At 67.6% G+C, this 57,671-nt stretch carries 47 protein-coding genes (1 of these 47 running past the window's edge); 39 read left to right on the forward strand and 8 right to left on the reverse strand.

Annotated features, from left to right (window positions below; translation table 11 throughout):
• Window positions 1-292: 292 nt before the first annotated feature.
• Together ABSH63_RS01880 and ABSH63_RS01885 are read right to left on the reverse strand one after the other, a co-directional pair.
• Complete coding sequence (locus ABSH63_RS01880) at window positions 293-577, reverse strand: hypothetical protein (RefSeq protein WP_352886915.1); 285 nt, start codon at window positions 575-577, stop codon at window positions 293-295.
• 73 nt (window positions 578-650) lie between these two features.
• Window positions 651-851 (reverse strand): hypothetical protein, encoded by a 201-nt coding sequence (locus ABSH63_RS01885; protein ID WP_352886917.1) that lies wholly within the window; start codon window positions 849-851, stop codon window positions 651-653.
• A 267-nt stretch (window positions 852-1,118) separates the two neighbouring features.
• Here ABSH63_RS01885 and ABSH63_RS01890 point away from each other — a divergent pair, with 267 nt between their 5' ends.
• Window positions 1,119-1,385, forward strand: coding sequence for a ComEA family DNA-binding protein (locus ABSH63_RS01890; RefSeq protein ID WP_352886918.1), 267 nt, complete (start codon window positions 1,119-1,121; stop codon window positions 1,383-1,385).
• A 95-nt stretch (window positions 1,386-1,480) separates the two neighbouring features.
• Here ABSH63_RS01890 and ABSH63_RS01895 read toward each other — a convergent pair whose 3' ends face one another.
• Entirely contained in the window at window positions 1,481-2,698 is a 1,218-nt protein-coding gene (locus tag ABSH63_RS01895) for an ATP-binding protein (protein WP_352886920.1), read from the reverse strand.
• 191 nt (window positions 2,699-2,889) lie between these two features.
• Between ABSH63_RS01895 and ABSH63_RS01900 the strand changes: the two genes are divergently transcribed.
• The 13 genes from ABSH63_RS01900 to ABSH63_RS01960 all read left to right on the forward strand — a co-directional run bounded on the left by ABSH63_RS01900 (window position 2,890) and on the right by ABSH63_RS01960 (window position 16,230).
• Complete coding sequence (locus ABSH63_RS01900) at window positions 2,890-3,156, forward strand: ComEA family DNA-binding protein (RefSeq protein ID WP_352886922.1); 267 nt, start codon at window positions 2,890-2,892, stop codon at window positions 3,154-3,156.
• A 204-nt stretch (window positions 3,157-3,360) separates the two neighbouring features.
• Window positions 3,361-4,152 (forward strand): DUF3450 domain-containing protein, encoded by a 792-nt coding sequence (locus ABSH63_RS01905; protein ID WP_352886923.1) that lies wholly within the window; start codon window positions 3,361-3,363, stop codon window positions 4,150-4,152.
• 1 nt (window position 4,153) lies between these two features.
• Complete coding sequence (locus ABSH63_RS01910; RefSeq protein ID WP_352886924.1) at window positions 4,154-5,530, forward strand: MotA/TolQ/ExbB proton channel family protein; 1,377 nt, start codon at window positions 4,154-4,156, stop codon at window positions 5,528-5,530.
• Window positions 5,514-6,038 carry a MotA/TolQ/ExbB proton channel family protein gene (locus ABSH63_RS01915; protein WP_352886925.1) on the forward strand — a complete coding sequence of 175 codons (525 nt, stop codon included), beginning with the start codon at window positions 5,514-5,516 and terminating at the stop codon, window positions 6,036-6,038. Before ABSH63_RS01910 ends, ABSH63_RS01915 begins: the two co-directional genes overlap by 17 nt.
• A gap of 10 nt (window positions 6,039-6,048) precedes the next feature.
• Window positions 6,049-6,459, forward strand: coding sequence for an ExbD/TolR family protein (locus ABSH63_RS01920; protein ID WP_352886927.1), 411 nt, complete (start codon window positions 6,049-6,051; stop codon window positions 6,457-6,459).
• Window positions 6,459-7,082, forward strand: coding sequence for an energy transducer TonB (locus ABSH63_RS01925; RefSeq protein WP_352886928.1), 624 nt, complete (start codon window positions 6,459-6,461; stop codon window positions 7,080-7,082). Before ABSH63_RS01920 ends, ABSH63_RS01925 begins: the two co-directional genes overlap by 1 nt.
• A 2-nt stretch (window positions 7,083-7,084) precedes the next feature.
• Complete coding sequence (locus tag ABSH63_RS01930) at window positions 7,085-8,410, forward strand: tetratricopeptide repeat protein (RefSeq protein ID WP_352886930.1); 1,326 nt, start codon at window positions 7,085-7,087, stop codon at window positions 8,408-8,410.
• 13 nt (window positions 8,411-8,423) lie between these two features.
• On the forward strand, window positions 8,424-9,320 hold the full coding sequence (locus ABSH63_RS01935; RefSeq protein ID WP_352886931.1) for an EamA family transporter: 897 nt from the start codon (window positions 8,424-8,426) through the stop codon (window positions 9,318-9,320).
• Window positions 9,321-9,330: 10 nt separating this feature from the next.
• A complete protein-coding gene (locus ABSH63_RS01940) occupies window positions 9,331-10,920 on the forward strand; it encodes a peptide ABC transporter substrate-binding protein (protein ID WP_352886932.1) in 1,590 nt (529 codons plus the stop codon).
• Window positions 10,917-11,840 (forward strand): ABC transporter permease subunit, encoded by a 924-nt coding sequence (locus tag ABSH63_RS01945; RefSeq protein WP_352886933.1) that lies wholly within the window; start codon window positions 10,917-10,919, stop codon window positions 11,838-11,840. The genes ABSH63_RS01940 and ABSH63_RS01945 overlap by 4 nt, the downstream gene beginning before the upstream one ends.
• A complete protein-coding gene (locus tag ABSH63_RS01950) occupies window positions 11,837-12,664 on the forward strand; it encodes an ABC transporter permease (RefSeq protein ID WP_352886934.1) in 828 nt (275 codons plus the stop codon). The genes ABSH63_RS01945 and ABSH63_RS01950 overlap by 4 nt, the downstream gene beginning before the upstream one ends.
• On the forward strand, window positions 12,661-13,446 hold the full coding sequence (locus ABSH63_RS01955; RefSeq protein WP_352886936.1) for an ABC transporter ATP-binding protein: 786 nt from the start codon (window positions 12,661-12,663) through the stop codon (window positions 13,444-13,446). Before ABSH63_RS01950 ends, ABSH63_RS01955 begins: the two co-directional genes overlap by 4 nt.
• 141 nt (window positions 13,447-13,587) lie before the next feature.
• Window positions 13,588-16,230, forward strand: coding sequence for a DUF1302 domain-containing protein (locus tag ABSH63_RS01960; RefSeq protein ID WP_352886937.1), 2,643 nt, complete (start codon window positions 13,588-13,590; stop codon window positions 16,228-16,230).
• Window positions 16,231-16,279: 49 nt separating this feature from the next.
• Here ABSH63_RS01960 and uvrA read toward each other — a convergent pair whose 3' ends face one another.
• The gene (gene uvrA, locus ABSH63_RS01965; RefSeq protein WP_352886938.1) at window positions 16,280-19,102 is read right to left on the reverse strand and encodes an excinuclease ABC subunit UvrA; all 2,823 of its coding nucleotides are present in this window, start codon (window positions 19,100-19,102) and stop codon (window positions 16,280-16,282) included.
• A 131-nt stretch (window positions 19,103-19,233) separates the two neighbouring features.
• On the opposite strand from uvrA, the gene ABSH63_RS01970 reads away from it, so the two are divergent.
• From ABSH63_RS01970 to ABSH63_RS02020, 11 genes are all read left to right on the forward strand, one after another.
• Complete coding sequence (locus ABSH63_RS01970) at window positions 19,234-20,430, forward strand: MFS transporter (protein ID WP_352886939.1); 1,197 nt, start codon at window positions 19,234-19,236, stop codon at window positions 20,428-20,430.
• A 19-nt stretch (window positions 20,431-20,449) separates the two neighbouring features.
• Window positions 20,450-20,920, forward strand: a complete 471-nt coding sequence (ssb, locus tag ABSH63_RS01975) for a single-stranded DNA-binding protein (RefSeq protein ID WP_352886941.1) — start codon at window positions 20,450-20,452, stop codon at window positions 20,918-20,920.
• Window positions 20,921-21,026: 106 nt separating this feature from the next.
• Window positions 21,027-23,447, forward strand: coding sequence for a cyclic nucleotide-binding domain-containing protein (locus ABSH63_RS01980; RefSeq protein WP_352886942.1), 2,421 nt, complete (start codon window positions 21,027-21,029; stop codon window positions 23,445-23,447).
• Between the two features lie 162 nt (window positions 23,448-23,609).
• On the forward strand, window positions 23,610-24,620 hold the full coding sequence (locus ABSH63_RS01985; protein WP_352886944.1) for a hypothetical protein: 1,011 nt from the start codon (window positions 23,610-23,612) through the stop codon (window positions 24,618-24,620).
• A gap of 6 nt (window positions 24,621-24,626) precedes the next feature.
• Window positions 24,627-26,258 (forward strand): cytochrome c3 family protein, encoded by a 1,632-nt coding sequence (locus tag ABSH63_RS01990; protein ID WP_352886945.1) that lies wholly within the window; start codon window positions 24,627-24,629, stop codon window positions 26,256-26,258.
• A complete protein-coding gene (locus tag ABSH63_RS01995) occupies window positions 26,230-28,254 on the forward strand; it encodes a GlcG/HbpS family heme-binding protein (protein WP_352886947.1) in 2,025 nt (674 codons plus the stop codon). The genes ABSH63_RS01990 and ABSH63_RS01995 overlap by 29 nt, the downstream gene beginning before the upstream one ends.
• Window positions 28,244-30,256, forward strand: coding sequence for a hypothetical protein (locus tag ABSH63_RS02000; protein WP_352886949.1), 2,013 nt, complete (start codon window positions 28,244-28,246; stop codon window positions 30,254-30,256). Before ABSH63_RS01995 ends, ABSH63_RS02000 begins: the two co-directional genes overlap by 11 nt.
• Before the next feature lies 1 nt (window position 30,257).
• The gene (locus ABSH63_RS02005) at window positions 30,258-33,974 is read left to right on the forward strand and encodes a hypothetical protein (protein WP_352886951.1); all 3,717 of its coding nucleotides are present in this window, start codon (window positions 30,258-30,260) and stop codon (window positions 33,972-33,974) included.
• 182 nt (window positions 33,975-34,156) lie between these two features.
• Window positions 34,157-35,281 (forward strand): hypothetical protein, encoded by a 1,125-nt coding sequence (locus ABSH63_RS02010; RefSeq protein WP_352886952.1) that lies wholly within the window; start codon window positions 34,157-34,159, stop codon window positions 35,279-35,281.
• Between the two features lie 171 nt (window positions 35,282-35,452).
• Window positions 35,453-36,190: a hypothetical protein gene (locus ABSH63_RS02015; RefSeq protein WP_352886954.1), complete on the forward strand. Its 738-nt coding sequence runs from the start codon at window positions 35,453-35,455 to the stop codon at window positions 36,188-36,190.
• A 57-nt stretch (window positions 36,191-36,247) separates the two neighbouring features.
• Window positions 36,248-37,135 carry an adenylate/guanylate cyclase domain-containing protein gene (locus ABSH63_RS02020; protein ID WP_352886956.1) on the forward strand — a complete coding sequence of 296 codons (888 nt, stop codon included), beginning with the start codon at window positions 36,248-36,250 and terminating at the stop codon, window positions 37,133-37,135.
• Between the two features lie 11 nt (window positions 37,136-37,146).
• Here the strand turns inward: ABSH63_RS02020 and ABSH63_RS02025 are convergent, their stop codons facing one another.
• The 3 genes from ABSH63_RS02025 to ABSH63_RS02035 are packed head-to-tail and all read right to left on the reverse strand — an operon-like array spanning window position 37,147 to window position 41,221.
• Complete coding sequence (locus ABSH63_RS02025) at window positions 37,147-39,114, reverse strand: serine/threonine-protein kinase (protein ID WP_352886959.1); 1,968 nt, start codon at window positions 39,112-39,114, stop codon at window positions 37,147-37,149.
• Window positions 39,115-39,120: 6 nt separating this feature from the next.
• The gene (locus tag ABSH63_RS02030) at window positions 39,121-39,861 is read right to left on the reverse strand and encodes a PP2C family protein-serine/threonine phosphatase (protein WP_352886962.1); all 741 of its coding nucleotides are present in this window, start codon (window positions 39,859-39,861) and stop codon (window positions 39,121-39,123) included.
• Between the two features lie 10 nt (window positions 39,862-39,871).
• A complete protein-coding gene (locus tag ABSH63_RS02035; protein ID WP_352886964.1) occupies window positions 39,872-41,221 on the reverse strand; it encodes a multiheme c-type cytochrome in 1,350 nt (449 codons plus the stop codon).
• Between the two features lie 552 nt (window positions 41,222-41,773).
• Here ABSH63_RS02035 and ABSH63_RS02040 point away from each other — a divergent pair.
• From ABSH63_RS02040 to ABSH63_RS02065, 6 genes are all read left to right on the forward strand, one after another.
• The gene (locus ABSH63_RS02040; RefSeq protein WP_352886966.1) at window positions 41,774-42,208 is read left to right on the forward strand and encodes a low molecular weight protein-tyrosine-phosphatase; all 435 of its coding nucleotides are present in this window, start codon (window positions 41,774-41,776) and stop codon (window positions 42,206-42,208) included.
• Between the two features lie 68 nt (window positions 42,209-42,276).
• Window positions 42,277-43,632, forward strand: coding sequence for a tRNA (N6-isopentenyl adenosine(37)-C2)-methylthiotransferase MiaB (miaB, locus tag ABSH63_RS02045; RefSeq protein WP_352886968.1), 1,356 nt, complete (start codon window positions 42,277-42,279; stop codon window positions 43,630-43,632).
• A complete protein-coding gene (locus ABSH63_RS02050) occupies window positions 43,629-44,645 on the forward strand; it encodes a PhoH family protein (RefSeq protein ID WP_352886970.1) in 1,017 nt (338 codons plus the stop codon). The genes miaB and ABSH63_RS02050 overlap by 4 nt, the downstream gene beginning before the upstream one ends.
• Window positions 44,642-45,085, forward strand: a complete 444-nt coding sequence (ybeY, locus tag ABSH63_RS02055; RefSeq protein WP_352886971.1) for an rRNA maturation RNase YbeY — start codon at window positions 44,642-44,644, stop codon at window positions 45,083-45,085. The genes ABSH63_RS02050 and ybeY overlap by 4 nt, the downstream gene beginning before the upstream one ends.
• The gene (locus tag ABSH63_RS02060; RefSeq protein WP_352886973.1) at window positions 45,082-45,948 is read left to right on the forward strand and encodes a CorC family transporter; all 867 of its coding nucleotides are present in this window, start codon (window positions 45,082-45,084) and stop codon (window positions 45,946-45,948) included. Before ybeY ends, ABSH63_RS02060 begins: the two co-directional genes overlap by 4 nt.
• Window positions 45,948-47,150, forward strand: a complete 1,203-nt coding sequence (locus tag ABSH63_RS02065) for a lipoprotein N-acyltransferase Lnb domain-containing protein (RefSeq protein WP_352886975.1) — start codon at window positions 45,948-45,950, stop codon at window positions 47,148-47,150. Before ABSH63_RS02060 ends, ABSH63_RS02065 begins: the two co-directional genes overlap by 1 nt.
• Window positions 47,151-47,215: 65 nt before the next feature.
• Here the strand turns inward: ABSH63_RS02065 and ABSH63_RS02070 are convergent, their stop codons facing one another.
• Entirely contained in the window at window positions 47,216-47,968 is a 753-nt protein-coding gene (locus ABSH63_RS02070; protein WP_352886977.1) for a class II aldolase/adducin family protein, read from the reverse strand.
• Between the two features lie 68 nt (window positions 47,969-48,036).
• Between ABSH63_RS02070 and ABSH63_RS02075 the strand changes: the two genes are divergently transcribed.
• The 8 genes from ABSH63_RS02075 to ABSH63_RS02110 form a co-directional block, all read left to right on the forward strand.
• Entirely contained in the window at window positions 48,037-48,651 is a 615-nt protein-coding gene (locus ABSH63_RS02075; RefSeq protein WP_352886980.1) for a Maf family protein, read from the forward strand.
• Window positions 48,648-50,105 carry a ribonuclease G gene (gene rng, locus ABSH63_RS02080; protein WP_352886983.1) on the forward strand — a complete coding sequence of 486 codons (1,458 nt, stop codon included), beginning with the start codon at window positions 48,648-48,650 and terminating at the stop codon, window positions 50,103-50,105. Before ABSH63_RS02075 ends, rng begins: the two co-directional genes overlap by 4 nt.
• Before the next feature lie 94 nt (window positions 50,106-50,199).
• The gene (locus tag ABSH63_RS02085; protein ID WP_352886986.1) at window positions 50,200-54,006 is read left to right on the forward strand and encodes a YhdP family protein; all 3,807 of its coding nucleotides are present in this window, start codon (window positions 50,200-50,202) and stop codon (window positions 54,004-54,006) included.
• 4 nt (window positions 54,007-54,010) lie between these two features.
• Window positions 54,011-54,835 (forward strand): carbon-nitrogen hydrolase family protein, encoded by an 825-nt coding sequence (locus tag ABSH63_RS02090; protein WP_352886988.1) that lies wholly within the window; start codon window positions 54,011-54,013, stop codon window positions 54,833-54,835.
• Window positions 54,836-54,850: 15 nt separating this feature from the next.
• On the forward strand, window positions 54,851-56,293 hold the full coding sequence (tldD, locus tag ABSH63_RS02095; protein ID WP_352886991.1) for a metalloprotease TldD: 1,443 nt from the start codon (window positions 54,851-54,853) through the stop codon (window positions 56,291-56,293).
• Window positions 56,294-56,324: 31 nt separating this feature from the next.
• Window positions 56,325-56,894, forward strand: coding sequence for a 16S rRNA (guanine(966)-N(2))-methyltransferase RsmD (gene rsmD / locus ABSH63_RS02100; RefSeq protein WP_352886993.1), 570 nt, complete (start codon window positions 56,325-56,327; stop codon window positions 56,892-56,894).
• A 58-nt stretch (window positions 56,895-56,952) separates the two neighbouring features.
• Window positions 56,953-57,435 carry a pantetheine-phosphate adenylyltransferase gene (coaD, locus tag ABSH63_RS02105; RefSeq protein ID WP_352886995.1) on the forward strand — a complete coding sequence of 161 codons (483 nt, stop codon included), beginning with the start codon at window positions 56,953-56,955 and terminating at the stop codon, window positions 57,433-57,435.
• A gap of 13 nt (window positions 57,436-57,448) precedes the next feature.
• Window positions 57,449-57,671: the 5' portion of a YfhL family 4Fe-4S dicluster ferredoxin gene (locus ABSH63_RS02110; RefSeq protein ID WP_352886997.1), read on the forward strand. The gene runs 59 nt beyond the window's last position; the window shows 223 of its 282 coding nt (coding positions 1-223); the start codon lies at window positions 57,449-57,451; its stop codon lies off the right edge, out of view.

Below are 57,671 nucleotides of genomic sequence, written 5' to 3' on the forward strand. Positions count from 1 at the left end.
GCTCCAGAGAAACGTAGCTGAACATCGCACCCTGCTGGATTTCTATTCCCCGCATCCCAGACCCCTGTTTGGAATGTCGCGCGTATAGACCGCAGAATTCATGCCGAGTTTTTCAGCAAGCTGCTAGGCTTGACGCTGTCGACTCACCGTGAAGATTGCGCGGGGTGGACGGGATTCGCAGTCCCAGGAGATTGAAGGGAAGGCGGAAGATCAAACTCGCTACAGCGTTGTTCCTGGGGTGCCTGCCGATGGTGGCGTTGACGGAGCCGATCCCGTTCGAGTGCTTTGCACGTCAGCCCGAGTTCGGTGAGGAGGTGGCCGCAGCGCCGAGCGTGCGCTCGCCGTCGATGGACTGCTGGATGCGTTCGAGCCCCGTGGTGACGTGCTCAATGTTGATGCGGACGTCGCGGTTCTCGGCGGTCATTGGTACACTCCGGATATGGCCAAAAAGCGTCCATCCTTCATGCTGCGCCTGGCCAAAGGCATCGGCGCGCTGTACCCACGCGCGGTCATTCGAGCGGTGCCGGTCGGCAAGCCGGTCCATCCCGCATTGATTGCCATTGAGCGTCTGCAGCACCGCGCCCAGAGCGCAAACCTAGCCCGCGCGCGGTTGCAGGACTGGCTCGCGCAGAGCAAGCGTCGAGAAGCCATCAGGAATTCCCCCGCAGGCGACCACGACGGTCGCGATACGCCGCGTCGAACGACACCTGCAGCGCGTCCCCACCCGCTTTGAGCAGCTCGGGCAGGAGCTGGGCCAGCCAACGTTTGCCGAAGGTGTAGAAGCGCATCCCGGTCAACTTGCCGCGCGCCGCGCTGGTGCGCTTGCGGATGGCATCGCCGCTCGCGAGCACGCCCAGCGCTTGTCTGCATGACGACGACCACGAGATCCCGCAAGAGTCACTCGGTGCTCTCAGCCTGATCGAATACGGTCTCCACACCTGCTGGAAACCTCCAACAATCCGTGGCGCTGAAACGGGGAGGCAACATGGGCCATGCGCCAATCATCCGATCGGCGGATCCGGCATTAGCCATCTGGCTAATGTTCGGCGCGAAGCTCGCTCGCTAGATTTCCTCCACCGCCGATGTGGCGGGAGATCAGGCAAGTGGAGGGAACGAAGATGACGTCACTGCTGAAGATGGGTGCCGCCGTCGGCCTGCTGCTTTCTGCAGCCGCAGCCTATGCGGGGCCGGTGAACATCAACACGGCTGACGAGAAGGCGCTGGCCAAGGAGCTCACGGGTGTCGGACCGGCCAAGGCGGCCGCGATCGTCGCCGACCGCGAGGCGAACGGCGCGTTCGAAAAGCCCGAGGACATCATGCGTGTGGATGGCATCGGCGAGGCGATCTACCGGCAGAACAAGGACAACATCAAGGTCAACGACTGACGATTCCCTAAGGGAGGGGCGACCTCACGGCGGGCTGCGGCCCGCCTTTTTCTTGTAGCGCTCAGCGCGCCGGCGCCCCGGAATACTCGCTCGAATCAGAGTACCCGCCACCACGGCGCAGCGAGAACGTCCGGCGCCAGCCAATCAATGGTGTTGCCGGTGTGCAGCAGCAGTCCAGCGCGTGCCTTGTTGCCGTACTCCGCACGGAAAGTGCGCAGATTCGTCGTGTCGCCAAGCCTCGGCCTGGTCGTCGCCTTGACCTCGATCGGCAGCAACTGGCCGTTGGCCTCGATCACAAAGTCGACTTCCTCGCCGATCGTCGTTCGCCAGTAGCCCAGCTCGACGTGTTCGATGCGTGCATCGCGCCACGCCAGCAGATCATTCAGGACGAGATTTTCAAGATGTGCGCCGTCGGGTTTGGTGGCGCCTGCCAGGTGCAGGGCGATGCCGGTGTCGCCCCAGTACAGCTTGGGTGATTTGATCAACCGCTTGGTGCGATTGACGGCGTACGCAGGCAGGCGAACCAGCAGATAGGAGGTTTCGAGCAGGTTGAGCCAGCGGTGTACGGTCGGCTGTGGCAGGGCGACATCGCGTCCCAGCTCGGTTTGGTTCACGACCTGGCCGATTCGCAGGCAGGCTGCGCGCATCAGGCGGCGAAAGTCGGGCAGTGCGCTGATGGCGGCGAGATCCTGCAGATCGCGTTCAAGATATGTGCGGACGTAGCCATCGAACCAGATGCGGCGTTCGCTGTTGTCCCTGATCGATAAGGCGGGGGTGGGGAAGCCGCCGCGTAGCGCCAGCTCATGCCAGTTCTCGGGCTCGTCTTTGGCATCGGCCAGCAGTTCGAGCCAACGGTCATCGGTGTTCGCGAGCAAGTCGTCCCAGCGTCCGCACTGCCCCATGCCGCGTTGCTCGCGCCGCGTCATCGGCCACAGCGTCAGATAACTCGCACGGCCCGCGAGCGACTCCGAAACTTGCCTCATCAGCAGGAGGTTGGCCGATCCGGTCAGCAGGAAGCGGCCGGGCCTGCGGTCCTGGTCGACCGCGTGCTTGACCGCGCGCAGCAATCCAGGCTCGCGCTGGACTTCGTCAAGCGTGATCGGACCGGGGCCGCCCAGCAGCGTTCCCGGTTCCCGGCGGGCCGCATCGAGCACGTCGAGGTCGTCGAGCGTGTGGTATCGGCGCCTGCCGGAAACCAAGCGTTCCACCAGCGTGCTCTTACCGGTTTGGCGCGCGCCGGTCACGACCACAGCGGGCATGACCCGGAGCCGTTGCGCCAGTGCGGCGCCGACCAGGCGGGGGAGTGCTTCCATGCCGTGCATGATATTCATTCATTAAACGAATTGCCAGATAGGGGTGCTTCTGTCGAGCTGTGCCGTCCGTCAATTCGCCGATCGGCGGATCCGGCATTAGCCATCCGGCTAATGTTCGGCGCGAAGCTCCCTGGCTAGATTTCCTCCACCGCCGATGTGGCGGGAGATCAGGCAAGTGGAGGGAACGGAAGATGACATCACTGCTGAAAATGGGTGCCGCCGTCGGCCTGCTGCTTTCTGCAGCCGCAGCCTATGCGGGGCCGGTGAACATCAACACGGCTGACGAGAAGGCGCTGGCCAAGGAGCTCACGGGTGTCGGACCGGCCAAGGCGGCCGCGATCGTCGCCGACCGCGAGGCGAACGGCGCGTTCGAAAAGCCCGAGGACATCATGCGTGTGGATGGCATCGGCGAGGCGATCTACCAGCAGAACAAGGACAACATCAAGGTCAACGACTGACGATTCCCTAAGGGAGGGACGACCTTACGGCGGGCTGCGGCCCGCCTCTTTTTTCTGGGGTGGGGGGAAACCCCGTTTCTACGGGGCTAAACGATGGTGCTACCATCCGCGCCTTGACGGTGCAAGGGCGCGATCACTGCCCTGCCACACCGCGCGTCGGTTTCGTTCAACAACCCTCAGTTCAATTCCCGAGGAACTTCACGCATGTCCGAGAGCCCCAATCGAGCGGTGGCGCGAGCAGTGATGCTCACGCGCAGCGGCTGGGCCGTTGCGGGTTTTGCGCTCTCGTCTTTGGCGATGGCGCAGTCCACGGCGCCGGTGACGCGCTCGGTCAACGAGCAGGTCGCCGCCGAGCAGGCCGCGCAGCAGACGCAAAGCCGCGTCGAGCAGCTCGACGACGAGACGCGTCGCGCCGTTGCCGAATACCGCGCGGTGATCCAGGAGACCGCGAGCCTGAAGCGCTACAACGAGCAACTGCAGGCGACCATCGGCTCGCAGCTCGAAGAAATGGAGACGATGCAGCGGCAGCTCGGCGAAATCGAGACGACGGCGCGCGAGATCGTGCCGCTGCTGCAGAAGATGCTGGCCACGCTCGAGGAGTTCGTGAAGCTGGATCTGCCGTTCCTGCCGGATGAGCGCGCGGACCGCATCGCCGGGCTCAAGGACATGATGGCGCGCGCAGACGTTTCGATCGCCGAGAAGTTCCGCCGCATCGTCGAGGCCTACCAGGTCGAGATGGAGTACGGGCGCACGCTAGAGGCCTACCAGGGCAAGATCGGCGAGCGTACCGTGGAGTTCTTGCGCGCCGGTCGTGTGTCGCTGATGTACCAGACGCTCGATGGTTCCGAAACCGGTTACTGGGATGCGGATGCCAAGCAGTGGGTCGCCGACAACGGCTATGCGGATGCGGTCACCGCGGGACTGAAGATCGCGAAAAAGCAGGCGGCGCCGAATCTGCTGTCGGTGCCCGTGCCCGCGCCGAAGGAGGCCAAGTAACATGTCGCGCACTCCCATGTTCGCCCGCCTGACCCGCCCTGCGGCGGTGCTGTTGCTCGCGGCACTGCCGGGCCTTGCCCAGGCACAGGCCACGACGCTCGATCAGTTGCTCGAACAGACGCGTACCACGCGTGCCCGAGAGGCGCAGCAGAATCAGGCGCGCATCAACGCGTTCCAAGCGGAGCGCAACCGCCGCGCGGCGATGCTCAGTGAGGCGCAGGCCGAGCTATCACGCGAAAACGCGCGGGCCAACGCGCTGTCGGCGCAGTTCGACGCCAACGAGAAGAAGCTCACCGAGCTACAGGCGGCGCTCGATGCCAAGCTCGGCAATCTCGGCGAGATGTTCGGTGTCGTGCGCCAGGTCGCGGGTGATTTTGCGTCGGTGGCCTACAACTCGATGATCTCGGCACAGTATCCGGATCGCGAGGCCTTTGCGCGCAAGCTCTCGGAGTCCAAATCGCTGGCCTCGATCGAGGACCTGGAGCGGCTGTGGTTCGAGATGCAGCGCGAGATGACCGAGAGCGGCCGCGTGGCCAAGTTCACGACCAAGGTCATCGACGTCGAGGGTCAGGAGCGGGACACGCCGGTGGTGCGTCTCGGCGGCTTCACGGCGTCGAGCGAGGATGGCTTTTTGACCTACTTGCCGGGTGAACGTGAGTTCGCCGTGCTGAGCCGTCAGCCGGCGTCGCGCTTCGTCAAGCCCAACGTCGATCTGCTCGACGAGACCAGCGGTTATCACCGTGCGACGCTGGATCCGACCCGCGGCACGTTGCTGGCGGTGCTGGTGCAGACGCCCAAGCTCGGCGAGCAGATCAAGTTCGGCGGCCTGGTCGGCTATCTGATCCTCGCCATCGGTGCGATCGGTCTGATCATGGCGGCGGTGCGCTTCGCTGCACTGTCGGCGATCGCCGCCAAGGTGAACGCTCAGCGCAAGGACACCGCCAACGCCAACGAGAACAACCCACTGGGCCGCGTGCTCGCGGTCTACTACAAGGATCCGAACGTCGATCTGGAAACCCTGCAGTTGCGGCTCGACGAGGCCGTGCTCAAGGAGATCCCGGCGCTGGAGACCTGGCTGCCGGCCATCAAGATGATTGCCGCGGTCGGCCCGCTGATGGGCCTGCTCGGTACCGTCACCGGCATGATCCTGACCTTCCAGCAGATCACCCTGTTCGGCACCGGCGATCCGAAGATCATGGCCGACGGCATCTCGCAGGCGCTGGTGACCACGGTCATGGGCTTGGTGGTCGCGATCCCGATGGTGTTGATCCACGCCTATCTCGCCGGCCGCAGCAAGAACATCGTGCAGATCCTCGACGAGGAGGCGGCGGGCCTGATCGCGGAGCACGCCGAGAAGCAGCATGGTCGGGCCGCTTGACCTGTTCGCGGATGTCCGTGATCTGCTCGAACTGGGCGGGCCGGTGGTCCGCATCCTGCTCGGCGCCGCGTTCCTGCTGTGGGTGCTGATCATCGAGCGCTGGTTGTACTGCACGCGCGAGCTGCCGCGCATGATCGACCGCATCCAGGCGCAATGGGATGCGCGCACCGACCATTCGTCGTGGTACGCGCGCCAGGTCAAGCGCAAGCTCGTGTCCGAGGCCACGCGCCAGATCCGCGGTCACTTGGGCTTGATCAAGGCGCTGGTCGCGCTGGCGTCGCTGCTCGGCCTGCTCGGTACCGTGACCGGCATGATCCAGGTGTTCGACGTCATGGCCACGCTCGGCACCGGCAATGCGCGCGCCATGGCTTCCGGCGTCTCGGCGGCGACGATCCCGACGATGGCGGGCATGGTCGTGTCGATTTCCGGTCTTTATCCGATCCTGTGGCTTGAGAAGAAGCTGGCGACCGAAACCAGCAAGCTCAACGACCACATGATCACGCATTGAGATTGATCTCATGGCACGCAGAAACCGAGGTGGAGACGACGACGCCCAGATCGACTTGACGCCGATGCTGGACATGTCGTTCATCCTGCTGATCTTCTTCATCGTGACGACCTCTTTCGTCAAGGAAGCCGGCATCGACGTCAGCCGTCCGAGCGCGGCCACCGCCGAGCGTAAGGAGCGCGGCAACATCCTGATCGCGATCCGCGCGAACGGTGAGATCTGGATCGACAAGCGCGTGGTCGACAAGCGCGCCGTGCGCGCCACCGTCGAGCGCCTGCACGCGGAAAACCCGGAAGGCTCGGTCGTGATCATCGCCGACAAGAGTTCGGAGACCGGCACGCTGGTGGAGGTCATGGACCAGGTGCGCCTGGCCGGCGTGTTCAATGTCTCGATCGCGGCCGATCAGAGCGGAGGCGGCTAGTGGCGCGTAGTGCGCTGGCGGTGGTCATCGCGGCCGTGATCGCGTTCGGCCTGTTCTGGGTCATGCACCTGCTGATCATGGGGCGCGACGTCGGGCCGAAAAAAGACTCCACTTCGGCGGTGATCGACTTCGTGCGACTCAAGCGCGACACGCAGCTCGAAACGCGCACGCGCAGCAAGCCGGAGAAGCCGCCGCCGCCGAAGAAGCCGCCGCCGCCTCAGCTCAACGTGCAGGCGCAGGCCAAGCCCGACATGGCGCCGACGCCGCTCAACGTGCCCAAGCTCAACCTGCCGACCACCATCACCGGCGGGCCGTTCCTCGGCACCTTCTCCGCCGGCGACATCCAGGGTGACGCCGAGCTGATTCCGCTGGTGCGTATCGCGCCGCAGTACCCACGCCAGGCGCTGCGCGACGGCATCGCCGGTGAGGTCACCTTGGAGATCACCGTCGGTCCGGACGGGATGGTCAAGTCGGCGCGGGTCAAGAGCGCCAAGCCGCGCGGCTACTTCGAGTCCGCGGCAGTGTCCGCTGCGTATAAGGGCCGGTTCAGGCCGAAGGTGGTCGACGGCCAGCCGGTGGAAACCACCGGCGTGTACACCGTGAAGTTCAATCTGGGCGAATAGCGATGCAGCGCAGACTCCGGGCACTGGGCAGTTCGATCGCATCGGCCGCGCTGGCCGTCGGTGCGCTGAGTTTCGCGCCGGTGCACGAGCTGGCCGCGCAGAACGCGCCGAAGAAGGAGCGCAAGGCCGCCGGCACGCTATCGGAGGCGACCTACCGCCAGCTCGAACGCATCCACGAGCTGATCGGCAAGAACCAGAACGCCGAGGCGCTGAGCAAATCCGAGGCGCTGCTGGGCCGTGTCAGCAACGACTACGAGCGGGCCGTCATCCGTCAGACGATGGCCTTCATCTACATCTCGCAGAACAATTACAAGGCGGCGATCGCCGCCTTCGAGGAGGCCCTGTCGCTCGATGCGCTGCCGCAGCAGCCCTACGAGCAGATGCTCTACAACGTCGCCCAGCTCTACTTCCAGGACGGACAGACCGACAAGGCCATCCAGCGCATGGAGCACTACTTCCGCGAGGTGACGTCCGAGCCGCCCGCGGATGCGCATATCCTGCTGGCCAGCGCCTACGCGGACCGCAAGCGCTTTCGCGACGCACTGCCGCAGGTCGACCAGGCGCTCGCCAAAGTCAAGGAGCCGAAGGAGTCCTGGCTGCAGCTCAAGCTGGCGCTGCACTATGAGCTCAAGCAGTACCCGCAGTGTGCCGAGGTGCTGGTGCGGCTGATCGCACTGGTCCCGGCCAAGGAGGACTACTGGAAGCAGTTGTCGAGCATCCTGTTCGAGATCCAGCGCGACAAGGAGTCGCTCGCGGTTCTGGCGCTCGCCGAGCGACAGAACTTTCTCGATACCGAGGGCGAGATTCGCAATCTGGCCAATCTTTATCTGCTGCTCGACATTCCGTACAAGGCGGCACAGGTGCTCGAAAAAGGCCTGGAACGCGGACTGCTCAAGGCCGACGAGAAGACGCTGAGCCTGACCGGCGACGCCTGGACCATGGCGCGCGAGTACGACAAAGCCGAAGCCGTGCTCAAGCGCGCCGCGGCAATCGCCCGCGACGGCGAGATCTTTTACCGCCTGGGTCAGATCTACGTCGAGGATGAGCGCTGGGAGGAGGCGCTGGACGCGCTCACCCAGGCGCAGGCCAAGGGCGTGAAGAAGATGGGCGACGCCGCTTACCTCGAAGGGGTCGCCGCATTCCAGTCCGGCAATCGTGCGCGCGCGGTCGCGTCCTTGCGCAAGGCGCAGCGCTATGACGAGAGCCGCAACAACGCGACGCAGTGGCTCACGCACATTGCCCAGATCGAGGAGGCCGAGGCGCAGGCCGCGATCGCGGCGGCACAGGCGAGCGCGCCGCCGGACCAAGCGAAAAAGGCGAAGAACTGACGCGGATGCCGGCGTGCGTGCGTCGCGTCCGTTGCAGGTCACGATCGCTTTTGCGATCGTCTACCTCGTCTGGGGTTCCACGTATCTGGCGATCCGCATCGGCGTGCAGGATCTGCCGCCGGTGCTGTTCGCCGGCGTGCGCTTTTTGCTCGCGGCGCCGCTGATGTTCGCCTATGCCTGGCTGCGTGGCGCGCGGCTGCCGTCGAGCCGCCGCGACTGGGCGCTGATCGGTCTGACCGCGGTGCTGATGCTGGTCGGCGGCAACGGCCTGGTGACCTGGGCCGAGCACTGGGTCGAGTCGAACCAGGCCGCGTTGATCATCGCCACCTCGGCGATCTGGATGGCCGCTTTGGGCGCGCTCGGCGGGCGCGGTGACCGGCTGTCCTGGCCCGCGGGCGCCGGGCTGCTGCTGGGCCTTGCCGGCGTCGCCCTGCTGGTCGGCGGCGGGCTGCAACTGCGCAGCGCCCCATGGTTCGCCTATGCGGCCCTGCTCGCCGCGCCGATCCTGTGGGCGGCGGGCTCGGTGATCGCGCGGCGCTATCCGCTCGGCTGCGCGCCACTGATGGCGGCGGCGCTGCAGATGTTGGTCACCGGCGTGATCATGACCGCGCTGGGTCTTGCGCTCGGCGACGCACGGCGCTGGTCGCCGACGCCCGAGTCGCTCGGCGCCTTGCTGTATCTGGTGGTGTTCGGCTCCTGTATCGCCTATGGCGCCTACTACTGGCTGGTGCACGAAGTCACGCCGGCCCAGCTCGGCACCTATGCCTATGTCAATCCGGCGATCGCCGTGCTGCTCGGCTGGTGGTGGCTCGACGAGGTGATGGCGCTGCCGCAGATTGCCGGGACGCTGGTGATTCTCGCCGGCGTCGTGCTGGTGACGCTGGCGTCGCGAGCGCCGCCCGTCCGTTAAGCTCGCGCGCATGCGCGCGCCGACCTTCGTGCTGGCTCTTGTGCTGTCGTGCCCGAGTGCATGGGCCACGGCGACCGAGGTGCTGCGCATCGGCAACGGGCCGGAGCCGGAGACGCTCGATCCGCATCGCGTCGAGGGCGTGAGCGCCGGCAACATCGTGCGTGATCTGTTCGAGGGGCTGACCGCGGTCGGCGACGATGGCGCGCCGGTACCGGCCGCGGCCGAAAGCTGGAGCGTCGGCGCCGACGGTCTGCGCTACCGGTTCAGACTGCGCGACGACCTGCGCTGGTCCAACGGCGATCCGCTGGTCGCCGCGGACTTCGTGCGCGGGTTGCGCCGCAGCGTTGCGCCATCCACCGGCTCGCACTTTGCGCGCATGCTCGAACCGATCCGCAACGCCGCTGCGATCATCGACGGCCGCCTGCCCGCCGATACGCTCGGCGTGCACGCACCGGATGCGCAGACGCTGGAGATCGAACTCGAAGCGCCGAACCCGACGCTACCGGCCTTGCTCGCGCATCCATGCGCCTTTCCGCTGCACGCGGACAACGCCGCGGCGTCGACGACGGCGTTCGCGCGCCCGGGCCGATTGATCAGCAACGGCGCCTATCGTCTCGCCGACTGGGTGGTGCAGTCGCACGTGGCGCTGGTGCGCAACGAGCACTACCGCGATCCGGCGGCGATCGCGCGCGTGCATTACGTCGTCACGGAAGACATCCACGCCGAGCTGCAGCGCTTCCGCGCCGGCGAGCTCGACATCACCGCCGAGATCCCGCCGCTGCAGGCCGAGCGCATCCGTCGCGAGTTGCCCGGCGCGCTGCGCGTCGCGCCCTACCTGGGCGTCTACTACTACGGCCTGAATCTGACGCGACCGCCGTTTGCCGGCGCACCGCAACTGCGGCGCGCGCTGTCGATGGTCATCGACCGCGAGCTTTTGGTGCAGAAGGTGCTGCACGGGCTCGGCCTGCCGGCCTACGGCTTCGTACCACCGAAAACCGCGGGACACGTGCCGCAGACGCCGGCGTGGTCGGCGTGGCCGCTGGCGCGGCGCATCGAGGAGGCCCGCCGTCTGTACCGGCAGGCCGGCTATGGTCAGGACAGGCCGCTGCAGGTCGAGATCCGCTACAACACCCACGAGACGCATCGCCGCATCGCCACCGTGGTGGCGGCGATGTGGAAGCAGACTCTCGGCGTGCAGACGCGTCTGGTCAACGAGGAGTTCAAGGTGTTCCTGCACCATCGTCGCCTACGGCGCGACACGCAGGTGTTCCGCGCGGCGTGGATGGCGGACTTCAACGACCCGATGAGCTTTCTCGGCATCCTGCACAGCGCGCACGGCAAGAACGACAGCGGCTGGGTCGATGCCGATTTCGACGCGCATCTCGCTGTCGCGGCGGCGAGCGTCGATGGCGAGCGGCGCGCCGAGGCCCTCGCCGCGGCGGAGCGCCGCGTGCTCGAAGACGTACCGGTGATTCCGCTGTACGTCTACGTGTCCAAGCACCTGGTCGCGCCGCGCGTGCGCGGCTGGCGCGACCATCCGCTCGACTATCACTACAGCAAGGACTTGACGCTCGCGGACTCGCAGGAGGGGCGCGGATGACACTCATGCTGCTGCGCCGCGCCATCGCCGGTCTGGTCACGCTGTTCGCGCTGCTGACGCTGAGCTTTTTTCTACTGCGAGCTGCCCCCGGCGGGCCGCTGGATCGCGAACGCAGCCTGCCGCCGCGGATCGAGGCGGCGATCGCCGCGCAGTATCACCTCGACGAACCGTTGTGGCGTCAATATGTGCGCTACGCCGGCGACGTGCTGCGTGGTGATCTCGGGCCCTCGTTCCAGTACGACGGGTATCACGTGAGCGATCTGATCGCGGCCGGACTGCCGGCATCGCTGTTGCTTGGCGCGCTCGCGCTCGCGCTCGCGCTGCCGCTGGGCATCGTGCTCGGCTTCACCGCGGCGCAGCGACCGGGCGGCTGGCGCGATCGCGCGCTCACGCTGTTCTCGATGACCGGCGTGTCGCTGCCGAACTTCGTCGTCGCGCCACTGCTGGTGCTGGTGTTCGCAGTGACGCTGCGCTGGCTGCCGGCCGGCGGCTGGCGCGCCGGCGCCTGGCAGGACGTCGTGCTGCCGGTGATCGCGCTGGCCTTGCCGCAGATGGCCTATGTCGCGCGCCTGGCCCGCGCCGGCATGATCGAGACGCTGGCCGCGCCGTTCATGCTCACGGCGCGCGCCAAGGGCCTGCCGCCGCGCTTGCTGTTGTGGCGGCATGCCTTTCGCCCGGCGCTGCTGCCGGTGCTGTCCTATCTCGGCCCCGCGGCCGCGGGGCTTTTGACCGGCTCGGTCGTGGTCGAGCAGATCTTCGGCATACCCGGCATCGGCCGCTACTTCGTGCAGGGTGCGCTCAACCGCGACTACACCCTGGTGCTCGGCGTCGTGCTGCTCTACGGCGCGCTGATCGTGCTGTTCAATCTGCTGGTCGACCTGCTGTACGGCTGGCTCGACCCGCGGCTGCGATCGGCATGAGGCACGTGGTGGCAGACCGGCGCGGCGGTGCCGCATGGCTGGCGGGCGGCGTTCTCGCGCTCATCGTGCTCGCGGTGATTCTCGGCCCGCTGCTGAGTCCGCACACAGTGGATCACATCGACTTCGCGGCCGACTGGGGCGCGCCGCCGTCGATCGATGGCGCGCACTGGTTCGGTACCGACAGCCTCGGCCGCGACCTGTTCGTGCGTACGCTCGAAGGCGGACGCACCTCGTTGTTGGTCGGTCTGCTCGCGACGCTGGTGTCGGTGGGCATCGGCGTGGCCTGGGGCGCGGTCGCGGGTTACTTCGGTGGGCGCATCGATCAGTGGCTGATGCGCGCGGTGGACGTGCTCTACGCATTGCCGTTCATGTTCATCGTGATTCTGCTGATGGTCGCCTTCGGCCGCGAGCTGTGGCTGGTGTTCGCCGCGATCGGCGCGGTGACCTGGCTGGACATGGCGCGCGTCGTGCGCGGCCAGACGCTGGCGCTGCGCGAGCGTGGCTTCGTCGTCGCGGCCAAGCTCGTCGGCGTGCCGGATGCGCGCATCATCCTGCGCCACATCCTGCCCAACCTGAGCGGACCAGTGCTGGCGATGGCGACGCTGACGGTGCCGCAGGCGATCCTGATCGAGTCCTTTTTGAGCTTTCTCGGTCTTGGCGTGCAGGAGCCGCGGGCGAGCTGGGGCATGCTGATCAACGACGGCGCGCGCGACATGGAGATCACGCCGTGGGCGCTGGCCTTCCCCTGCGCATTTTTGGTGACGACGCTGTTGTGCCTGAACGTGCTCGGCGAGCGCCTGCGCGCAACGGGGCAGGGGCGGTGAGCGCGTTGCTCGCGGTCGAGGGCCTGTGCGTGCACTTGGGCGCGCGCGCGGTCGTCGACGATGTCGGCTTTTCGCTCGCGCCGGGCGAGGCGCTGGGCATCGTCGGCGAGTCGGGCTCCGGCAAGTCGCAGACCGCGCTGGCGCTGCTCGGGCTGTGCGATGCCCGCGCCAGGGTGCACGGCAGTATCCGCTTCGACGATCGTGAGCTGCTCGGCCTGCATGAGCGCGAGCTGCGCCGTATTCGCGGCGCGCAGATCGCGGCCGTGTTCCAGAACCCAGGTGCGAGCCTCAACCCGCATCTGCGCATCGGCACGCAGCTCGCCGAGGGTTTGCGCCACCATCGCGGCCTTTCGCGCAGCGCGGCGATGGCCGAGGTGCTGCGCCTGCTCGACGCGGTGCGCATCGCCGATGCGCCGCGCCGCCTGCGGCAGTATCCGCACGAGCTGTCGGGCGGCATGTGCCAGCGCGTCGCACTGGCGATGGCGCTGGCCTGTGCGCCGCGGCTTTTGATCGCCGACGAGCCGACCACCGCGCTCGACGCGACGACGCAGGCGCGGCTGCTCGATCTGATGCGCGGGCAGTGCCGCGAGCGCGGTCTGGCGTTGCTGCTGATCTCGCATGATCTGGGCGTCGTCGCCGAGCTGTGCAGCCGCGTGCTGGTGATGCGCGCCGGGCGCGTCGTCGAGCACGGTGCGATCGACGTGGTGATGTCGGCGCCGCGCCATCCGTACACTGCGGCGCTGCTCGCGGCACGACGCGCGCTCGCCGGGGATGAACGCTGACGCGGGGCCAGTTGCAGCTACGGCGTTTTCTTACGTAATCTCCGCAACGGCTTGATTCGGGCGGTCCGACGGCGTTCGATTCCCGTGACGCCGAATGTGCGGTCGACCGCTCGCCGTGCGCCCATCCGGGGGAGAGATCCAATGACCATGCTGGCCAAGCGCCACATCGCAGCCGTCCTGTTCGCCGCGGTTGGCACGCTGTCGAGCAAGGCGGCGTTCGCCATCAGCTTCAGCCTGCCGTGGGGCGAGGAGTCGATCGAGGGCGTGCTCAACAGCTCGATCGTGATCGGTGCGGCGGTGCGCACCCAGGACCGGCATACCGATTATCTGGGCAAGTCCAACATCAACCCGGACGTCTGCGGTGGCATCAACCAGTCCTGCCAAGGCCTGTTCCGCGATCAGGGCCACCCGGCGGTCGCCCTGGCGTCCGCGCCGGGTCAGTTCAGTCCCAATTACGACGATGGCAACTGGAACTACGACAAGGGCGATCTGACCTCGGGCCTGGTCAAGATCACCCAGGACCTGACGCTCACCTGGGGCAACTACGGCATCTTTGCCAAGGGCCTGTATTACCACGACTGGGTCAACGAGGACTTCGAGGAGTTCCACCCCAACCTGATCAACGCCGAAAACCGCGACGAGGTCGCGCTCGCCGATCCGACCTTCGGCTTCGCGCAGTACGGACGCGGTGGGCCGGTCGAGCGGCCGCGCACCGGCGAGACCCTGAGCCAGATCGGCGCCGAGCTGCAATTGCAAGACGCCTACGTCTTCGGCTCCGTGCCGCTGTGGGGCGAAAAGGAGCTGGGGTTCAAGGTCGGCCGCCACCTGATCAACTGGGGCGAGTCGCTGCTGCAGGCGCTCAACTCCCTGAACCAGGCCAACCCGCCCAACGCCAACAATTTCTACCGCGTCGGCTATCTGGTGGAGGAGATTTTCACGCCGATCAACATGGTCTCGATCGGCTTCGAACCGTTCACCAACGGCTCCCTGGAGGCGTTCTACCAGCTCGAGTGGCAGCCCGTCGAAGCCCCTGCCGCGGGCTCGATGCTGGCGCTGTCGGACGTGGTCGGAACCGACAACGCGGTCAACTACGCCTATGTGCACTTCGGCGGCGGTCCGGAGGACCCGGATGGCGTCGCCTACCCGCTGTACAACCCACTGTCGGGCGTGACCAACACCTCGACGACGATCGAGCGACTGCCCGATCTGGAACCCCGCACCTCAGGCCAGTACGGCGTCTCACTCAAGTACTACGCCGAGGACATCAACAACGGCACCGAGTTCGGTCTGTACTTCATGAACTACCACTCGCGCCTGCCGTTGGCGAGCTTCTTCTCCACGGTGGCGAGCTGCGCGCGCCGCGAGGGCAATGACCTGGGCATCGACGCCTACGATCCGGTGAGCTTCCTTGCCGCCTGCCCGGACCTGCCGATCCTGTACTCCTTGACCGGTCGTGACCCCGCCAACGCGCAGAGCAATGCGGTGCCGCTCGACACCGTCAAGCTGCTGGTCGAGTACCCGGAAGACATCCGGCTCTTCGGCCTGAGCTTCGCGACGACCGCTTTCGGCTGGTCGTTCCAGGGTGAGGTCGCCTATCGCCCGAATTCGCCGCTGCAGGTCGACACCGAGGACCTGGTGTTCGCCGCTTTCGGCCCGACCTTGTCGCGCTGTCATGATCCGAACTTGCCGCGGGTGCTGCCGACCGGCGATGCGCTCGACGGCGCGCTCGGATTGGTCGACACCATCTTCGGCCTGGCTAGCCAGCTCACCGGCGGCATCGTCGGCGTGCCGGACCTGCTGCCGGCCGGCACCGGCTGCGCCGGCACCACGGCCGGCGTCGGCACGACCGGGCCTGGCAGTTCGCCGGTACAGACCTTGGGTGACCAGGGGGTATACGCGCCCAGCGACTACATCATCGACGCCAACGGCACGCCGGGGGGGTTCAACGACACCTTCGATCTGGCGATCGGTCATGCACCCGGCTCGGCGCGTTCTTTCCCGGCCTTCGTCACGCCGTATCGCGGCGTCGCCGCCGGCGAGAACCCGCCGTGCGAGCCGCGCTTCTTAGGCAGCCAGAACCGCTACAGCATCGATCAGACGACCGATCTCAAGCCCAATCCGAATTTCATCCCCTACACGCCGTCGAATCCGTGCTACATCCGCGGCTACGAGCGTATGGACACCTTCCAGTTCAACCTCGGCGGAACGCAAGTCTTTGGCGCCAGCGACAACCCCTTCGGCGCCGACCAGATCATCCTGGTCTTCGAGATCGGGGCGACCTGGGTGCCGGATCTGCCGGAACTCGACGAGCTGCAGTTCGAGGCCGCCGGCACCTACTCGCATGCCAGCGCCGGCGCCGACGGCACCGGCGCGGACCGTTCGCGCCAGGCCTGCTCCTACGATCCGGTGACCCGGCTGCCGCGCGAATCCTGCTCGTTCGGCGTCGACGGCTTGCGTTTCAATCCCTCGCAGGCGAACCTGGACCTGTACCCCGATCCGCTGTCCTGGGGGTATGTGATCATCAGCCTGATCCGCTACGAGTCCGTGTTCCCCGGCATCTCGTTCCAGCCCCAGATCATCTGGCAGCACAACGTCAAGGGCACCGCGCCGGGCCCCGGCGAGAACTTCATCGAAGGCCGCAAGACCATGGATCTGCAGATCGAGACGCGCTACAAGTCCAATCTTGCGTTCTATCTCGGCTACACCTGGTTCACCGGAGCCGGTGTCGCCAACATCCAGCGCGACAAGGACATGGCGCGTGCCTTCGTGCGCATACAGTTCTAGCCGAGAAGCCCAATGCGAAGAAGGCGGCCGCTGGCCGCCTTCTTCGTTTTCAGCGCTCGAGCATCGGCTTGAGGAAGCGCCCGGTGTGGGAGCGCTTTGCCTTGGCGATGTCCTCCGGCGTACCGGAGGCGACGATCTCGCCGCCGCCGGCGCCGCCTTCGGGGCCGAGGTCGATGATCCAGTCGGCGCGTTTGATGACGTCGAGGTTGTGCTCGATGATGACCACCGTGTTGCCGTGCTCGCGCAGGCGTTCGAGCACCTTGAGCAGTTGCGCGACATCGTGGAAGTGCAGGCCCGTGGTCGGCTCGTCGAGGATGTAGAGCGTGCCCCCGGTGTCGCGGCGTGACAGTTCCTTGGCCAGCTTCACGCGCTGCGCTTCGCCGCCGGAGAGCGTGGTCGCGTTCTGGCCCAGCGTGATGTAGGACAGACCCACGTCCATCAGCGTTTCGAGCTTGCGATGCAGAGCCGGCACCGGCTTGAAGAACGCATGCGCCTCCTCGACGGTCATATCGAGCACCTCGTTGATGCTCTTGCCCTTGTATTTGATCTCCAGCGTCTCGCGGTTGTAGCGCTTGCCCTTGCAGGTGTCGCAGGTCACGTAGACATCGGGCAGGAAATGCATCTCGACCTTGATCACGCCGTCGCCCTGACAGGTTTCGCAGCGCCCGCCCTTGACGTTGAAGCTGAACCGCCCCGGCGTGTAGCCGCGCGCGCGCGATTCCGGCACGCCGGCGAACAGTTCGCGGATCGGCGTGAACAACTGCGTGTACGTCGCCGGGTTCGAGCGCGGCGTGCGCCCGATCGGCGACTGGTCGATGTCGATGACCTTGTCGAGCTGCTCGAGCCCGTCGATGCCGTCACACTCGGCATGTTGTGTTGCCGCGCCGTTGAGCTGGCGCGCGGCAAAGCCGTAGAGCGTGTCGTTGATCAGCGTCGACTTGCCGGAGCCGGAGACGCCGGTGACGCAGGTCATCAGGCCGATTGGAATCTGGACGGTGACGTTCTTCAGGTTGTTGCCGCGCGCGCCGCGGATCGTGATCGCCTTGCCCGGCTGCGGCGGTGTGCGCACGGCCGGCACCTCGATGCGCATGCGGCCGGACAGATACTGGCCGGTGATCGACGCCGGACTGCGCTCGATGTCACGCGGCGTGCCTTGCGCGACGACCTCACCGCCGTGCACGCCGGCGCCGGGTCCGATGTCGACCACGTGATCGGCGTGGCGGATCGCGTCCTCGTCGTGCTCGACGACGATCACCGTGTTGCCGAGATCGCGCAGCCGGAACAGGGTCTGCAGCAGGCGCTCGTTGTCGCGCTGGTGCAGGCCGATGCTGGGTTCGTCGAGCACGTACATCACGCCGACCAGCCCGGCGCCGATCTGCGAGGCTAGGCGGATGCGCTGGGCCTCGCCGCCGGACAGGGTCTCGGCGCTGCGCGCCAGCGTCAGGTAGTCCAGGCCGACGTTGTTGAGAAAGCCCAGGCGCGCGCGGATTTCCTTGAGGATCTTTTCGGCGATCTCGCCTTTGTGACCCGGCAGCTTGAGGTCGTTGAAAAAGGCGTCGGCGTCGCGTATCGACAGCGCCGTCAGCGACGGCAGGTTGCGGTCGGCCACAAAGACGTTGCGCGCCGCGCGATTCAGTCGCTCTCCGCCGCAATCGGGACAGGGCTTGTTCGACAGATACCGGGCGAGCTCCTCGCGCACCGCGTCGGATTCGGTCTCGCGATAGCGGCGCTGCAGGTTGGGGATGATGCCCTCGAACCTGTGCACGCGTTTGTGCAGGCGGCCGCGTTCGTCCGGGTACTCGAACTCGATACGCTCGTCGCCGCTGCCATAGAGCAGCAGCTTGCGCACCTTCTCGCCGAGCGCGGCGAAGGGCTGCTCGGGATCGAAGCCGTAGTGCTTGGCCAGCGAGGTTATGAAATGCCAGTAGTACGGATTGCGCTTGTCCCAGGAGCGGATCGCGCCGGCGGCCAGCGACAGCTCCGGATGCGCGACCACGCGCGCCTCGTCGAAGGTCTGCAGCGTGCCGAGGCCGTCGCAAGTCGGACAGGCGCCGTGCGGCGCGTTGAACGAGAACAGCCGCGGTTCGAGCTCTTCGAGCGAATAACCGCAGTGTGGGCAGGACATGCGCGCCGAGAACGCCAGTGGCGCGGCGTCGCCGGCGTGCGGCGCGACATAGGCCAGACCTTCGGACAGGCGCAGCGCGGTCTCGAAGGATTCGGCGAGCCGCTGCTTGAGGTCGGGCCGGATCTTGAAGCGGTCGACGACGATCTCGATGTCGTGTTTGAGCTTGCGGTTGAGTGTCGGCACCTCGTCGAGCTCAAAAACTTTGCCGTCGACGCGCACGCGCACGAAGCCCTGCGCGCGCGCCTGCTCGAACCACTCGCCGTGCTCGCCCTTGCGCCCGCGCACCACCGGTGCGAGCAGCATCCAGGCTGACTCGGCGGGCAGCGCGAGCACCTGATCGACCATCTGCGACACCGACTGCGCTTCGAGCGCGACATCGTGGTCCGGGCAGCGCGCGGTGCCGACGCGCGCGAACAGCAGGCGCAGGTAGTCGTAGATCTCGGTGACGGTGCCGACGGTCGAGCGCGGATTGTGCGAGGTCGACTTCTGCTCGATGGAGATCGCCGGCGACAGACCCTCGATCACGTCGACGTCGGGTTTTTGCATCATCGACAGGAACTGGCGCGCGTACGCGGACAGCGATTCGACGTAGCGGCGCTGGCCTTCGGCGTAGAGCGTGTCGAAGGCCAGCGAGGATTTGCCCGAGCCGGACAGGCCGGTGATGACGATCAGCTTGTCGCGCGGCAGGTCGAGCGAGACGTTCTTGAGGTTGTGCGTGCGCGCACCGCGGATGCGGATCGAGTCCATGAGGGCAGGCAGGGACGCAAGACCGGCTAATATAGCGGGGCTCGTCGGCCACGATGAGCGTGTCACGGGCCCAGGTCCGGATCCGCCCGGCCTTTCGTTTCCCCAGCCGACCCTTGCCGTTCGTTCAAACCATGAATGCCCAGGAATGGCGCGCCGTTTTCGCGCTCGGTGCGCTCTACGCACTGCGCATGCTCGGCATGTTCATGGTGCTGCCGGTGTTCGCGCTGCACGCCAGCACGCTGCCGCAGCCGGCTCAGCCCTGGCAGATCGGCCTTGCGATCGGCGTCTATGGCCTGACCCAGGCGCTGCTGCAGATTCCACTGGGCATGGCCTCGGACCGGTTCGGCCGCAAGCCGGTCATCGTCTTCGGCATGCTGGTGTTCGCGGCCGGAAGCTGGCTCGCGGGCGCCACCGACGACATTAGCTGGATCATCGCCGGCCGCGCGCTGCAGGGGGCCGGCGCGATCTCGGCGGCGGTCGCGGCGCTCTTGGCCGACGTGACCCGGGATTCGGTACGCACGACGGCGATGGCCATTCTCGGCGCCGGCATGGGCCTGGCCTTCGTGCTGGCGCTGGTCCTCGGGCCGCTGGTCGCCGGTTGGATCGGTGTCGACGGCATTTTCCGCATGACCGCCGTGCTCGCGCTGCTGAGTCTGCCGCTGCTGCTGCTCGGTGTGCCGACGCCCAGGCCACTGCCGCCGGAGTCCTCCAGCCTGCGCGCGGTGCTCGCCGATCCGCAGCTTTTGCGCCTGGATGCCGGCATCTTTCTGCTGCACGCCGGTATGACCGCAGTCTTCACCGTCGTGCCGCTGGCGATCGCACAGACGCTGGGTCTGGCCAGCGCCGATCACTGGAAGCTGTATCTGCCGGTGCTGCTGCTGAGTCTCGGGCCGGTGTTCCCGCTGATCCGCTACGCCGAGCGCGGCGGCCGGCTGAAGGCGGTCTTCCTCGCCGTGGTCGCGTTGCTCGCCGGCGCGCTGGCGCTCGCCGCCGCCGGCCACGATACCGCACCGGTGCTGGTGGCGGCGCTCCTGCTTTACTTCATCGCCTTCAATTTCCTCGAAGGCGCACTGCCGTCGATGATCTCGCGCCTGGCGCCGCCCGCGCACAAGGGCGCGGCGCTCGGCGTGTACTCCAGCGCACAGTTTCTCGGCGCCTTTGCCGGCGGCATGCTGGGGGGGCTGGCGCTACAGTACGGCGGCATCGGCGGCGCGTTGGCAGCGGCGGCGCTGTTGCCGATAATCTGGCTCGTCGTCGCGGCGGGCATGGGACCGGTGGCTGCGTCCCCGCCGCCCGCGGCGCGCGCCGAGGACGGCATACGCATCTGAACGAACGACGGAGATCACCATGGCGCGCGGAGTCAACAAGGTCATCCTCATCGGCAACCTCGGCAAGGATCCCGAGGTACGCTACTTCCCCAACGGCGACGCCGTGTGCAACGTCACGCTGGCCACCACCGAGAGCTGGACCGACAAGCAGTCCGGCGAAAAAAAGGAAATGACGGAGTGGCACAACGTCGTCTTCCGCCGCAAGCTGGCCGAGATCGCCGGGCAGTATCTGAAGAAGGGATCGAGGATCTACGTCGAGGGCTCGCTGCGCACGCGCAAGTGGGAAAAGGACGGCGTCGATCGCTACACGACGGAAATCATCGCGCAGGACATGCAGATGCTCGATGGCCGCGGCGGCGGTTCGGCGCCGATGGGGGGCGACGGTGGCCACGAGTCCCGACGTCCGGCGGCCGCGCGCGCCGCACCGGCGGCCACAGCGCCGGCACAGAACATCGACGCGCCGTTCGAGGATGACGACATTCCGTTCTGACGGCACTCGCAGCGCGCCAATCTGACGCAGTCCACATTTGCGCCGGCGCGGCGCTCGCAACGCAGGCGCGGCTTCGGCTAAGGTGACGGCCTTCGTCGGGGGGCGCATGGCCACAGCCGAAAGCTACCGTATCGCCATCGTCGGTTCCGGGCCGGGCGGCCTGTCGGCGGCATGCCGCGCAGCGGAAATGGGCGATTCGCACATCCTGCTCGAAGCCCAGCCTCACCTCTCCAACACGATCTACCGCTACCAGAAAGGCAAGCACGTCATGGCCGAGCCGAACGTGCTGCCGCTGCGCGCGACCGCCGCTTTCGAGGCCGGCACCCGCGAGAAGATTCTGGAGGTCTGGCACAACGATGTGGCGCGTCTGAAGGTCAACGTCCGCTATCGCGCGCAAGTGGTCAAGATCGAGCGGCAGGCGAGCGGCTTCAAGCTCACGCTGGCCTCGGGCGGGACGGTGCTCGCCGAGAAGGTCGTGCTGGCCATCGGTGTGCAGGGCAACCCGCGCAAGATGGGCGTGCCCGGCGAGGACCTGCCGAACATCCAGTACCAGCTCGACGACCCGGACGAATACAAGGGCGAGACCATCGTCGTCGTCGGTGCCGGCGATGCGGCGATCGAGAATGCGATCGCGCTCGCGCGCCAGAACAGCGTGCACATCGTCAATCGCAAGGCCGAGTTCTCGCGTGCCAAGGACGGCAACAACAGCCTGATTCTCGGCGCCATCGAGCAGGGCAAGCTGCGCTGTCACTACAACAGCACACCCGAACGCATCGAGAAGCTGGCGCCCGGACACCCCAGCGGCAAGCCGATGCTGCTGCGGCTGAACTCCAAGGAAGGCGCGGTGGAGGTGCCCTGCGACCGCATCATCGCGCGCCTTGGCGCAACCCCGCAGCGCGAGTTCGTCGAGTCCTGCGGCATCAGCTTTCCGAGCGAAGATCCGGCCGCGGTGCCGGCGGTGTCGCCGACCTACGAGTCTAACGTGCCGGGGCTGTACATCATCGGTGCGCTGGCCGGCTATCCCTTGATCAAGCAGGCGATGAATCAGGGCTACGAGGTCGTGGAGTTCATCTGCGGCCGGCCGGTGGCCCCGGCCGACGAGCCGATCCTGCGCCAGAAGTTCTCGGCGTTCTCGGCGAACCCGGACGTCGAGGCCTTCCTCGACGTGCTCAACCGCCGCTCGCCGGTGCTCGCGGCAATGAACCGCTTGCAGTTGCGCGAGTTCCTGCTCGAAAGCCGCATCTTTTCGCCGGCGGTCGGCGAGGTGCTGTACAAGGAAGGCGACTACGGCAACTCGGTGTTCATCGTCGTCTCCGGCGAGGTCGGCGTGCAGCTCGATCCGAACGATCCAACCAAGCTGCGGCCGATCAAGGCCGGGCGCATTTTCGGCGAGATGGCGCTGATTTCCGGGCGGCCGCGCGCGGCGACGGTGGTCGCCGGCAAGGACTGCGTACTGATCGAGGTGCCGCGGCGCGCGATGCTCAAGCTGATCAGCGCCAACGATCGTGCGCGCGAGTATATCGACCGCGTGTTCACCCTGCGCGCGCTCGAACGCTACCTCGTGCCCGGTGCCGACGATGCACAGCTCAAGGCCATCGTCGACTCCGCGCGGCTGTGTCAATTCAAGGCCAAGGAGATGATCTACACGGCCGGCGATGCCGCCGAGCACATCCACCTGATCCGTTCGGGCTCGGTGACGCTGTCGACCAGGGTCGGCACCCGCGACGTGGTGCTGCAGTATCACGCCGCCGGCCAGTACTTCGGCGAGCTCGACGTGATCGCCGGGACCAGGCGTAGCCAGACCGCGACCGCGGCGATCAAGACCGAGACCATCCGCCTCGACGCCAAACCCTTCCTCCAACTGCTCGACCGGCATCCGCAGATGAAGGCGGCGGTGCAGGCGCGCTTCCGCAGCCAGATCGAGCAGCGCCTCGCGATGGAGCGCGATCCCGAACGCGGCGCGCGCATGCACTTTTTGCTTGGCCAGGGTCTGGGCGAAGCCACCGACGCGCTGCTGATCGACGAATCCTTGTGCATCCGCTGCGACCAGTGCGAGAAGGCCTGCGCGGCGACGCACGGCAATGTCTCGCGGCTCGATCGCGAGGCCGGCGCCACCTTCGACAATCTGCACGTGCCGACCTCCTGCCGCCACTGCGAGCATCCGCACTGCATGAAGGACTGTCCGCCGGATGCGATCCACCGCTCGCCCAATGGCGAGGTCTATATCCAGGACACCTGCATCGGCTGCGGCAACTGCGAGCGTAACTGTCCCTATGGCGTGATCCAGATGGGGGTGCAGTCGCCCGAGACACCGAGCCTGTGGCGCTGGTTGCTGTTCGGCCGGGGGCCGGCGCCGGGCAGCGACATCCACGACTATCCCAAGGGTGCGATCAAGAAGGCGGTGAAGTGCGACATGTGCGGCACGCGCGAGGCCGGTCCGGCCTGCGTGCAGGCCTGCCCGACCGGCGCGGCGATCCGCGTCGGCCCCGAGGAATTCTTCGAGGTGCTGGCGCGTGGCGGCCGGTGAGGCAAAGCGCTCAGACGAAGCCTTGAATGGCATCGTCTGCTTTGGCGAACGCCCGGCCAGGGAGCGTTTGCTTGGGCGAGTCGTGACTCGATGTCACGACGAGCTGGGCAAACGCCGGGCAGAGGTCGCAAGGATCAGGCTGTTGCGCCAGGGACGGCCGAGATGAACGCCGGAAAAATGATTGCCGGCCTCTTTGGCCGCCGCGCCGAGCGCGGCGGCCCGGCGCGCCACGAATCCTTTCTCGTCTACCGCAGCGCCTTCTATCTGAAGGTCGCGATCGCACTGTGCGCGCTGTCGTTCGCACTCTACGCCTGGCACGACCCGGTCGAGGGCCCGAGCGGCAGCACCTGGCTCGGCTACGGACTCGGCACGCTCGGCGCGGTCCTGATCGTCTGGCTGGCCTGGCTGGGGGTGCGCAAGCGCCAGTTCCGCGAAGGCCGTGCGCCGGTGAAGGCCTGGGTGTCGGCGCACGTCTATCTGGGCCTGTCGCTGATCGTCGTCGCAACCTTGCACACGGGCTTTCAGCTCGGCTGGAACGTGCACACCCTCGCCTACGTCTTGATGATGCTGGTCATCGCCAGCGGCATCTACGGCATCCTCGCCTACTCGCTGCTGCCGCGGCAGGTGACCGCCAACCGCAACGGCATGGAATTGCGCGCGATGCTGCAGGAGATCGAGCAGCTCAACGAATCGGCGCTGTCACTGGCCGATCGCATTGATCCGGAAACGCATGCGGTGGTGGCGCGCTCGGTCGGCAAGGTGCGTATCGGCGGCAGCGCCTGGGAGCAGCTCAGTGGGCGTTATCGCTCGCCCGGCGAGAGCCGCGGCCTCGACCAGTTCTTCAAGGTCAAGCGCACGCAGTTGCAGGCGCAGGCGGCGGCTCGCGCCGCGGGCGGCACGGTTCCGCAGCGCGGCGGCCGCCAGGCGACGATCGCCTTCGTCGCCGATCAGATCTTCGCCACCGGCAGCGCGCGTACCGGCGACCAGGCGTCCGAGAACCTGCAGAAGCTGCTGCAGACCATCGCCAAGCGCAAGGCCCTGCTCGACAAGGTCAACCGCGACATCACCTTGCGCGCGCGCCTGGAGGTCTGGCTGTACCTGCACGTGCCGTTGACGGTGGCCCTGCTCGCCGCACTGCTGGTGCATATCGTCACCGTGTTCCTCTACTGGTAGCGCGCCGTGATTCTGGTCAGACGTCAGGCGCCGGACGGTGCGCAGACCGAGCAGGTGGTCAGCGGTGCGGTCACGATCGGCCGCGCCACCGACAACACGATCCCGCTTTCGGGCCTGCTGGTCGCGCTGCATCACGCGCGCCTGACCCCGGGCTCAGGCGCGACCCTGCAGCTCGAATGCCTCGGCGCGGTCGACGTGATCGTCAATGGTCTGGTCGGACAGCGTAGCGCGGTGCTGGCGCCCGGCGACGAGCTTCGCATCGGTGGGCATCGGCTGTGCGTCTCGGTCGATGGCGACGGTGGCCTGGTGCTGGAGGTACGCGAGTGCGATCCGCAGGGCGCAACTGGCGGCGACGGCGCGATCACCAGTCTCGACGCGGCCGGTTGGCGCATGCGTCGGCCGGCGGTGATCGCGGCGGCACTGGTGCTACTGGTGTGCCTGATGGTGCCCTTGGTGCTGCGCGCGGTCTCGGCGCCGGCCTGGGTCGAGGATCGGGTGCCGAGCGATCGCTGGTGGACCTCGGGGGCGATCAGCAATGCGCATCTGCAGTTCGGTGCCGAGTGCGAGGTCTGCCACGAGCAGCCGTTCGTGAGGGTGCGCGACGAGGCCTGTTTGAGCTGCCATGCCGCCGTGGCCCACCACGGGGATGACCTGGCGTCGATGCAGGATGCTGGGCTCGACCAGCAGCGCTGCGCGAGCTGCCATTTCGAGCACGGTGGCACGCAAGCCGTGCTGCCCGATCATCCGGCGCTGTGTGCGGACTGTCACGCGCAGCCCGGCGACTTCGCCGGTCTGGACGGTGTCGGCAGCGCCGCGGACTTTGCCACGGCCCATCCGCCGTTTCGTGTCACAGTCACGACGATGACGCCGACTGGCCCGCAGACGCAGCGCCGACTGCTAGCGCCAGACGGTCAGGATGTTTCCGGTCTGATCTTTCCGCACGATCTGCATCTCGACGAAAGGGGTGTGCGCGGTCCAAACGGCCGGCAGGTGCTGCGGTGTGCGGACTGCCATCGTCCCGGTCCCGGTGCCGTCGGCTTCGAGCCGCTGCGCTTCGAGACCGATTGCCAGCGCTGCCACCAGCTCGACGTCGATGTCGGCGGCCTGCCGTTCCGCTTGCCGCACGGCGATGCCGATGCGGTACGCACACTGCTACAAAGCGCCGTCAGCATGACACCGGTCGAGCTGCCCGAGTCCGAACCGAGCACCAATCGCCGTCGCCCGGGCGAGCGCGCCGATCGCGGCGATCCGTCGAGCGCACCGGATCCCATCGACGAAGTGTTCGAGCGTCGCGTTTGTGCCAAGTGCCACGAGATCGACAAGCCGCAGGATCAGCTCGTGCGCGTACGCGAGCCGATCCTGCGCAAGACCTGGATGCCGATGGCGCGTTTCACCCACGAGCCGCATCGGTGGGTGAACTGCGACACCTGTCACGCCGCCAGTGTGAGCTCGGATTCCAATGATCTGCTGCTACCGCAAATCGAGTCTTGTCGCGGCTGTCACGGCGGAGTAGGCTCGTCCGCACGTATCCAATCCACCTGCATCGACTGCCATCGCTTTCACCAGGCGAAGGATCTGACGATGAGCAAGTTCATGGGGGAACTTGCCAATGGGCAGACGCTGGAGTCACGGGAGTAGTTTCACGCAGGTTCGATGGGCGACGCTGCTCGCTGCGTCCCTCGCCTGCGCGGCCTGCTCGGGCGGCAACGAGCTCGTCGGTGATGGCACCGGCGTGGGGAGTGCGCCCTGTGACGGGTTCTGCTACGACACCCCGACCGCACTCAGCGTCGAGGAGATCCAGCGCCTGATCGCGCAGGCGGTCCAGGAGGCCAGGGCGCAGGGCATGCCTGCGACCATCGCCGTCGCCGACCGCGCGGGAAACGTACTGGCGGTGTACCGCATGGCAGGCGCGCCGGCTACCGTGCGTATCGGATCGCCCGACGTTAACGGGCGGGTCGACGGCGGACTCGAGGGCATCAGCCTGGTTCCCAGTGAGCTGTCGGCGATCGCCAAGGCGATCACCGCTGCCTTCCTGTCCTCCGAGGGCAATGCTTTTTCGACCCGCACGGCGAGTCAGATCGTGCAGGCCAATTTCAATCCGGGGGAAGGAAATCAACCCGGCGGCCCGCTGTTCGGGGTGCAGTTCTCGCAACTGCCGTGTTCCGATCTGAGCACGCGTTTCGTGACTGGCGCCGGACCTTCGCCGGGACCGCATCGCTCCCCGTTGGGGCTGGCGGCGGACCCGGGCGGCCTGCCGTTGTTCAAGAACGGAACCGTCGTCGGCGGCATCGGGGTCGAGGCGGATGGGCGGTACACCCTCGATCCGTCGCTGCTCGATCACGACCGGGACGTGGACGAGTTGATCGCGACCGCCGGCACTTTCGGCTTCGCCGCACCCGTGGATCGGCGCGCGGATCGGATCACCGTCGACGGCAAGACGCTGCGCTTCAGCGACGTGGGTTTCGGCGATCTGGCCAGCACGCCCGCCGCCGCGCCGGCGTTCTCCTCGCTGACCGCCGAGGTCGGCGCACTCGTTCCGGTTCGCGGCTACACGCAGGATCCGCCGACCATCGTCGCCGGCACGGCCTTCGGCCAGAACGCCTCGGGGTTCGCGCCGGCTCCGCTCACCGATCCACAGTTCGCTGCCGAAGATGCTTTCTTCCTGGTCGACGCGGCCGGGAACAATCGCTATCCGGCGCGCGACAGCACGGTGGGCGATTTGTCCGCCGATGAAGTGCGCAGCGTGATGCTCTCGGCCCTGCGCGTGGCCAATCGCGCACGTGCGCAGATCCGCCGCCCGCTGGGCAGTTCCGCGCGCGTCACGATCTCGGTCGTGGACACCCGGGGCGATATCCTCGGCATCGTCCGATCCCGCGATGCGCCGGTGTTCGGCACCGATGTCTCGCTGCAGAAGGCGCGCAACGCCGTCCTGTTCTCATCATCCGATGCCGGTGCGATTCTGCGCGCGCTGCCCCCGGCGGGCTATCTGATGCCGGACCAGGCAACCCCGGCCGAGTTGCGCCGCGTCGACATCGGCCGCTACGTCAGCGATCTGCAGTCCTTCCTCGGGCGGCCGACCGCGCTGGACGATGGCGCGATCGCGTTCACCGATCGCGCGGTCGGCAATCTCGCGCGTCCGTTTTTCCCGGATGGCATCCAGGGCACGCCGCACGGGCCGCTGTCCAAGCCCGCCGGCGAGTGGAGCCCCTTCTCCGACGGCTTGCAACTGGACCTCGTCTACAACGCGGTGATCCGACATGTGGCCTTCGTCGCCGGTCTGCCGGTGGACGATGTCCCGCAGAACTGCTCCGGCATCGAGCCGCTCGAGGACGGGTTGGGCGTTGCCAATGCGGCGCCGCAACTGCGCAACGGCATCCAGATTTTCCCGGGCAGCGTGCCGCTTTACCGCGGCGGCACCTTGGTGGGCGCGATCGGCATTTCGGGAGACGGCGTCGACCAGGACGACATGATCGGCTTTTTGGGGGCGCACGAGGCTGGCGGCGCCATCGGCAATGCACCGCCCGCGATCCGCTCCGACCAGGTCGAAGTCGATGGAGTGCGTCTGCGCTACGTGCAGTGCCCGCAGGCACCGTTCCTCGATACCGACGAGCAGGAGGTCTGCAATGGCCTCTAAGATGATGCTCGCCGTGTTGCTCACGCTCGCCGTCGCCGGCGTTGCGCAGGCGCAGGACGAACGCCGCCGCCCCGGTGAACGCGCCGAGCGCAACACCGAGGTTCCGCAAGACGCACTGCCCAAGCCGGCCGCGACGCCGAGGCCCGCACCGCTGCCGCCACCGAGCATCCAGGTCGAGCGTCGTCGTCCGGGTGAATCTCCGGCGCCGGTCAAGGCACCAGCGCCGGCGCCGGCAAAGCCCGTGCAGGCGGCCGTGCCGGCACCGGCGTCGCCGTCCGGTCGGCGGCGCCCGGGGCAACCGGACTACACGCGTCCCGATGCCAGCGGCCAGCGCGCCGAGCCCGGCTCACCGCTGCGCGGCCCGCGCGTGCCGTTCGCCCCCAATCGCGCCAGCGGTCTGAAGCCGGTAGCCAAGCCTGGCGCCGACGCCGAGTTCCGCAAGCAAGTCGTGCCGGATCGCTGGCAGCTCACGCGCGCACTCGGGCTCACCGACTACCCCTGGTACGACCCGTACAACCAGAACACGCTGAAAGGCGACCGTCCCGTGCGGGGCGACTGGTTCTTCGCTGCCAATCTGACGTCCGACACGATCATCGAGCCGCGGCGCGTGCCCACACCAGTCGGCGCTCAGGCGGAGGGCCAGGCAGGGCAGCTCGACCTGATCGGCAGCGGTGAACAACTCCTGTTCGCGCAAACCGTACTCGCCGAATTGGTCTACCTGCAAGGCAACACGACGTTCCGTCCCCCGGACTGGGAGTTCCGCTTTCAGCCGGCGTTTGGTTTCAACGACGTGCAGGTCGATCAGATCCGTGCGCTGCGCATCGATCCGCGCACGGGTACCGATCGCCGCGACCAGCACTTCGGCGTCCAGCAGTTGTTCGTCGATAAGCACCTGCGCAACGTATCGGACCGTTACGACTTCGACAGTCTGCGCATCGGCATCCAGCCATTCACGGCGGATTTTCGCGGCTTCCTGTTCCAGGACCAACAACTCGGCGTGCGCCTGTTCGGCACTCGCGACAACAACCTCTGGCAGTACAACCTCGCGTACTTCCGGCGGCTGGAAAAGGACACCAATTCGCTGCTGAACGATCTGGGGCAGCCGCTGCGCAAGGACGACATCGTCGTCTTCAATCTCTACCGGCAAGACTTCCCCGTGCTGGGCCACACCTCGCAGGCCGTGATCCTGCACAACCGCAACCGTGAAGGGGACGACGGACTGCACTTCAACCAAAACGGCTTCATCGAGCGGCCCGCGTCCATCGGCCGCGAGTTCCCGCGCAACTACGACGTGACCTATGTCGGCGTCAATGGCGACGGTCACTTCGGTAGGCTCAATCTGACTTCGTCCGCGTACTTTGCCTTCGGAGATCAAGACGAGGGGGTGTTGCGCTCAGGCGCGGTCGACATTCGCGCGTTCTTCCTCGCGGCCGAGGCATCCGTCGACTTCGACTGGCGGCGTATCCGGGTGTCGGCCTTGTACGCCAGCGCCGACGATGATCCCTTCGATGACGTCGAGACCGGGTTCGATGCCGTGCTCGAAGCGCCGCTGTTCGCCGGCGGACTCGATACGAACTTCTGGACGCGACAGAGCGTGCCGCTGATCGGTGGCGGCATCGTGGGTCTGTCCGGCCGCAACGGCCAGCTCAACTCACTGCGCTCCTCGCTGCTCGAAGGCCAATCGAACTTTGCCAACCCCGGGACCGTGCTGCTCGGCGTCGGCGCCGACCTGGACCTCGCGCCGACGTTGCGCGTGTCGTTCAACGTCAACCAGCTGTGGTTTGCGGACTCGGCCGTGGTCGAGATCTACCGCAACCAGGGGCCAATCGATGAGGACATCGGTCTGGATGTATCGGTCGCCACCATCTGGCGGCCGTTTGCGACGCAAAACGTGATTTTCCGCGGCTCGGCGGCGGCGCTGGTGCCGGGCGAAGCGTATGAACAGCTGTTCGGAGATGAGACGGGTTACTCCGTCCTGCTCAACCTGATTCTCAACTACTGAAATGGCTCGCCCTATCGCACTCCCACTGCTTGCCGCCGTCGCGCTCGCTGCCGCCTCGGGTCCGGCGATATCGGCTGGCGGCGAGAAGCCGCAGGACATCACCTACCAGACCGCGCCGCCGGCACCGCGCTCGCAGACCCAGGCCGAGGCCGACGCCAAGAGCACCGGCTGCGTGTCCTGCCACACCGAGTCCGACCAAAAGACCATGCACCGCCAGCCGGGCGTGATTCTCGGCTGCACCGACTGCCACGGCGGCAATGCGACGGTGATGAAACCCGAGGGCTTCGATGCCGGTAGCGCGCCCTATGCGGATAGGCTGGCGCAGGCGCACGTGCTGCCGATGTTCCCGAAGACTTGGAACTGGCCCAGCTCGGCGAATCCGGAGCACAGCTACGCGCTGCTCAACCGCGAGAGCCCCGAGTACGTGCGCTTCGTCAACCCCAGCGACTACCGCGTCGTGCGCGAGGCCTGCGGCGCCTGTCATCTGCCGATCATCGAGGCGGCCGAGCGCTCAATCATGGCCACCGGCGCGATGCTCTGGGGCGGGGCGGCCTACAACAACGGCATCCTGCCGTTCAAGCACTACATCCTTGGCGAGTCGTATTCGCGTGAGGGCGAGGCGACGATCCTGCTCGGCCCGGTCGTGCCCGACGAGGACATGAAGGCCAAGGGCGTCATCGAGAAGCTCTACCCGCTGCCGAGCTGGCAGACGACGCCGCCGGGCGACGTGTTCCGCGTGTTCGAGCGCGGCGGCCGCAACATCCTGAGCCTGTTTCCGGAAACCGGATTGCCGAACATCGCCGGGAACATCCAGCGCCTCGAAGAACCCGGCCGTCCCGACCAGCGCCAGTCCAACCGTGGCCCGGGCACCGGCCTGCGCATCTCGGTTCCGGTGCTCAACATCCACAAGACGCGCCTGAACGATCCACTGATGTGGTTTCTGGGCACCAACGACCAGCCGGGCGACTATCGATCCTCCGGCTGCGCCGCCTGCCACGTCGTCTACGCCAACGACCGCGATCCGCGCCACAGCGGACCGTATGCGCAGGCGGGTCACACCGGCTTGTCGCAGAGCGCCGACCCGACGATCCCGAAGAACCGCTCCGGCCATCCGCTGCGCCATCAGTTCACGTCGGCGATTCCGACCAGCCAGTGCATGGTCTGCCACATGCACCAGCCCAACGTGTTCGTGAACAGCTTCCTCGGTTACACGATGTGGGACTACGAGTCCGACGCGCCGTTCATGTGGCCGGAGGAGGAGAAAAAGCCCACGTCCGAAGAGATCCGCAAGATCAACCAGCGCAATCCCGAAGGCGCGGCGGTGCGCGGCAAATGGGGCGACCCCGAGTTCCTCAAGCAGGTCAGCGAAATGAACCCGCTGCTGCGGGACACCCAGTTCGCCGACTACCACGGCCACGGCTGGAACTTCCGCGCCGTCTTCAAGCGTGACCGCAAGGGCCGGCTGCTCGACGAGAAGGGCAACGTCGTCTCCGACGACGATCCGGACAAGTTCAAGAAGGCGGTGCACATGTCGAGCATCCACGTGGACGTCGGCATGCACTGCGTGGACTGCCATTTCTCGCAGGATGCGCACGGCGACGGGCACATCTACGGCGAGGTCGCGCAAGCGATCGAAATCGAGTGCGTCGACTGCCACGGTACTGCGGACGCCTATCCCTCGCTGCTCACCAGCGGTCCGGCGGCGCCCGAAGGCGGCACCGACCTGTCGCTGATGCGCACGCCGTTCGGCCAACTGCGTTTCGAGTGGGTGGGCGGCAAGCTGATCCAGCGCTCCAGCGTCACCGAGGGTCTGCAGTGGGAGCTGAGCCTGGTCAAGGATTCGGTGACCAAGGGCAGTCCGCACTACAACGAGAAAGCGGCGCGCGCCAAGCTGATGTCGAAGGACACCGCAAAACAGCACTGGGGCGCGGACGTCGCGCCCGCCGATCGTGCGCACAAGGACGAGGAGATGATGTGCGTGACCTGCCACACCTCGTGGACGACGAGCTGCGGCGGCTGTCATCTGCCGATTGAGGCCAACTGGAAGACACCGGACCAGCACTACGATGGCACCGAGTCGCGTAACTTCGCCACCTACAACCCGCAGGTGGTCCGCGATGACGTGTTCCAGCTCGGCAAGCACGGTCCGGCCAAGGGCGGTCGCATCGCCCCGGTGCGTTCGTCGAGCGCGCTGGTGCTGTCGTCGACCAATCTCAACCGCGAGAGGATCTACATCCAGCAGCCGCCGGTGGCGGCCAGTGGGTTCTCGTCGCAGGCCTTCGCGCCGCACTACGCGCACACCGAGCGCAAGACCGAAACCAAGCAGTGCGAGGACTGCCATCTGTCTAAGGCCAACGACAACAACGCGATCATGGCGCAGTTGCTGCTGCACGGCACCAACTTCATGAACTTCATCGGCTACAACGCCTGGCTCGGCACCGCAGGCGGCGTGGCGGCGGTGACCGTCACGGAATGGGACGAGCCGCAGGCGGTGATCGGCAGCTATCTGCACCGCTACGCGTATCCGGAGCGCTTCCGCCGGCACGAGCTGCGCGGCCGCGAGCTCGAGACCGAGCACACGCATCGTGCCGGAGATGCCGTCGGTTGCCTGCAGCTTCGCGGCGAGTATCTATACGTCGCCCAGGGCGCCGATGGCTTCGAGGTCTACGACATCAACGCCAGCGCCAACAAAGGCTTCTCGCAGCGCATCGTCTCCGCGCCGTTCTCGCCGCTGGGGCACGACACCCGCGTCGAGACGCGGAATGCGACCTGCGTGGCGCTCCCGTCCAACCAGCCGATCCATCCGGAGCGCAACCAGGGCGAGCTGATGCGCGTGATCAACATGGAGCAGCCGTTCCACCCGATCTACAACTACGCGCTGATCAGCGACAGCGAGGAAGGGCTGATTCTCGTCGACGTCAACACGCTCTCGGATGGCGAGCCGCGCAACAACTTCCTCGAGCGCGCCCTCACCTGGAACGACGGCGGCATCCTCGACGGCGCCCGTCATCTCACCGTGGCCGGATCCTGGGTCTACGTCGCTGCCGACGCCGGCATCGTCGTGCTCGATCTGGCCGATCCGCTGCGGCCCAAGGTGGCCGCGACGATCCCGCTGCAGGACGTGCGCGGCACGGCGGTGCAGTTCCGCTACCTGTTCGCGACCACGGCCGAGGGCCTGCGCGTCGTCGACGTGACCCATCCGGACCGCCCGCGCATCGTCGAGGGCGCTTTGGTGCCTTTCGCCGACGCGCGTCGGGTCTATCTGGTGCGCACGTTTGCCTATGTCGCCGCCGGCGCCGAGGGCCTGGGCATCGTCGACATCACCAATCCGGAGAAGCCGGCGCTGTACCAGCAATACACCGCCGACGGCCAGATCACCGACGCCTGGGACGTCAAGGTCGGCGCGACCAATGCCTCGCTGTTCGCCTACGTCGCCGACGGCGCCGCGGGCCTCAAGGTGGTACAGCTCATCAGCCCCGAGACCCAGCCGGGCTTCTATGGCTTCTCGCCCGATCCCAAGCCACAGCTGATTGCCACGCGCAAGACCCGGTGGCCGGCGCGCGCCGTGTCCGAGGGCCTGCACCGCGATCGCGCCGTCGACGAAACCGGCGGCCAGATTGCGGTCTTTGGCCGTATCGGCTCACGGCCGTTCACGCTCGAGGAACAGCAGGCGCTGTATCTGGACGAGGACGGCAAGCCGTGGTTCGTGAAAAATTGAGCGCTGCCGCAAACTTGTGTGAACTGCGGCGCAGTATGCATCGCAATGCGACAGACGTATCGTTTGCGTCACAGGGATTGGGCTAGGCTAGACCGGCCAGTGGATCGGCGCTGTCGGCAGAAACCGGGCAGCGCCTCGAAGGGCCACCGCAACGGCTCGGTGGCCCAAACGACGAGAGGGACTTGCGTATGTTCATGACCACAGACAAGCGACTTTTTCCGCGCACCGCGTCGATCGCGGGCTTGGTGTTGGTGCTGAGTGCTTGCGGGGGAGGTGGCGGCGGCGGGGGCAACCCGATACCGCTGGATCAACCCGACGCCTTGATGGAAAGCCTGAACGACAAGATCGCGTCCCCCAACGGCGGAATCGAGTTCGTCCCGAATGCCACGCCACCGGCACCGACCGGCGACGGACAGACCCCCAAGGTCGCGGCCGGCGTCGAGCTGACGGCCGAGCCGGGCGATACGGTTAGCCTCCCGGTGAGCATCGGCGGTGCGCCGGATTTGTCGGCCTTGTTCGCGAAGATTCCCGGGGCATCGTCATACTTTCAGGTGAACCTGGGTGGTGGCGGAGGCTCCAAGGCTGCCCGCCGCGCGGCCAAGCAGGCCACTGGCGGCTTCGTGTTGACCACCATCATCGGTTTCAACGTCACGCTGCCACAGAACCTCGCGACCGGTGGGGCGTTCTGTTTCGAGTTCGCCGCCAAAGACGCGGCCGGCAACGTGTCCTCCCCGGATGTGTCCTGCATCACCGTCGTTGCCGAAAAGCCGGTACCGATGGACGATCAGCCGTCGGCCGCACAGACTGCCGCCGCACTCCAGGGAAGCTGGCAGAGCCCGTGCTTCGACGTCTCCGACGACTTCGACGAAGACGGGACGATCGAGTCCGACGAGCAAGAGTCGGTCCGCGAGGTCATCAACTTCGTCGGCACCGACCAGTACGCGACGTTCTTCGACTTCTACGCGGCGAATCGCACCTGTTCCGGCACCGCCGAGCGTCTGCAGGCCCCGGGTGGCACGTACGCGCTGGGCAATAGCGCGCAACCCGATTCCCAGGGCAAGTACGCGCGCGCCATCGACTTCGTGCCGAACCCCGATGATCCGAACTTCGGCGATGCGGTCTCGACCTGTTACAACCTGCTGCGCCTGGAGGGCAGCGGCGGCAGTATCGACACGCTGCTACTCGGCTATCCGATTCCCTTTGCCTTCGACTTCGAAGGGGCGCCGGAACCGGTCAGCGGAGATTGCCGTTCACCCCAGACGCGGCCGACGGCGGTGATACCGTCCCTGCCGTTCAGCAGGGGGTAGCCGTCGTGCCCATGGCCCACGGTGCATCATCCGCATGGCCGTGGGCTCGTCGGTGGCGGTTCGTTTCACGGGTGCTCGCGCGCCACGGCGGGCGCGGTATGATGGTCCCGCCGCGCGCGCCGAGCGCGCGGGCCCGTCTTTCATCTGCGGTGGTCTTCAGGGAGAGCATCGATGAACTTGAGAGTTGCAGTGGCGGTGATGCTGCTCGGCGGTGCGACGACCGCATCCGCGGAGACGCTGAATTTCGGCCTACGCCTGGGGCTGACCCAAGGCGGGTATCAGAACGATTCCTCGTTCGTGGTCACCGAGCTCGCCTCCGGGCAGGATCAGCAATTCGTGGTCGCGTCCAATGACAGTTGGTTCTACTCGTTCGGTCTGCAGACCGGCGCGAGCGTCGCCGTATCGAACTTCTTCGCCGATCTGTCCGTGGAGTATCTCGACGTGCAGATCGACGGCGGCGATTTCGATCGCAGTGATCTGCTGCTCACGGCGGGCTACCTGATCGGCGATCATTGGTCGGCGTTTGCCGGCTATCGCCGGGGTACGCAAGGCGACGGCGTCTTCGACGACAAGACCTTCAGTGAGTCCGGCTTTTTCGTCGGTGCTGGCTATGCCGGCTTCGAGCTGGGGCCTTTCATGATGGGCACTTCATTGGCCTATAACTTTTCCAAGGCCGAGGACTTTCCATTTCCGGGGGACGAGTTCGACTATGGCGGCGTCAGCCTCAAGCTGGCAGTCAACCCCAAGGCGGCACCGCAGCACACCATTCAGCTGCGCTACCAGCGCTTCACTGGCGATGATTCGCCGCGGCGCGAGCTCGAGTCTGACGGTATCCCGGTTCGCGTCGAGACGGTCGAACTGACTGAAAGCTACGTGCAACTCAGCTACGCGTATGCCTTCTACTTCTAGACCGCTTCGGCGCCCTTGGTATGGCGCGCGCTGCCTCTGAGCCCGTTCGTCCAGCGCATGTCGCAGCGCGCAGTCCTGTTCGCCGACGTCGTCGGAAGCACGGCTCTTTATCGCCGTCTGGGCGATGATGCTGCCGAAGCCCTGATCCGTTCCGCGCTCGAGCGGATCGCCGAGACTGCGCGCGGCTTTGGTGGGCGCTTGGTCAAAACCATCGGCGACTGCGCCATGTGCGAATTGCCCGATGCCGACGCCGCGGCGCGAACCTCGATCGAGGTGCAGCGTCAAGCCCGTCAGCCCGTGCGGACTGGCGAGTCGCCGGTTCTGTTCCGTATTGGCTTCATGCACGGCCCTGTCGTCGTGCGCGATGACGATGTCTTCGGCGACGCCGTCAACATCGCCGCGCGGCTCTGCGACATGGCCAAGGCCGAACAAATCCTGACGACCGAAGCGACGTCGGCACTCTTGTCGCCCGAGCTGCGCGCGAACCTGCGTCTGTTCGACCAGACGCCGGTCAAGGGGGTGACGCAATCGCTGGTCATCGTGCAATTGCTATGGGATCGCCGGGCGGCGACGCAGATCTTCATCGCGCCCAGCGAGGTCGCGCTGCCGGCGAGTACCGGACTCGTCCTGACCTACGGCGGGCAGACGCTATCGATCTCGGCGCAAAAGACCCCGTTCACCATAGGCCGAGAGGAGGGGTGCAGCCTCGTCGTGCCCTCGCCGTTCGCATCGCGGGTGCATGCGCGTATCGAGCTGCATCGCGGCAAGTACACGCTGGTCGATGAAAGCACCAACGGCACCTACGTGCGTCCCGAAGGTGCGGACGCCGACCGCTACGTCTACATCCGGCGCGAGGTGTTCACCTTGCTGGGGCGAGGCGTGTTTGCGCTCGGCGAGCGGCCGGACGACGGTCTCGCGCACCTGCTGGCCTACGAAGTGTCCTGACGATGGCGGCTTCAGAAACCGAACGGCCGACGTAGCCGTTCGTCCGGCTTCTTTTCTTCTTCCGGTGCGGGCGTCGGCTCGCCTTGCTGACTCGCCTGCGTCTCGCGCTGACGTTGCGCCGCAGCCGCAGCTTCCTCGGCTTCGCGCAGGATGCGGGCGTCCTCTTCCTGTTGGCGGCGTCTGGCCGCTTCTTCTGCGGCGCGGCGTTCGGCCTCCGCCTGGGCGCGACGACGGGCTTCGGCTTCCTGGGCCTCGCGTTCGCGGCGCGCCTTTTCCGCTGCCTCCTGCTGGCGCCTTCGCTCCGCCTCGATCGCACTTGGATCCGGCGTTGGCACTGGCGTTGCCGTTGGGCGCGCGGTCATGGTGGCCGTTGGAGTTGGCTTGGGCGACGTGGTGGGGCGCGGCGTCGGCGCGGGTGTCGGTTCCGGCGTTGCCGTCGCCGGCGCAGTCGGGCTCGGCGTGGGCGGCGCGGCGGTCGGTGCCGCTGTGGGTTCCGGCGTCGGCAGGGCGCTCGGCGTCGGCTGCGGCTGCGTCGCGGGCTCGGGACTGCGCAGCAGCCACCACGCCAGCAGGATGATGCCCGAAGTGACGGCGATACCGGCGATCAGCAGGCCGCGGCGCTGGCTTGGCAAGGGTTCGCCGCGCGCGACGGCCTCGCGCTTGCGCGCCGCGGCCTCGGCCTGTGCCTGCTGCTTCAGCGCGGCGCGGCGCTGGCGTTCGGCCTCGTCCTCGGCGCGCTTGCGTGCTTTCTCCTCGGCCTTGATCCGTGCTTGTTCCTCGCGCTTCTGACGGGCGGCTTCGGCCTCAGCCCGTTTGCGCTCGGCCTCCTCGGCCTTGCGCCGGGCTTCTCCCTCTTTGCGCAGGCGCTCGGCTTCGGCGCGCTCGCGCTCGGCCTGCTCCGCCTCGGCACGACGGCGCGCGTCTTCCTCGGCGCGCTGTCGCGCCAGCTCTTCCTGACGCTCGCGTTCGGCTTCTGCGCGCTCGCGCTCCGCGGCTTCCCGTTCGGCGCGGTCCGCCGCCTGCTTGTCGCGCGCCAGGCGTTCGAGGTCGCCGCGTTCGCCGCTGACGATGGTGGGCAGGCTGTTGCCGGTTCCACGCGGGCTGGTCAGGCCCGCGGCGGTCGGCAGCGCGCCGAAGGCCCCGGTCGCGTACTGCGGCAGCGTCCCGGTGTGCTGGATCGGCAGCAACTCGTCGATCAATCGCAGCAGCTCGGTCGAGGACGCCGGTCGCTGCGCCGGATCCTTGGCCATCAGCGAGTCGATCAGCGGCTGATACTTGGCGAGTGCCTCGGGTAATCGCGGAACCGGCTCGGTGACGTGCTTGAAGATCAGTGCCAGTGATTCTTCGGCGTCGAACGGCGGCTGCCCGGTGAGCATCTCGTAGAGGATGCAACCGAGGCTGTAGAGATCGGCGCGTGCGTCCACCGCCTTGCCGCGAGCCTGTTCCGGGCTGATGTAACGCGGCGTGCCGATGGAAACGCCCGTTGCCGTCATCTTCGATTCGGACGTGATCGCCTTGGCGATGCCGAAGTCGGTGAGCACTGCGCGCCCCTGTTCGTCGAACAGGATGTTCTCGGGCTTGACGTCGCGATGCACGAAGCCGGCCGCGTGCGCGTGCACGAAGGCGTCGGTGATCTCGCGCAGGATCGACAGTGCCTGAATGTCGGTGAGACCTTGCTCGATGCGCGCGCGCAGATCACCGCCGGTGAGCAGGCGCATCGAGTAGTAGTGCACCCCCTCGGCGCGGCCGACCTCGAACACGGTGACGATGCCGGCGTGGTTGAGCGAGGCCGAGGCGCGGACTTCCTTCTCGAAGCGGGCGACGAGCTGCGGATTGCGCCCAAACTCCGGCGGCAGCACTTTGAGCGCGACGCGCCGGCCCAGGGTCTGGTCCTCGGCCTCGTAGACATCGGCCATGCCGCCAGAGCCGAGCTGTCGAATGATCTTGTAGTGACCCAGCAGGGTGCCAGGGGCGAGCACGATCGATCAGTCCTCTACGATGGCGCAGACGGCGGTGACGTTGTCGCCGGCGTCGGAGTCGCGGAGCGTGCGCTCGATCAGGCGCTGCACGATGGCCTCGGCACTGCCGCCGCGCGCGAGACATTCGATGATCGACGGTTGCGGCAGGTAGCCGTGCAGCCCGTCGGTACACAGCAGCAGGCAGTCGCCGGGCTGAAGATCGATGCGGGTGCTGTCGATCTTGAGCTCGACGGTGTCGCGTATGCCGACGGCGCGCGTCAGCACGTTGCGGTTGGGGTGGGTCTCGGCCTCGTGCGCGCTGATCGCGCCGGCGTCGATCAGCTCCTCGACGAAGGAGTGATCCTTGGTGAGCTGTTTGAGCTGCCCGCCGCGCCACAGATAGCCGCGGCTGTCGCCGACCCAGTGCAGCGTCGCCGTGCCACCGTCGACTTTCAGTACCACCGCGGTCGATCCCATGCGCTCGACGCTGGACATGCTCGCCTCGCGGATGCGCCGATGCGCTTCCTGCAGGGCCTCGCCGCCGTTGCGGCCCTGTTGCAGCGATTCGGCGAGGATGTCGACGACCATGCGGCTGGCGACCTCTCCACGCGCCAGCCCGCCCATGCCGTCGGCGACCACCGCGCCGAGCTGCTGCGGCACGACGACGAAGGCATCCTCGTTGTGGTCGCGCTGCTTGCCCTGGTGGGTGGCGCCGGCGATGGTGATGTTCAGACGACGTCTCCTCTGACGGCGCAGGTAACGGAACATGCGCGCACACTCAACGCAGCGACTGTGCGCCGGCGCGCAGTTTGCGCAAGGCGGCGCGCAAGGCGTCCGGATTATAGGACTGGCTCGCGTCCACCGCAGCGAAGAGCTCGTCGATCGGCGCCTGCAGAGCCGTTGCCGGCACGCCGTGCTCCTGCCGCAAGTAGTAGAACAGGGCGTCACTGGCGTAGTAGATCTGCTTGGCGGTGGTGTAGTCCCCGGCCTTGCCCTGCAGGCCCGCCGCGGCGACACGGTCGATGAGATCGAGCGCCTGCGCTTTGCTCAAACTGAGCTGGGCGATCTGCGGCAGCGCCTGGGTCGCGATGTCGCGCAGGGTCTTGGCCGCCTCGCGAGTTTTGGCGACCGACTGCATGGATGCGCGGTGCAGCTCGCCCAGTGCCGCATTCCAGCGCGCGGCAACGGGTGGCAGCAGCGTCTCCAGCACGATGCCGGTCATCACCAGGTACGCATCGGCCAGCCGCGGTTCGCCGGGGCCCAGCGGCCCGCCGGTGCCCGCACTCCAGCGCGGCGCCCGCATCGCGTGGTGACAGGCATTGCAGTCGAAGAACACCAGCTCAGGGAACATGCCGCGGTCGCTGAAGCGCTCGCCGAGCAGGCCGTCGAGGAAGGTCTCGGCGGCGACCAGCTGGCCGATCGCCCAGACCTTGGCGCCGGGCGCATACGCCGGCTTGCGCTGCTTGTAGTCGGCGTCCACGCGAAAATGCGCCGGCTGGATGTTGGTGAAGGTGTCGAGCTCGAACTCCAGCGGCGGATGGCCCGCGCCCATGATGCGGTGGTCGATCGGCTTGTCCTTGGTGCCCATGTGGCAGTGCAGGCACAGCCGCGCGCGGGCGACCGGATCCTCCAGCGGGTACAGGCCCTGGGCGAGGTTCTGCGCGTGCGTGTTGCCGGAGACATGCGGGCCGAGCCATTCCTGGGCGCCGCCGTGGCAGGCCTCGCAGCCGACGCCTTCGGCCATCGAATACCGCCGCCCGCGCAGATTCGCCGGCACATAGTCGGTATGGCAGGTCAGGCACTCGGGCGCCGCGGCCGCGTCCTCGATGCCGAGATTGGCGGCGATGCGCTTGCCGTCCGCGGTGAGCAGCAGCTTGTAGGCATTGGAGTGGGCATCGTCCCGCTGCCACAGGAAGTACTCGTTCTGCAGCACCGGAGAATCGTCGAACGGCCGCTGCGAGCCGTGGCAGTTGCTGCCGGCACAGGTGGCGACGCCGACATGCTGGTACCGGTCCTCGAACGGCATCGGCGGCGCTGCGTGCGCCATGCCGGCGATCGACGATCCCGCCAGCATCATCCACAGACCGACGGTGGGGCCGAACTGGCGATACAGCGAGCGTGCGTGCATGTTTCCCCCACTTTGCGCGTGGACCGCGTACCGCTACGGCGGCGAGGCTGAGGTTGCGCACCGAGCCTTGCGGTGTCGCCCGTGCGCGCGCATGTTCCGCGCCCGCGACGGATGTTCGGCGCGAGGATGCCCGAACCGCAGGCCTTCTCGCGCGCCTTCGCACCGCAGGACGGCATCGTAGAACAAGTCTGTGTCGGCGTCAGCGCGCAAGACGCACAAGCCGAGCGACGGCGATCGCGGGCGACGCGAGCTGCGTGAGTTCCGAAACATGGGCCGAGGATAGCGCCGTCCAAGGTCGTCAACCGTGAACCGCGTACAATGCGCAGCCGTTTCGGTCCATAGTGGGATCCGCGGTGCCTTGCCAAGAGCCCGCACGCTTTTAGGCTTCACGCCGCTCGCAACGCTGGCGCGCGGACACGGTGTCCGAGCGCAGCGAGGTGGGCGCTGGAGGCGCGCCATCAGGCGGCTTTCGCACCCGCTGCTACGCCGGCACCGTGTCGCCGCCTCATCCCCGCGCGTTGCGCGGGGCCGCTTTACGCTATTCGCGACGGTATGTTCAACAAGCTCATCGTCATCTGCACCGGCAACATCTGCCGCAGTCCGATCGCCGAGGCGCTGCTGCGCGCCCGGCTCGGGTCGCGGGTGCGGCAAGTCGTGTCGGCCGGGACCGCTGCGCTGGTCGGTTATCCGGCGGACCCAATGGCGGTCGCGGTCGCCGCCGAGCACGGCCTGGACTTGACACCGCATCGCGCCCAGCAGGCGACTCTGCCGCTGCTGTCGCAGATGGATCTGATTCTCACCCTCGACCAGACTCACAGCGACTGGCTCAACCGGCACTATCCGCAACTGCGGGGTCGCGTGCACAAGCTGCTGAAGTGGCGAGAGAACGCCGATGTCGCCGACCCCTATCGGTGCCCGCGCGAGGCCTTCGTCAAGGCCTTCGACGACATCGAGGCGGGGGTCGAGGACTGGCTGCGCAAGCTGTAAAACCCCCCGAAATTCGCTCGCTTATAATGCAAGGCCGTGCCTTCTAGTCGGCCTTGCGGCCGTCTGTGATGTCCACCACGCCCAGCAGGAAAGTCTTCCTCATCAGCTACGGCTGCCAGATGAACGAGTACGACTCGGCCAAGATGGTCGACGTGCTCGCCGCCTCGCATGGCTACGAGCGTACCCAGAATCCGGACGAGGCCGATCTTTTGCTGCTCAACACCTGCTCGGTGCGTGAGAAGGCGCAGGAAAAGGTGTTTTCCGAGCTCGGCCGCTGGCGGGACTGGAAGCAGCAGGTTCCGGGGCGTTTGATCGGCGTCGGCGGCTGCGTCGCCTCGCAGGAAGGCCAGGCACTCACCGAGCGCCAGCCGCTGGTCGACATCGTCTTCGGCCCGCAGACGCTGCACCGGCTGCCGCAACTGTTGGACGCGACCCGCGCGGCGCGCAAACCGGTGGTCGACGTCAGCTTTCCGGAGATCGAGAAGTTCGACCGCCTGCCGGAGCCGCGCGCGGAAGGTCCGAGCGCCTTCGTCAGCATCATGGAGGGCTGCTCGAAGTACTGCACGTTCTGCGTCGTGCCGTACACGCGCGGCGCGGAGGTCAGCCGGCCGCTCGACGACGTGCTCGCCGAGATCGCCCAGCTCGCCGAGCAGGGCGTGCGCGAGGTGACGCTGCTCGGGCAGAACGTCAACGCCTACCGCGGGCGCATGGGTTCGGGCGGCGAGGTTTGTGATCTGGCGCTGCTGATCGGCTACGTGGCGCGCATCCCGGGCATCGAGCGCATCCGCTACACCACCTCGCATCCGGCGGAATTCAGCGACGCGCTGATCGACGCGTTTGCCGAGGAGCCGAAGCTGGCCAGCTACCTGCACCTGCCGGTGCAATCCGGCTCGGATCGCATCCTCGGCATGATGAAGCGCGGCTACACGCGCGAGCGCTATCTCGACCGGATCCGCCGCGTGCGCGCGGCACGGCCCGACATCTCGCTGTCGACGGACTTCATCGTCGGCTTTCCTACCGAGACCGACGCCGATTTCGCGATGACCATGGATCTGATCCACGAGGCCGGCTTCGACTGCGCGTTCAGCTTCATCTACAGCCCGCGACCGGGCACGCCGGCGGCGAATCTGCGCGACACCGTCAGCGACGCCGACAAGCACCGGCGGCTCGACATTCTGCAGACGCGCATCCGTGCGCTCGACGATGAATTCAAGCGCAAGCTGGTCGGCACGACGCAGCGCGTGCTGGTCGAGCGTCCGGCGCGCCGTCCCGGGCAGATGGCCGGTCGCACCTCGACCAATCGCTGGGTCAACTTCGAAGCTCCGGCGTCGCTGATCGGGCAGTTCGTCGACGTCGAGGTGACCGAGGCGCTCAACAATTCACTGCGCGGGCGTCTGGTCGTCGCGCAGGAATGCATCGCATGACGACCTCGTCAGCGCGCACCGCCCAGGCCCGTGCCGAGGTCGTCTTAGAACCCGATGACGGCCAGCGCCTCGCCAATCTCAACGGGCCGTTCGACGCCCATCTGCGCCAGATCGAGCTGCGTCTGGGCATCGAGATCCGCAATCGCGGCAACCGCTATCAACTGATCGGCTCGCGGCGCGACATCGCCTCGGGCGAGGCGGTGCTGAGCCAACTGTTCAATCAGACCGTCGACGACACCATCACCAGCGAGCACGTGCACCTGGCACTGGCCGAGCACGGCGGCGCGATCGCGGACACCGCAGACGACGCCAACCCGGCGAGCGCGCACGACGAGGTGGTGATCCGGACCAAGCGCGGCGTGGTGCGCGGACGTGGTCCGCAGCAGAAGGCGTACTTGAAGGCGATCGCGACGCACGACCTGAACTTCGGCGTCGGTCCGGCGGGCACCGGCAAGACCTATCTGGCCGTCGCCAGTGCGGTGCAGGCGCTCGAACGCGACCGCGTGCGCCGGCTGGTGCTGGTGCGTCCGGCGGTCGAGGCCGGCGAGAAGCTCGGCTTTTTGCCCGGCGACATGGCGGACAAGATCAACCCCTATCTGCGGCCGCTGTACGACGCGCTCTACGAAATGCTCGGTTTCGAGAAGGTCGCACGGCTGATCGAGAAGAGCGTGATCGAGATCGCGCCCTTGGCGTTCATGCGCGGGCGCACGCTCAACGAGTCCTTCGTGATTCTCGACGAGGCGCAGAACACCTCGGTCGAGCAAATGAAGATGTTCCTCACGCGCATCGGCTTCGGCAGCGTCGCCGTGGTCACCGGGGACATGACGCAGGTCGATCTGCCCCGGCACCAGACCTCGGGCCTGCGCCAGTCACTGGAAGTCTTGCAGGGCGTGCCGGGGATCAGCTTCACGCACTTTGGCAAACAGGACGTGGTGCGCCATCCGCTGGTGCAGGCGATCGTGCAGGCCTATGACGATTTCGATCGGCGTCAGTCGCCAGAGAAGGCGCCATGAGTGGCGTCACCTCCGGTGCTGGGTCGATCGTCGTGCAACGCGCCGTCAAGGCTGTCGGCGTACCGACGAATGCCAGCCTGCGCAGCTTCGCGGCCGCGGCCCTGCCGGCGCGCCATGGCGAACTGACCATCCGCATCGTCGACGAAGCCGAAAGCCGCGCGTTCAACCGCCGCTACCGCGGCAAGGACAAGCCCACCAATGTGCTGTCCTTCGCCGGCGAGGCTGAGGTGCTGGGCGATCTGCTTATCTGCGCGCCGCTGGTGATGCGCGAGGCGCACGAACAGAACAAGATGCCGCGCGCGCACTGGGCGCACCTGGTCGTCCATGGCTGCCTGCACCTGCGCGGTTACGATCACGAGCATCCGCAGGATGCACAGCGCATGCAGGCTCGCGAGATCCGCATCCTCAAGCGTCTGGGTTTCGGGAACCCCTATCGATGAACGAAGGCGACAGTAGTCAGAAACACGACGACAACGGCTTGTCGAACTGGTGGCGCCGCGTGACCCAGCGGCTCGCCGGCGGCCCGCCGCGCACGCGCGGGGACTTGCTCGAACTGCTGCGCGAGGCGCAGCAGGCGGGGCTGATGGATGCCGATGCGCTGTCGATGTTCGAGGGCATTCTCGAAACGGCCGAAACGCAGGTGCGTGACGTGATGGTGCCGCGCGCGCAGATGGTCGTCGTCGACCAGGCCTGGCCGTTGGAGCGCATCCTCGCGGTGGTCGTCGAGTCCGGGCACTCGCGCTTTCCGGTGATCGGCGACTCCAAGGACGAGGTCGTCGGCATGCTGCTGGCCAAGGATCTGCTCAGGTTCAGCGGCGCGGTGCCGGGCTTCGATCCAGGCAGTTTCGACCTGCGAAGGTTGATGCGGCCGGCGGTCTTCGTGCCCGAGTCCAAGCGCCTGAACGTGTTGCTCAAGGACTTCCGTCGTGGCCGCAATCACATGGCGCTGGTCGTCGACGAGTACGGTGGCGTCGCCGGCCTGGTGACCATCGAGGACGTGCTCGAACAGATCGTCGGCGAGATCGACGACGAGTATGACGAGGCGGAGAGCGCCCCCATCCTCAAGCAGGACGAGCGTCGCTACCTGGTGAACGCGTTGACGCCGATCGAGGAGTTCAACGCCTATTTCGGTACGGACTTCCCCGACGCGGAGTTCGATACCGTCGGCGGCTTCGTGTTGCACCGCTTCGGCCGCATGCCCAAGCGTGGCGAGAGCGTGCGCATCGACCGTTTCAACTTCAACGTGCAGCGCGCCGACGGCCGGCGGGTGCATCAGTTCCAGGTCAGCCTGGCGCCGGACTGATGCGCATCGTTCTGCGCTTCGCCGGCGTGCTGCTGATCTTTGCATCGGCGGTCACCGCGGCGGTGGCGGCAACGCCGGCTGCGCCGCAGATCAGCCTGCTGACCTTCGCCCCCGGCCAGATCTACTGGCAGCGCTTCGGCCACAACGCGCTGCTGGTGCGCGAGGCCGGTGCCGCGCCGCAGGTCTACAACTACGGCATCTTCGATTTCGGCCAGAAGCATTTTTTTCTCAATTTCGTGCGCGGCCGTATGCTCTACCGGCTCGACGTGGCGCCGCTGGACTGGACGCTGCGCCAGTACGCCGCCGAAGGGCGCTGGGTGATCGAGCAGCCGCTTGCGCTCGATGCCGCACGCGCGCGCGCGCTGGCCGATCATCTGGCGTGGAACGCGCGCCCGGAAAACGCCCACTACCGCTACGACTACTTTCTCGCCAACTGTTCGACGCGCGTGCGTGACGTGCTCGATCAGGCGCTCGATGGCGCGCTGCGCCGGCAGCTCGCCGCGCGTCCCGCAAGCGGCACCTATCGCAGCGAGGTGCTGCGCCTGATGGCGCCGATGCCGGCGCTGATGGCCGGCATGGATCTGGGCCTCGGGCCGCGCGTCGATGTGCCGCTCGATCAGTGGGATGAAGGCTTCATTCCCGAGCGGCTGATGCAGGCCCTGCGGCAGGTGCGGATCGACGATGCCGAGGGCATAGGCCGCGCGCTGATCGCCGGCGAACGCACCTTGGTGGCGGCGAATGCCGTCGATCGCGGCGCGCCGCCGCGGCTGGACCTGCCGTTTCTGCTCGTCGGTTTGGCACTGGCGGCGGTGCTGGTCCTGCTCGCCCGCCACCGCGCGCAGGCGGTCGCACGCGCCGGATTCGCGGCGCTCGCGATGGTGTACGCGCTCGTCGCCGGCTTGGGCGGTGCCGTGCTGCTGCTCGGCTGGTTGGCGACCGATCATTGGGGCATGGCACGCAATCACAATCTGCTGCTGCTGCATCCGCTGTGGTGGCTGCTGCTGCCGGCGCTGGTGCGCCACGCCGGACAGCGGCCGGCGCGGCGCTCGGCCTGCACGCGCACGGTGACGTGGCTGACGGCGGCGGCCGGCGTCGCGGCGCTGCCGCTGGCGCTGTTCGGCGCGCAGCCCAACCTGCACTGGGTGGCGCTGTTGCTGCCGCCCGGCCTCGCGCTGTTGTACGGACTGCAGCGCAGGCCGTAAGACCGGCCGCGCTGCTCGCGGCTTGCGCCCCGTCGGCCGCGTGCAGGCGACCGGCGGGTTGGGGTTCAGGTCTTGTACGAGGGATCGCGCCGGTCGAGGCGCCGCAGCAGGCCGGGCCAGGCGAGCCGACCGCCGAGGCCGCGCGTCACTGCGCTCGCGGCCCGCTGCACGCCAGCGAGGATCTCGGGATTGACCGGCACCAGCTCGCCGCCGCCCGCCAGGGCGCGCACCTGGATCGTGCACGCGGCCTCGAAGACGTACATCGCGAGGAAGGCATCCGCCGGCGTCGCGCCGACGGTGAGCAGACCGTGATTGCGCAGCATCAGGAAGGTCTTGTCACCGAGGTCGGCGACCAGACGCGGCTTCTCCTCGTCACGCAGCGCGATGCCCTCGTAGTCGTGATAGGCCAGCGAGGCCAGCACCAGCGTCGACTGCTGCGAGATCGGCAGCAGCCCTTGCCGCTGCGCCGAGACGGCGACGCCGTTGAGCGAATGCGTGTGCATCACGCACTGGGCATCGGCGCGCGCCGCGTGGATGGCGCTGTGGATGGTGAAGCCGGCCGGGTTGATCTCATGGGGGCTGTCCATGACCTTGCGCCCGTCGAGGTCGACCTTGACCAGACTGGACGCGGTGATCTCCTCGAACAGCCAGCCATAGGGGTTGATCAGAAAATGGTGCTCGGGGCCGGGCACGCGCGCGGAGATGTGCGTGAACACCAGGTCGTCCCAGCCGTAATCGGCGACCAGACGGTAAGCGGCGGCGAGATCGACGCGGACCTGCCATTCCTCGGCGGATACCTTGCTGCGCACATCGTCCATGGCGATCGTCCCCCGTGCGGCGCGACATGCGCCCCGTTACGCTAACGTTAATGCATCGAGGAGTGCCGGTGGAGAATCAATTGCTGCTCGCGTCGCGCTCGCCGCGTCGCCAGGATCTGCTGCGGCAGCTCGGCCTGCGTTTTGCCTTGTGCGCAGCGGACGTGCTTGAGCAGCCCCGCCCCGGCGAAGCGGCCACCGATTACGCCTGCCGCATGGCGCTGGCCAAGGCCCACGCCGGCCGTCAGGCGAGCGGGACGACGATGCTGCCCGTGCTCGGCGCCGACACCGACGTCGTCCTCGACGGCGAGGTCCTCGGCAAGCCCGCCGACCGCGACCACGGCATCGCGCTGCTGCAACGGCTGTCCGGGCGCACCCACCAAGTGGTTTCGGCAGTCGCCCTCGTCGACGGGGCGCGCCAAGCGGTGCGCCTGTCGGTCACCGAGGTGTGCTTCGGTGACATCACGCCAGCCATGGCGCAGGCGTACTGGGCCAGCGGCGAGCCGGCCGACAAAGCCGGCGGCTACGCGATCCAAGGGCTCGGCGCCGCTTTCGTGCGCGAGATCCGCGGCAGCTACAGTGGCGTCGTCGGTCTGCCGCTGTACGAAACCTGCGAGCTGCTGCGCGACTTCGGCATAGAGGTCGTCGCCTCAGCCGTTTCACGTCCGCCGTCTCACACCCCATGAGCACCGAAATCCTCGTCAACATCGGCCAGCAGGAAACGCGTGTCGCACTGGTCGAAGGCGGCGCCGCGCAGGAGATCCACATGCAGCGCGCGTCGCGGCACGGACTGACCGGCAATATCTACAAAGGCAAGGTGCAGCGGGTGCTGCCGGGGATGCAGGCGGCCTTCGTCGAGATCGGGCTGGAGCGCACCGCCTTCCTGCACGTGGCCGACATGGTGCCGCTGCCGGTCAACGGCGATGCCATGCCGAGCATCTCGCAGTTGCTGCACGAAGGTCAGCAGGTGCTGGTGCAAGTGCTCAAGGACCCGATCGGCAGCAAGGGCGCGCGCCTGACGACGCTGCTGTCGATCCCGTCGCGCTACCTGGTGCTGCTGCCGCATGAGAAGCACGTCGGGGTGTCCGCGCGCATCGAGGACGAGGCCGAGCGCGAGCGCCTGCGCGAAGTGCTGGACGCACTGCAGCAGCGCATGGCGCCGCAGTTCGGCCTGATCGCGCGCACTGCCGCCGAGGGGGCCGAAGCCGCCGCGCTGGAGGCCGACGTCGCCTTCCTGCTGCGCCTGTGGAAGGCGATCAGCGACCGGGCGGCCGTCAGCGAGCCGGGCACGCTGGTGCATGGCGATCTGCCGCTGTCGATGCGCATCCTGCGCGACCTGCTCGGAACCCACGTGGAGCGCGTGCGCATCGACGACGCCGAGGAATGCCGCCGGGTCAAGCAGTTCGCGCAGTTGTTCGTGCCGCAGGCGGCGCCGCTGATCGAGCTGTACGAGGGCGCGGCACCGATCTTCGATCTGTACGGCGTAGAGGACGACATCAACCGCGCGCTCAACCGTCGCGTCGACTTGAAGTCCGGCGGGCATCTGGTCATCGATCAGACCGAGGCGATGACGACCATCGACGTCAACACCGGCGCCTACATCGGTCACCGCAACCTCGAAGAGACGGTGCTCAAGACCAACCTCGAAGCGGCGCAGGCGATCGCGCGCCAACTCAGGCTGCGCAACCTCGGCGGCATCATCATCATCGACTTCATCGACATGAAGTCCGAGGATCATCGCGCGCAGGTGCTGCGCGCGCTGGAGCGCGCGCTCGCCGCCGATCACGCACGCACGCACGTGTACCCGTTCTCGCCGCTGGGCCTGGTCGAGATGACGCGCAAGCGCACGCGCGAGTCGCTCGGCCATATCTTGTGCGAGCCCTGCCCCACCTGCAGCGGGCGCGGCACGATCAAGACCGTGGAGACCGTCTGCCACGAGATCGCACGCGAGGTGCAGCGCGCCGCGCGCCAGTTCGAGGCCAAGGGCTTTCTGGTGCTGGCGGCGCCCAACGTGATCCGCGGCCTGGTCGAGGAGGAGTCCTTGGGTCTGGCCAACCTCGAAACCGCGCTGGAACGGCCGATCCGCTTGCAGGCCGAAAGCGCCTATGGGCAGGAGAGCTTCGACGTCGTGCCGCTGTAGCGCAACCGGGCTGCGTGGCCGGTTTGGCCGGATTCAGCCGCGGGCGCGACAATAGGCCTTTCTCAAGCGCCGACGAGGACGAAGCGAACGACGCATGGAACGGACCAAGCGCCGCTGGTGGACCTGGGCGGTCTCGCTGACCGCGGCTGCCGTGGTGCTCGGCGCGGTGGCCAGCGGCGCGTTCCAGCTCGCCGTGCTCGCCGTACCCAGCTACCGCGAGGATCTCGCCGTCTGGGTCGGCGAGGCCACCGGCCGGCCGGTGCAGATCGGCGGTGTGAGCCTGTCATGGCGCGGTCTGGCGCCACGCGTCGAGCTGTCCGGCATCACCCTGTACAGCGACGACGGCGCCTCGCAGATCAGCGTCGAGCGGCTGAGTCTGGGCTTTGCCCTGCGTCGCCTGCTGCGCGGCGAGTGGCTGCCGTCGCGGCTCGGGCTGTCGGGCCTGCGCGTCTCAATCGAGGGTGACGCCCACGGGCAGTGGCGCATCGCCGGCTTCGATGCCGAGGCACGTCCCGCCGCCGAGCCCTGGTGGCAGGGACTGGACCGTTTCGACCGCGTGGAACTGGAGAACTGCGAGCTGCGCATCGCACACCCCCGGCTCGGCGAGGCGCCCACTCATCTGTACTTGACCGAGGCGCGTATCGACCGCGTCGGCACTGGTGCGGTTTTCGAGGCGGGCTTGCGCCTGCCGGCCGACAAAGGGGGCACGGTGACGCTCGAGGGTGAGATCGAGACGCTCCTCGCCCCGCGGGACGAATGGGCGGGGACCTTCGAGCTGCGCTTCGACGATCTGCAGCCGCAGGGCTGGCTGCGGCCGTGGCTATTGCCGGGCGTACAGGTTCTTTCCGCCAACCTCGACGGCCGTGTCAGCGGCGAGATTCGCGGCGGGGTCGCCAGCCGCGTGCGGGTCGAACTCGGCTCGGGCGGTCTGGCGCTCGCGCGCGCCGGCGTGCTGTCGAGCGCCAGCGCCACGACCGCCGTCATCGACCTGCTGCGCAACCCTCAGGGCTGGCGCGTGGATGTCGCCGAGCTGCGCTTCGACGACCAGATCCTGTTGCGCGGCAGCCTGCGCATGGACCGTCTCGACGACGGCTGGGCCTGGGACGTCGATGCCGATCGGCTCGAACTGACACGGCTGGCGCCATGGGGCGGCGTCTGGCGTGACGCACCGGTGGCGCTGCAGCTCCTCGCCGGCAGCGGCGGCGAGGTCGAAGGCCTGGTGTTGCGCTACCGCGAGGGCGCGGACGCGCCGCGCTTTGCCGTGCGCGCGCGCCTGCGCGATCTGGCGCTGCGCTCGCAGCACGGCTTCGAGCTGCGCGGACTCGACGGCGAGATCAGCGCCGACGAGAACGGCGGCAGCTTGCGTCTCGCCGAGGGGCCGGTCACGCTGTCGCTGCCGCAGACCATGGACCCCGAGGTGCCGCTCGACCGGCTCGTCGGCGATCTCGGCTGGGCCCGCACCGCCGCGGGCTGGCGCGTGTACAGCGACGGCTTCGCGCTGCGTCTGGCGAGTATCAGCGCGAGCGGACGCGTCGAGCTGCAATTTCCGCGCGACGACAAGCCGCGCATCGATCTGGCCGCGACCCTGACCGCGGGCGACGCGCTCGATGCACTGCCGTACATGCCTCGGCATTGGCCCGACAGCTTGAAGAACTGGCTGCGGCGCGGCATCGTCGCCGCGCGCGTGCCGCACGGGGATCTGCGCATCCGTGGACCGCTGTCCGACTTTCCGTACGAGAGCCGTCCGACGGGGGAATGGTCGCTGGAACTTGAAGTCGCCGACGCCACGCTCGACTACGCCCCCGACTGGCCGCGCATCGACGATCTGCGCACGCGCCTGTTGTTCAGCGGCAATGGCCTGCGCGCCGAGGTGCTGGCCGCGCGCTCGCTCGACAGTCACGTGAACGAGGGCACGGTGCGCATCGACGATTTCGACGCGCGCCGGCTCGATGTGGATGTCCAGATCGATGGCACGCTGCCCGGGCACTACGCCTTCTTGCGCGCCTCGCCGCTGCGCCGGCCACTGGCGGCGCTGCTCGAGCGCACGCAGGTGCAGGGTGAGGCTCGCGTGTCGCTGCACCTCGACATCCCGCTGCGCGAGGTCGCCGCCACCGCCGTCGCGGGCCGCGTCGTCGTCGATGGCGCGAGCCTGCGTTATGCCGACCTCGAGCCGCCGATCGAGGCGCTGTCCGGTGCGATCGCGTTCAACCGTCAAGGCGTCACCGCCGAGAACCTGCGCGCACGCTTCGCCGGCGTGCCGCTGGATCTGCGCATCGATGCGTGGCCGGGTACCGCCGGCGTCATTCACGCCGCGTGGCGCTTCGCGCCACAGGTCGGGGACGAAGGCATGTCGCGCTTCATCCCAGGCTTCGTGCGGCAACACCTCGACGGCGCCAGCGACTGGCACGCCGAGCTGCCGCTGCGTGCCGACGCCGCGCTGACGCTGCAGTCGGACCTGCGCGGCACGGCGATCACGCTGCCGCCGCCGCTGGCCAAGGCCGCAGACGAGGCCGAGACGCTGCGCTTGCGCATCGGCGGCGCCGACATGGGCGCGACACGTGTCGGCCTGCACTACGGCACGCGTGCAGCGATGGACCTTTTGCTGCGCGGGGCCGAGGCGCGAGCGGTTGACGGCCTGCACCTGCGCCTCGGCGCCGACGAGACGCCGCTCGCGCGTCCCGGGCGTGTCGACATCGACGGGAGCATCGACGAGCTCGATCTCGCCGCCTGGGCGCAGCTGTTCGCACCGCCGGCGGCGCCGCAGGCCTTTGCCGACGGGGCTGCGACGACCGCCGACGCGCGCCTGCGCATCGACGGCGCCGACATCGCCGCCGGCCGCCTGCGCTGGGGGCGCACCACGATCGGCGCGACGCGTCTGATCTACGCGCCGCAGGACGAGGGCTGGCGCGTCGACCTCGACGGTGCCGGCGCGCGCGGCGAGTTGCGCTGGCTGCGGCAGGACGGCGGACGGCTGGTCGCACGGCTGCAGCACCTGAACGTCGAGACGCTGCACCTGCCGGGTGCCGAAGCGGGTGACGAGGACGCACGCCATGGGCCGGTCGATCCAACGGCGCTGCCGACGCTGGACCTGACCGCCGATGCATTGCGCCTGGGCCAGACGCGGCTCGGGCGCGGCGAGCTGGTCACGCAGCGCATCGACGGCGGCCAGGCGATTCGCAGCCTACGCTTGGTCGGCGGCGATGCCGAGCTCGCGGCCGACGGCAGTTGGCGTCGCACCGATGGCCGCTCCTTCGCACGGCTGCAATTCGAGCTACGCACCGGATACGCCGACCGCGTGCTGGTCGCCCTGGGTTACGCGCCCAACGTCAAGGCCGAGTCGGCCACGGTGAGCTCGCTGCTGTCGTGGGCGCCGCGCGAGCAGGGTCTGCGCTGGGAACTGGCCGAGGGTGAGATCGAACTGGACTTTCGTAACGGTCAGCTCAGCGCGGTCAAGCCCGGTGCGAGCCGCGCGCTGGCTCTGCTGAACTTCTACACGCTGCCGCGCCGGCTCGCGCTGAACTTCGACGACGTGGTCGGCGAGGGCCTGGCCTTCGACCGCATCAGCGGTGCGTTCACGCTCGCCGACGGCAAGGCGACGACGCAGAACCTGCGCGTCGACGGCACCTCGCTGAGCATGGACGTGCGCGGCAGCGTCGGTCTGCTCGCGCGCGACTACGACCAGCGCGTGACCGTCTATCCGGATGTATCGTCCGGCGTGACCCTCGGTGCCGTGCTGCTCGGCGGACCCGCGGTCGGGGCGCTAGTGCTGCTCGCGCAAGAGCTGCTCGACAAGCCGCTGGACCAGGTCACCCAATTCAGCTACCGCATCAGCGGTTCCTGGGACAATCCGCGCATCGAGCGTATCGACGCCGGCAGCAGACCGGCCGCCACGGCGAGGTGAGTCGATGAGCATGCAGGCCGCAGTGATTCAGATGAACGCCGGCGCCGACCGCGATGCCAACCTCGCGCAGGCTGCGCACTGGTTGCGCGCCGCGGCCGCGGCCGGCGCGCGGCTCGCAGTGCTGCCGGAAAACTTCGCCTGCATGGGCACTCGCGAGACCGACAAGCTGGCGCTGGCCGAGGTCGACGGCAGCGGGCCGATCCAGGATTTTCTCGCCACGCAGGCGCGCACGTTGTCGCTATGGATCGTCGGCGGCACGATTCCGCTCGCGGTCCCCGGCGAGGCGGGACGTGTCTTTGCCGCCTGCGGCGTGTGGAACGCGCGCGGCGAGCGGGTCGCGCGCTACGACAAGATTCATCTGTTCGACATCGAAGTCCCCGACGGCAGCGGCGAGCGCTACCGCGAGTCCGCGACGATCGCGCCCGGCGCGCCGGTGCCGGTCGTGGTCGACACGCCCTTGGGGCGGCTCGGCCTGTCGGTGTGCTATGACCTGCGCTTCCCCGAGTTGTATCGGCGGCTGCTCGCGCAAGGTGCCGAGCTGCTCTGCGTGCCTTCGGCATTCACCGCGCGCACCGGCGAGGCCCATTGGGAGATACTCCTGCGCGCACGCGCGGTCGAGAACCTCTGCCACGTGCTCGCGTCCAATCAATGCGGCACGCATGGCGGCGGCCGCCGCACCTGGGGACATAGCTGCATCATCGACCCCTGGGGACGCGTGCTCGGTGATGCCGGCGACGCCCCCGGCATCGTCGTCGCCGACGTCGATGCCGCCGCGCGCGACGCGACGCGCCGCCGTTTTCCCGTCCTCGACCACCGCCGCCTATCCTGAGCCGCTACCCGCATCATGACCGACACGCTCGACATCGCCCGCAAGACCCTGCTCGATCCCGCGCAACTCGACGGCGTCGCGATCGAGCGCGTGCTCGACCGGCTGATGAAGCCTGGGGTCGACGCCGCCGATCTGTACTTCCAGCAGTCAATGACCGAGACCTGGACGCTGGAGGACGGCATCGTCAAGTCCGGGGCGAACCATGCGGAGCGGGGCGTCGGCGTGCGCGCCTGCGCCGGCGAGAAGCAGGGTCTGGCGTATTCCGATGCACTTGAACTGCCGGCGCTGATCGACGCCGCGCAGGCGGCCGGTGCGATCGTGCGCCACGGCCAGCAAGGCTGCGTACGCGCCGCCACGAGCAAGACCGTGCGCGCGCTGTATCCCGCGCTCGATCCGGTGCAGACGCTGGCAGTGCCGACCAAGCTCGAGCTGCTGCGGCGCGCCGATCGCGCCGCGCGCGCCGCCGATGCGCGCGTCGTGCAGGTGACGGTCTCCTTGGCCGCGCGCGCCGAGACCGTGCTGATCGCCGCGAGCGACGGCACGCGCAGCGCCGACGTGCGCCCGCTGGTACGCATGGACGTCAGCGTCATCGTCGAACACCAGGGGCGCCGCGAGCAGGGCCACGCCGGCGCCGGTGGCCGCGGCGCCTACCTCGACTTTCTCGGCGGCGAGCGGCCCGAACAGCTCGCACGGGAGGCCGTGCGCATGGCGCTGGTCCAGCTCGACGCGGTGCCGGCGCCGGCCGGTACGCTGACCGTCGTGCTCGGACCGGGCTGGCCCGGCGTGCTGTTGCACGAGGCGGTCGGTCATGGTCTGGAAGGCGACTTCAATCGGCGCGGGTCCTCGGCGTTCTCCGGGCGCATCGGCCAGACGGTGGCGTCGCCGCTGTGCACGGTGGTCGACGACGGCACGCTGCCGGGACGGCGCGGATCGCTCACCGTCGATGACGAGGGCACGCCATCGCAATGCACGACCCTGATCGAGAACGGCGTGCTGCGCGGCTACATGCAGGACAAGCTCAATGCGCGGCTGATGAAGACCGCACCGACCGGCAACGGCCGCCGCGAGTCCTACGCCGCGCTGCCGATGCCGCGCATGACCAACACCTACATGCTGCCGGGTGCGCACGATCCGCAGGAGATCATCGCCTCGGTGGACAAGGGTATCTACGCGGCGAACTTCGGCGGCGGCCAGGTCGACATCACCAGTGGCAACTTCGTGTTCTCCGCGTCCGAGGCCTACCTGATCGAGAACGGTAGGATCACGCGGCCGGTGAAGGGCGCGACGCTGATCGGCAACGGCCCCGAGGTGCTGACGCGCGTGTCGATGGTCGGCAACGATCTGAAGCTCGATGCCGGTATCGGCGTCTGCGGCAAGGACGGTCAGAGCGTGCCGGTGGGGGTCGGCCAGCCAACCTTGAGGATCGACGGGCTCACCGTCGGCGGCACCAGCGGTTGACGCTGCCGCCGTCATCGCTAAAGTCGGGCGCATGGCAACGCGGGCACAAGGATGCTTGAGGGTCATCGGCGGTCAGTGGCGTTCGCGCCTGATCGAGTTCGATGCCGCGGACGGCGTGCGCGCGACGCCCGATCGTGTCCGTCAGACCTGCTTCGACTGGCTGGCGCCGTTGATCGAGGGCGCGCGCTGCCTCGATCTGTTCGCCGGCAGCGGCGCGCTCGGTATCGAGGCGCTGTCGCGCGGCGCCGCGCACTGCACCTTCGTCGAGCAGGGGCCGCGCCAGTGCGCGCGCGTCAAGGACGCGCTGCTGAACCTCAAGGCGCAGCATGCCGACGTCGTGGCCATGGACGCGATCTACTTCCTGCAGCAGACCTGGCATCGCTATCACGTGGTGTTCCTCGATCCGCCGTTCGAATCGGACCTGCTCGTGCGTGCGCTCTGCGAGCTGCCCAAGGTGCTACATCCGCACAACCGCATCTTCCTCGAATGGGGTGCGGACAAGCCGGTGCTGCCGGAGCGTTTCGAGTGGCTGCGTGAGAAGCGCGCCGGCCAGGTGGGTTACGGCCTGGCCATTTATCACCATCCCGCCGCGCGCGGCTGAGGATCGGGCGCGTATAGTGGCCGCTTCCCTCGATCCCACGGCGAACAGGAAGCAAGACATGGTCACCGCGGCTTACAGCGGCACCTTCGATCCGATCACCTTCGGCCACTTCGACATCATCCAGCGCGCATCCGCGATGTTTCCGCGCCTGATCGTCGCGGTGGGTCTGAATCCAGCGAAGAATCCGCGTTTCGATCTCGACGAGCGCGTTGCGCTGATCCGCGAGGTGGTCAAGGCACTGCCAAACGTCGAAGTGAAGGGTTTTTCCGGGCTGGTCGTCGATTTTGCGCGCGACAACGGCGTGACCGTGCTCGTGCGCGGCGTGCGCACGGTCGGCGACGTCGACTATGAAAAACAGATGGCGGTGATGAACCGCGATCTGTATCCGGCCCTCGACACCGTGATGCTGGCGCCGTCGCCGGCGTACGCGCATCTGTCGTCGTCGCTGGTGCGCGAGCTCGCGGCGCTGGGTGCGCCGGTCGAGAAACTGGTGCCGGCGGCGGTGATTCCGGCGCTGCGCGCGCGCATCGGTCTGAAATGACGGTCCGGGCGGCATGGCGCTGAAGATCACGCACGAGTGCATCAACTGCGATGTCTGCGAGCCGGTGTGCCCCAACCACGCCATCTACCAGGGCGTGGAGATCTACGAGATCGACCCGGATCTGTGCACCGAATGTGTCGGCCACTTCGACAAGCCGCAGTGCCAGACGGTGTGCCCGGTCGACTGCATTCCGCTCGATCCCGAGCACGCGGAAACCCGTGAGCAGTTGATGGAGA

Origin of the sequence: Sinimarinibacterium thermocellulolyticum (assembly GCF_040327995.1) — a bacterium.
GTDB lineage: Bacteria > Pseudomonadota > Gammaproteobacteria > Nevskiales > Nevskiaceae > Solimonas > Solimonas thermocellulolyticum.

Excerpts from the sequence above, each read along its gene's own strand:
- ABSH63_RS01890 (WP_352886918.1), top strand. The coding sequence starts at position 1,119 with ATGACGTCACTGCTGAAGATGGGTGCCGCCGTCGGCCTGCTGCTTTCT.
- ABSH63_RS01895 (WP_352886920.1), bottom strand. The coding sequence starts at position 2,698 with ATGGAAGCACTCCCCCGCCTGGTCGGCGCCGCACTGGCGCAACGGCTC.
- ABSH63_RS01900 (WP_352886922.1), top strand. The coding sequence starts at position 2,890 with ATGACATCACTGCTGAAAATGGGTGCCGCCGTCGGCCTGCTGCTTTCT.
- ABSH63_RS01905 (WP_352886923.1), top strand. The coding sequence starts at position 3,361 with ATGTCCGAGAGCCCCAATCGAGCGGTGGCGCGAGCAGTGATGCTCACG.
- ABSH63_RS01910 (WP_352886924.1), top strand. The coding sequence starts at position 4,154 with ATGTCGCGCACTCCCATGTTCGCCCGCCTGACCCGCCCTGCGGCGGTG.
- ABSH63_RS01915 (WP_352886925.1), top strand. The coding sequence starts at position 5,514 with ATGGTCGGGCCGCTTGACCTGTTCGCGGATGTCCGTGATCTGCTCGAA.
- ABSH63_RS01920 (WP_352886927.1), top strand. The coding sequence starts at position 6,049 with ATGGCACGCAGAAACCGAGGTGGAGACGACGACGCCCAGATCGACTTG.
- ABSH63_RS01930 (WP_352886930.1), top strand. The coding sequence starts at position 7,085 with ATGCAGCGCAGACTCCGGGCACTGGGCAGTTCGATCGCATCGGCCGCG.
- ABSH63_RS01940 (WP_352886932.1), top strand. The coding sequence starts at position 9,331 with ATGCGCGCGCCGACCTTCGTGCTGGCTCTTGTGCTGTCGTGCCCGAGT.
- ABSH63_RS01945 (WP_352886933.1), top strand. The coding sequence starts at position 10,917 with ATGACACTCATGCTGCTGCGCCGCGCCATCGCCGGTCTGGTCACGCTG.
- ABSH63_RS01950 (WP_352886934.1), top strand. The coding sequence starts at position 11,837 with ATGAGGCACGTGGTGGCAGACCGGCGCGGCGGTGCCGCATGGCTGGCG.
- ABSH63_RS01960 (WP_352886937.1), top strand. The coding sequence starts at position 13,588 with ATGACCATGCTGGCCAAGCGCCACATCGCAGCCGTCCTGTTCGCCGCG.
- uvrA (WP_352886938.1), bottom strand. The coding sequence starts at position 19,102 with ATGGACTCGATCCGCATCCGCGGTGCGCGCACGCACAACCTCAAGAAC.
- ABSH63_RS01970 (WP_352886939.1), top strand. The coding sequence starts at position 19,234 with ATGAATGCCCAGGAATGGCGCGCCGTTTTCGCGCTCGGTGCGCTCTAC.
- ssb (WP_352886941.1), top strand. The coding sequence starts at position 20,450 with ATGGCGCGCGGAGTCAACAAGGTCATCCTCATCGGCAACCTCGGCAAG.
- ABSH63_RS01980 (WP_352886942.1), top strand. The coding sequence starts at position 21,027 with ATGGCCACAGCCGAAAGCTACCGTATCGCCATCGTCGGTTCCGGGCCG.
- ABSH63_RS01985 (WP_352886944.1), top strand. The coding sequence starts at position 23,610 with ATGAACGCCGGAAAAATGATTGCCGGCCTCTTTGGCCGCCGCGCCGAG.
- ABSH63_RS01995 (WP_352886947.1), top strand. The coding sequence starts at position 26,230 with ATGGGCAGACGCTGGAGTCACGGGAGTAGTTTCACGCAGGTTCGATGG.
- ABSH63_RS02000 (WP_352886949.1), top strand. The coding sequence starts at position 28,244 with ATGGCCTCTAAGATGATGCTCGCCGTGTTGCTCACGCTCGCCGTCGCC.
- ABSH63_RS02005 (WP_352886951.1), top strand. The coding sequence starts at position 30,258 with ATGGCTCGCCCTATCGCACTCCCACTGCTTGCCGCCGTCGCGCTCGCT.
- ABSH63_RS02015 (WP_352886954.1), top strand. The coding sequence starts at position 35,453 with ATGAACTTGAGAGTTGCAGTGGCGGTGATGCTGCTCGGCGGTGCGACG.
- ABSH63_RS02020 (WP_352886956.1), top strand. The coding sequence starts at position 36,248 with ATGTCGCAGCGCGCAGTCCTGTTCGCCGACGTCGTCGGAAGCACGGCT.
- ABSH63_RS02030 (WP_352886962.1), bottom strand. The coding sequence starts at position 39,861 with ATGTTCCGTTACCTGCGCCGTCAGAGGAGACGTCGTCTGAACATCACC.
- ABSH63_RS02035 (WP_352886964.1), bottom strand. The coding sequence starts at position 41,221 with ATGCACGCACGCTCGCTGTATCGCCAGTTCGGCCCCACCGTCGGTCTG.
- ABSH63_RS02040 (WP_352886966.1), top strand. The coding sequence starts at position 41,774 with ATGTTCAACAAGCTCATCGTCATCTGCACCGGCAACATCTGCCGCAGT.
- miaB (WP_352886968.1), top strand. The coding sequence starts at position 42,277 with ATGTCCACCACGCCCAGCAGGAAAGTCTTCCTCATCAGCTACGGCTGC.
- ABSH63_RS02050 (WP_352886970.1), top strand. The coding sequence starts at position 43,629 with ATGACGACCTCGTCAGCGCGCACCGCCCAGGCCCGTGCCGAGGTCGTC.
- ybeY (WP_352886971.1), top strand. The coding sequence starts at position 44,642 with ATGAGTGGCGTCACCTCCGGTGCTGGGTCGATCGTCGTGCAACGCGCC.
- ABSH63_RS02060 (WP_352886973.1), top strand. The coding sequence starts at position 45,082 with ATGAACGAAGGCGACAGTAGTCAGAAACACGACGACAACGGCTTGTCG.
- ABSH63_RS02065 (WP_352886975.1), top strand. The coding sequence starts at position 45,948 with ATGCGCATCGTTCTGCGCTTCGCCGGCGTGCTGCTGATCTTTGCATCG.
- ABSH63_RS02070 (WP_352886977.1), bottom strand. The coding sequence starts at position 47,968 with ATGGACGATGTGCGCAGCAAGGTATCCGCCGAGGAATGGCAGGTCCGC.
- rng (WP_352886983.1), top strand. The coding sequence starts at position 48,648 with ATGAGCACCGAAATCCTCGTCAACATCGGCCAGCAGGAAACGCGTGTC.
- ABSH63_RS02085 (WP_352886986.1), top strand. The coding sequence starts at position 50,200 with ATGGAACGGACCAAGCGCCGCTGGTGGACCTGGGCGGTCTCGCTGACC.
- ABSH63_RS02090 (WP_352886988.1), top strand. The coding sequence starts at position 54,011 with ATGAGCATGCAGGCCGCAGTGATTCAGATGAACGCCGGCGCCGACCGC.
- tldD (WP_352886991.1), top strand. The coding sequence starts at position 54,851 with ATGACCGACACGCTCGACATCGCCCGCAAGACCCTGCTCGATCCCGCG.
- rsmD (WP_352886993.1), top strand. The coding sequence starts at position 56,325 with ATGGCAACGCGGGCACAAGGATGCTTGAGGGTCATCGGCGGTCAGTGG.
- coaD (WP_352886995.1), top strand. The coding sequence starts at position 56,953 with ATGGTCACCGCGGCTTACAGCGGCACCTTCGATCCGATCACCTTCGGC.